This is a genomic window from Lelliottia sp. F153, assembly GCF_002870005.1.
GTDB classification, from domain to species: Bacteria; Pseudomonadota; Gammaproteobacteria; order Enterobacterales; family Enterobacteriaceae; genus Enterobacter; species Enterobacter nimipressuralis.
Genome location: NZ_PKFT01000002.1, coordinates 1 through 57671, shown reverse-complemented (window position 1 = coordinate 57671; position 57671 = coordinate 1). Strand labels below are relative to the sequence as shown.

Sequence of the window (57671 nt, the reverse complement as noted above, 5' to 3'; positions counted from 1 at the left end):
CAATCAGGTTGATCCCCTGGCTGACGGCGTAATCGAGTTGCGCATGGGCATCGGCTTCGCTGTTTTGTTCACCGAATGTCATCGTGCCCAACCCCAGTTGGCTGATCTCCAGAGTGCTGTGGGGGATACGGTGATAATGCATAGCCGGCTTCCTATACTGTGTAAATTGACGGCGTCAGGACTCTCCCCGACGAAGGACTATAAACATGGCAGAGGGGGAGCAAAAGGGGAAGAAAAAAATCAAAAAGGCCAGTAAGCAACTGACCTTTAACTGTTTATCTTTCGATGATTTGTGAAACTTCGTCGCGATTGATCTGCATCTTATTGCCCTGCTGATCGTTGTAGCTTACAAGACCGGTATCGTCGTCGACTTCAGGTTTGCCGTCAGTCAGTATCATTCGACCGTCTTTTGTCGCCATAACGTAATCACTACTACAACCTGAAACCGCAAACGCTAAACCCACCGCTGAGATTATCACTGCCCATTTTTTCATCGTTATCATCCTCACCTGGCTCGTATCACATCATAGTGTAGTAATAACCTGAGAAAGCGTCAGGAGGAAGCAGTAAAATCTTAAACATCAGGTGAATGTGTTTGATTCAGTTCAAACTTCGGCTAAAAACCGCGTTTAAGCGAAAAAGTGACGAGCCAGCAGAGCACCGGTGAAGTTCTTCTTTAAATAGAAGCCGCGCGGCAGCGTCAGGATCGGTTCTCCCTGAGCGCCAATCGCTTCGGTCAGCGCCTTGCTGTTAGCGGCTTTCGGGCGTAACTGCATCACCTCGCCATGACGCGCGGTAATCCGCTCGACCTGACCCAGCACGATCATATCCATTAGCTCCTCCCAGTCCTGCGAAAGCTGCCGCTCTTCCTCTTCGTTTGGGCTCCAAAGCAGTGGCGCACCCACGCGGCGATCTGCAAGGGGAATTGCCCTGTCACCTTCGATGGGCACCCACAGCACGCGCTTGAGCTTATGGCGTACGTGGCTCATTTCCCAGGTCACACCCGTATTTCCGGTGAGCGGTGCAACGCAGACAAAGGTGGTTTCCAGTGGTTTTCCCTGGCGATCAATGGGGATGGTTTTAAGCTCCACCCCGAGAGCGGCAAAATCCTGCTCGGGTTTACTGCCCGCGCTTGCGCCAAGCCAGCGCTCCAGCAACACACCGATCCAGCCTTTATCCCGTTTCAGATCCGCAGGAATCGGCAAGCCCGCCATGGCCGCCAGTTCGCCGAGCGAGTAGCCCGCGACGCGCTGCGCCTGCTGCAATAACTGCGCTTCAGTGGCCGGAGGGGAGGTGAGTGGAAGGAGCGGAAGCATAACGTTAAACCTTTGATTAAAAAATGAACCGTAAAAGCAGACCTTGTGGATAGAGTTTAACTATTTCTTTGGCGATATGGCAGGCTTATGATTTATCAGCATTTTTAAGACAAATCCACTGCCGGATAAAAAGGGTAAAATCGGGTTGTTCAAAACTGGTCACTGACAATGAACAGGATCTTACACCATGTTATCCACAGAAAAGTGGGATAAGTGGGAATAACCCTCACTACTGTTTCAATTTACAGCCTTGACGTGCGACGAAAATCGAATTTTCACACAAATAGTGTCTAAGTTATTGGCACAATCTGTGGATAAAACCGACGCTGTTCGATCTTTCATCAGCACGCGGATCTCTCATGTGATGATCGTCACGTTATGGCGTATTATTCACAGGCATTACCCGTTAACTTTATGAAATATAGTGATTTATTCAGCAGTGAGATTGCGAGGTGATTTCCTTCCCGCAATGTTGTCCAGCGGTAATTCCATACTTCTTCACAACTATATCCACAGAAAAAGTGAATAAAATGGCCCTTTGCGTCCGTCATCTGTTTATAACTTGAGTGAAAATTGTGAGTTATTCAAATGTTATTCGTTCGCAGCCCTGCAAGAGAGTGGTTTACCGCCTCACAGGAGTATGAAACAATCGATCATATATAAGGTTTAGTTTGAGGTAGTCCGGTGATTGATGACGATGGCTACCGCCCGAATGTAGGTATCGTAATTTGTAATCGTCAGGGCCAGGTTATGTGGGCAAGACGGTATGGTCAGCACTCCTGGCAATTCCCGCAAGGCGGGATCAATCCAGGAGAGTCCCCAGAACAAGCGATGTATCGGGAGCTGTTCGAAGAAGTCGGCTTAAGCCGAAAAGATGTTCGCATCCTGGCTTCGACCCGCAACTGGTTGCGTTACAAGTTACCGAAACGTTTGGTGCGTTGGGACACAAAGCCGGTTTGTATCGGCCAGAAACAAAAGTGGTTTCTTCTGCAATTGGTGAGCAACGACTCGGAAATCAATATGCAAACCAGCAGTACGCCAGAGTTCGATGGCTGGCGTTGGGTGAGCTACTGGTATCCCGTTCGTCAGGTCGTGTCCTTTAAGCGCGACGTTTACCGCAGGGTGATGAAAGAGTTTGCAAGTGTGGTGATTGCGTTTCAGGAGGCCCCTCCTAAACCGCAAAGCCCACCTGCCTGGCGACGTAAAAGAGGTTAAGCAACGCACATCATGCTCACCCGCTTGCGAGAAATAGTCGAAAAGGTTGCCAGTGCTCCGCGCCTCAATGAGGCGCTGGACATTCTGGTGACCGACATCTGTCTTGCGATGGAAACCGAAGTCTGTTCGGTGTATCTGGCCGACCACGATCGACGCTGTTATTACCTGATGGCGACACGTGGGTTGAAAAAACCGCGTGGTCGCACCGTTGCGCTCGCCTTTGATGAAGGGATCGTTGGCCTTGTTGGACGGCTGGCGGAACCCATCAACCTCGCCGATGCGCAAAAACACCCCAGCTTTAAATACATCCCTTCCGTCAAGGAAGAGCGTTTTCGCGCGTTTTTAGGTGTCCCTATCATTCAGCGCCGCCAGCTTCTTGGGATACTGGTGGTGCAGCAGCGTGAGCTTCGCCAGTTTGACGAAAGCGAGGAGTCATTCCTCGTGACGCTGGCCACGCAAATGGCCGCAATCCTCTCCCAGTCTCAGTTAGCCGCACTGTTTGGCCAGTATCGCCAGACGCGTATCCGTGCACTGCCCGCATCGCCGGGCGTGGCCATCGCCGAAGGGTGGATGGACGCCACGCTGCCGCTCATGGAGCAGGTGTACGAAGCCTCAACGCTGGACGCTGCCCTTGAACGCGAACGTCTGACCGGTGCGCTGGAAGAGGCCTCCAACGAATTCCGTCGCTACAGTAAGCGTTTTGCCGCAGGGGCGCAGAAAGAGACGGCAGCGATTTTTGATCTTTATTCCCACCTGCTTTCCGATGCGCGCTTGCGCCGCGAACTCTTCGCCGAAGTAGACAAAGGATCGGTGGCGGAATGGGCGGTGAAAAAGGTCATCGAACGGTTCGCCGAGCAGTTTGCCTCCCTGACAGACGGTTATCTGAAAGAGCGTGCGGGCGATCTACGAAGTCTGGGCCAGCGTCTGCTGTTCCATCTCGACGACACTATTCAGGGCGAAAATGCCTGGCCGAAACGCTTTGTGCTGGTCGCCGATGAACTATCGGCTACCACTCTCGCCGAACTGCCGCATGACCGACTGGCAGGCGTCGTGGTGCGCGATGGCGCAGCCAACTCCCACGCGGCCATTATGGTGCGCGCGCTGGGTATTCCCACCGTCATGGGCGCGGATATTCAGCCTTCGGTGCTGCAACGCCGCACCCTGGTGGTCGACGGTTATCGCGGTGAGCTGCTGGTCGATCCTGAGCCGGTTCTGCTGCAGGAATATCAGCGATTAATCAGTGAAGAAAATGAATTAAGCCGCCTGGCGGAAGATGACGTCGATCTGCCCGCGCAGTTGAAAAGCGGCGAGCGGGTTAAGGTGATGCTCAACGCGGGCCTTAGCCCGGCGCACGAAGAGAAGCTCGGCAGCCGCATCGACGGCATTGGCCTGTACCGCACTGAAATTCCGTTCATGTTGCAAAGCGGCTTCCCTTCCGAAGAGGAGCAGGTGGCGCAGTATCAGGGAATGTTGCAGATGTTTAACGACAAGCCCGTCACCCTGCGAACGCTGGATGTTGGCGCGGATAAACAGCTGCCGTACATGCCCATCAGTGAAGAAAACCCGTGCCTTGGCTGGCGTGGGATCCGCATTACGCTCGATCAGCCGGAGATTTTCCTGGTGCAGGTACGCGCCATGCTGCGTGCTAACGCGGCCACGGGAAATCTCAGCATTCTTCTGCCGATGGTGACCAGTCTGGACGAAGTCGACGAAGCGCGTCGCTTGATCGAACGTGCTGGCCGCGAAGTGGAAGAGATGATCGGTTATGCGATTCCCAAACCGCGCCTCGGCGTGATGCTTGAAGTCCCATCGATGGTCTTTATGCTGCCACAGCTGGCCAACCGTGTGGATTTCATCTCGGTCGGTACGAACGATCTGACTCAGTACATTTTGGCGGTGGATCGTAACAATACGCGCGTCGCGAGCATTTACGACAGCCTGCACCCGGCGATGCTGCGTGCGCTGGCGATGATTGCGCGTGACGCCGAATTGTACGGAATCGACCTGCGCCTGTGCGGTGAAATGGCAGGGGATTCCATGTGTGTGGCGATCCTGATCGGTCTTGGCTTCCGTCATCTGTCGATGAACGGTCGCTCGGTGGCGCGTGTGAAATATCTGCTGCGCCACATCGAAATCGAAGATGCTCAGGAACTGGCAAAACGCAGCCTTGAGGCACAGCTGGCGACGGAAGTCCGTCACCAGGTCGCGGCCTTTATGGAGCGTCGCGGCATGGGCGGTTTGATCCGCGGTGGTCGCTAAACTTTCCCATTCCCTACACGAATGGAGCGACACTCTGCTCCATTCTCTATACACATCTTTTACATCTCAGGCGCATCCTCCGCGCCTGCCTTGTGCTATGATTCGCAACTTTGGAGCGTGGGTTAACCCTGCGCGCGCTTATTTTTCGCTGTCCACTTTCAGCGGAATAACAACATCTTGTGGTGACAGATGAACAGTGGTTATCTGCATTTTCCGGAATTTGATCCGGTCATTTTCTCAATCGGTCCCGTTGCGCTTCACTGGTACGGTCTTATGTACCTGGTCGGCTTCATCTTTGCCATGTGGCTTGCGGGTCGTCGCGCCAGTCGTCCGGGCAGCGGATGGACGAAAAACGAAGTTGAAAACCTGCTCTATGCCGGGTTCCTCGGGGTATTCCTCGGTGGGCGTATCGGCTATGTGCTGTTCTACAACTTCCCGATTTTCCTGAACGATCCGCTTTACCTGTTCCGCGTCTGGGACGGAGGCATGTCCTTCCACGGCGGTCTGATAGGTGTGATTCTGGTGATGGTCATCTTCGCCAAACGCACCAAACGCAACTTCTTCCAGGTGGCTGATTTTATTGCCCCACTGATCCCGTTTGGCCTCGGCGCGGGTCGTCTCGGCAACTTCATTAACGGAGAACTGTGGGGTCGTGTCGATCCGAGTGTCTCCTTTACGATGCTGTTCCCGAACTCACGTGCGGAAGACCTTGCGCTGCTGCCTTCCCACCCAGAGTGGCAGTCTATCTTCGACACCTACGGCTCACTGCCGCGCCACATGTCTCAGCTGTATGAGCTGGCGCTTGAGGGTGTGGTGCTGTTTATCATTCTGAATCTCTTTATCCGCAAGCCGCGTCCAATGGGTTCCGTCTCCGGGCTGTTCCTGATTGGTTATGGTGCGTTCCGAATCATCGTTGAATTCTTCCGCCAGCCGGATCAGCAATTCACCGGTGAATGGGTACAGTACATCAGCATGGGGCAGATTCTCTCCATCCCGATGATTGTCGCGGGTATCATAATGATGATTTGGGCGTATCGTCGTCGTCCACAGCAACAGCTTTCCTGAGGAACCATGAAACAGTATCTTGAATTGATGAAAAAAGTGCTCGACGAGGGCACGCCAAAAAACGATCGCACCGGCACCGGAACGCTCTCTATTTTTGGCCACCAGATGCGCTTTAACCTGCAGGAAGGTTTTCCGCTGGTGACGACCAAGCGCTGCCATTTGCGCTCGATCATTCATGAACTGCTTTGGTTCCTGCAAGGCGATACCAACGTGGCCTATCTGCACGAAAACAACGTCTCGATTTGGGATGAATGGGCAGATGAGAACGGCGACCTCGGCCCGGTCTACGGCAAACAGTGGCGCGCGTGGCCAACGCCAGATGGCCGCCACATTGACCAGATTGCGACCGTGCTAAACCAGCTGAAAAACGATCCCGATTCACGTCGCATTATCGTCTCAGCCTGGAACGTCGGAGAACTGGACAAAATGGCGCTGGCGCCTTGCCACGCCTTCTTCCAGTTCTATGTCGCTGACGGCAAACTGTCCTGCCAGCTCTATCAGCGCTCTTGCGACGTGTTCCTCGGTCTGCCGTTCAACATCGCCAGCTATGCATTACTGGTTCATATGATGGCGCAGCAGTGCGACCTTGAAGTCGGTGATTTTGTCTGGACCGGTGGCGATACGCACCTGTACAGCAATCACATGGAACAAACGCACCTGCAGCTGACTCGCGAACCGCGCGCACTGCCGAAGCTGGTTATCAAGCGTAAGCCGGAATCCATCTTTGACTATCGCTTCGACGATTTCGAGATTGAAGGCTACGATCCCCACCCTGGTATCAAAGCCCCTGTCGCTATCTGATAGATCAAATCCTGACACAACCGGTGCTCTTTAGCGCCGGTTTTTTTTGCCCAGATTTCACCTTTACGAGCGGCTTTCCAGCGTTTTTGCAACGCAATGCAACGGATGATTTTCACAGGAAAGCGCCTCGTAATCTTCACTTTCTGCTGTCGTTTTTCTGTGCGCTTCCCTCCACACTCCGGGCATGAAAAAACAACGCGGCTTTACGCTTATCGAAACCATGGTGGCAATTTCCCTTGTTGTCATTCTCAGCGCCACAGGGCTGTCGGGCTGGCAGAGTTGGCAGCAACAGCAACGCCTGTGGCAAACCGCCCATCAGGTACGTGACTACCTGGTACAGCTTCGCAACGATGCGAACGGTTATAACCGGGATCATCTCATCGTGGTGAATAAGGACGGCGAAAAGGCATGTCTTGCGACGACGAAAAGTGCGGACTGCCAGACTCAGAGCGGGCTGGTCCTCAATTTGCCATGGCCGGAAGTCACGATTGCAGAACTGACGAAATCCCTGGCGTTTTATGGATTACGCGATACCGCCTGGCCCGGGAGGATACGCATCAAAAGCCCAGCGGGAGAATGGCTGGTTATCGTGTCGAACACCGGGCGTATCAGGATGTGCAACAGCACAGGGAAGGGAACATGTTGAAAAACCAGCGCGGCTTCTCGCTGACCGAGGTACTCATCGCAATGGCAATTAGCAGTATTTTGCTGCTGAGTACCGCGCGTTTTATGCCGGCGTTACAGCGAGCCATTCTCAAGCAAGAGCAACAGCAGGAGCTAGAAGAAGAGGTCTGGCTCAGAGCCACGGCTATCGGCAAGCAGCTGCAAAGGGCCGGATACTGCAACGGCTCTTGTCAGGGGCCCGCGTTGACAATGGGTAGGGCAGGGCGCTGTGTCATTGTGCAATGGGATGCCAACAGCAATGGGGGCTGGGAGAATGCCCCCTCGACAGAGGCGGAGCAAACAGGGTTTCGCCTGGAAGCTGGCGCACTTGAAACCCAGCGGGGAGCCACAAGCTGCGAAGGAAAAGGCTGGGAGAAGTTGACCGAACCTGAACGTGTGTTGGTGACTCACTTCCTGGTGAGCAAAATTGAACACACTGGCTTTGCGCCTGAGCTAAGTATCGAGCTGGCTGTTTCCACAACACATCCACACGCCGAGCCAATACAGGTCACACATCGTGTCACAGGATTTAATCTGTGAAACGTCAGCGGGGGATGTCATCGCTTGCGCTGGTCCTGTTGCTCCTTGTGATCGGCAGCCTGACCCTGACCGGCCTTAATCTGCAGCTCGATGCTTTTACGCGGATGGTGAGCCGTGAGCGGCAGCTGATTTTACAGCAGGCCAACGTCCAGTCGGCGCTGGAGTGGGGCAAAAGCCAGCTCTGGCCGGTGGGGCCAGGTATTCAGTGCAAAAAAGGGCTACAAGGGCGAGTCTGTCTGCGCGTCACTGAAGACAATCGCGTCCTGCTTATTGCGGGGAGTGGTGAGCTGCTGCTGTGGCGCGGCGGGATAATCCAGGACGGGCGAGTGGTGTTCTCCCGCCATGGCTGGAGCGATTTTTGTCCATTGAAGGAGAGCGCACTGTGTCAGCTACCTTAGCCCGGCAAAAGGGATTTAGTATGGTGGAAGTGCTGTTAGCGATGATGCTGCTGGTTATCGTCATTACTGCGCTGTCTGGCTATCATCGGGCGCTGGCAGCGCGATTTACAGCTTTCAATCAGTATCGCCAGCTCTGGCACTCTGCCTGGAGCCAGACCCAGCTGTCACAGGGGACATTACCGGATGGCTGGCGGATAAACAGGGGGCAGACAATGCAGGCTGGATGTGTCAGCATCTCGGTCACTATAATTTCGCCTTTGGGGCGGCAGGGTCAGATGACACGCCTGCATTGCCCGCTTAGTCAGTAGTCGGGAGCGTCTATGTTACGGGTCTACCACTCAAATCGTCTGGATGTGCTGGAAGCATTGATGGAGTTTATCGTCGAGCGCGAGCATCCTGCCGATCCCTTTGAGCCAGAAATGGTGCTGGTGCAAAGCACCGGTATGGCTCAGTGGTTGCAAATGTCCCTGGCGCAAAAATTCGGTATTGCGGCAAATATCGAGTTCCCGCTTCCGGCGAGTTTTATCTGGGAGATGTTTGTTCGCGTCCTGCCGGACATCCCCAAAAAAAGCGAATTCAATAAGCAAAGCATGAGCTGGAAGCTAATGTCGCTGCTGCCGGATATGCTGGCGAGCGATGCGTTCGCCATGCTGCGCCACTACCTGAGCGATGATACCGACAAACGTAAACTGTTCCAGCTGGCCTCGCGGACGGCGGATCTGTATGACCAGTATCTGGTCTATCGCCCGGAATGGCTGACGTCCTGGGAAAAAGGTGCGCTGATTGACGGCCTGCCTGAGGCGCAAATCTGGCAGGCCCCGCTGTGGAAAGCGCTGGTGGAACACACCGAAAAACTGGGTCAGCCGCAGTGGCACCGTGCCAACCTTTACGAGCGGTTTATCTCAACCCTCGAAAAGGCCTCTGAACCGCCTGCCGGGTTGCCGTCGCGCGTCTTTATATGCGGGATTTCCGCTCTGCCACCTGTTTACCTGAGCGCGCTAAAAGCCCTGGGCAAGCATGTCGATATCCACATTCTGTTCACCAACCCGTGTCGCCATTACTGGGGGGATATTCAGGACCCTAAATGGCTCGCCCGTCTCGTTGCTCGCCAACGGCGGCGGATCTTTGAAGAGCGTGCGATCCCGCTCTTCAAAGACAGCGACAATGCCGCGCAGCTCTTTGATGAAGAAGGCATTCAAAACTTACCGAATCCGCTGCTGGCCTCCTGGGGAAAATTGGGGCGTGACTACATTCACATGCTGTCCGATATCACCTCGTCCGGCGAAGGCGATGTGGATGCCTTTGCGGAGATCACTCCTGACAGCCTGCTGCATAACGTGCAACTGGATATTCTCGAGCTGGAGAACCGCGCCATCGCGGGGATCACAGCCGAAGAGTTTGCCCGCAGCGATAAGAAGCGAAAACTGGATCCAGAGGATCGCAGCGTTACCGTACATGTGTGTCATAGCCCGCAGCGCGAAGTTGAAGTGCTTCATGACAAGCTGCTGGCGATGTTGCAGGACGATCCTGAACTGACGCCGCGCGATATTGTGGTCATGGTGGCGGATATCGACAGCTATAGCCCGTTTATTCAGGCGGTATTCGGTAGCGCCACCGGCGAGCGATATCTGCCTTATGCCGTTTCCGACCGCCGGGCGCGCCAGTCGCATCCCGCTTTGCAGGCGTTTATCAGTCTGCTTGCTCTGCCCGATAGCCGCTTTATTTCGGAAGATGTGCTGGCGCTGCTGGATGTTCCGGTGCTGGCTGCTCGCTTCGACATCGACGAAGAGGGGCTGCGCTATCTGCGCCAGTGGGTCAATGAATCGGGTGTTCGCTGGGGGATCGACGATGATAACGTCCAGGAGTTCGAACTCCCGCCGACGGGGCAGCACACCTGGCAGTTCGGCCTGACGCGTATGCTACTGGGCTATGCAATGGAGAGCCATCAGGGGGAGTGGAATGAGGTTCTGCCTTACGATGAATCCTCAGGGCTGATTGCCGAACTGGTCGGCCATCTGGCTTCACTGTTAATGCAGCTAAATCGCTGGCGGCGCGAGCTGATGCAGTCTCGCACACTGGAGGAATGGCAGCCACTGTGCCGGGAAATGTTGAATGATTTCTTCCTGCCCGACACGGACACCGAAGCGGCGATGGCGCTTATCGAACAGCAGTGGCAGGCCATTATCGACGAAGGTATTTCATCTCATTATGGCGAGGCTATTCCGCTCTCCTTGCTACGCGATGAACTGACGCAGCGCCTGGATCAGGAACGTATTAGCCAGCGCTTCCTTGCTGGTCCCGTCAATATTTGTACGCTGATGCCAATGCGTTCGATTCCGTTTAAGGTGGTTTGCCTGCTCGGAATGAACGATGGTATCTATCCGCGTGCTTTGGCGCCGCTGGGCTTTGATCTGATGAGCCAGCAGCCGAAGCGTGGTGACCGTAGCCGACGTGACGATGACCGTTACCTCTTCCTCGAGGCGTTGATTTCGGCCCAACAAAAGCTCTATATCAGCTATATCGGGCATTCCATTCAGGATAACAGCGAGCGCTTCCCGTCAGTACTGGTGCAGGAACTGGTCGATTACATTGGGCAAAGCCACTATCTACCGGGTGATGAGGCGCGTAATTGCGACGAAAGCGAACAGCGGGTAAAAGCTCACATCACCTGTCTCCACACCCGCATGCCGTTCGATCCGGCTAACTACGTCGATAACGAACAGCAAAGCTATGCCCGCGAATGGCTGCCCGCTGCGAGGAAAGAGGGGCAAGCCCATACGGATTTCATTAAGGAGCTTGAGCCTCGTTTGCTTGAGACGCTCACTTTTGAGCAGTTGCAACGGTTTTGGGCGCACCCGGTACGCGCGTTTTTCCAGCAGCGGTTGCAGGTGAATTTCCGCTCCGAAGAGAGCGAGATCCCTGATGCAGAACCTTTCACCCTCAATGGATTAAGCCGCTATCAGCTGAATCAACAGCTGCTTAATGCGCTGGTTGAAGAGGAAAATGCACAAACGCTGTTTCGTCGCTATCGGGCCGCAGGCCAGCTCCCGTATGGCGCCTTCGGGGAGATCGCCTGGGATATGCAGCGTCAGGAGATGCAGGCTCTGGCCGACCGCGTTATTGAATTCCGTCAGCCGGGAAAAAGCCTTGAAATCGATCTGACCTGCAACGGTATTCAGCTCACGGGCTGGCTACAGCAGGTGCAGCCGGACGGGCTACTGCGCTGGCGTCCTGCCATGCTCAGTGTGTCACAAGGTTTGCAACTCTGGCTCGAACATCTTGTCTACTGTGCGGGCGGTAACGAAGGTGAAAGCCGTTTATTCGTCCGTAAGGACGGCGAATGGCGCTTCCCACCAATGGCGTCCGATCAGGCTCTGGCCTGTCTCGAACCCTATATCGAGGGCTATCGCCAGGGAATGAACAAGCCGCTGCTGTTGCTGCCAGAAAGTGGGGGGGCGTGGATAAAAGCCTGTTACGACGCGCAGAATGATGCCATGTTAACGGATGACGCCTCGCTGCAAAAAGCGCGCAGCAAGTTTTTACAGGCGTATGAAGGAAATATGATGGTGCGCGGAGAGGGTGATGATGTCTGGTATCAGCGGTTATGGAGAACCCTTGAGCCGGAGTACTTCGACGCCATTACGCAAGAGGCTCAACGCTATCTGTTACCTTTGTTTAAATATAATCAGTCCTGATGATTGTATAAAAATTGCGCAGAGGAAAGCGTTCATTTATTATGCCCATCTTGTCACGGACTGATGTACCAACATAAAGAGATGCTGGCGTGCCCAGCACGCAAATTGTTAATGATGTAGCCGTGATGAAGAGGTAGTGAATGCCAGGCAGCACCTTGTTAAAAGCGTTTGTTTTGTTTGTCGCCCTCTGGGCACCCCTCACTCAGGCAGATACCGGTTGGCAGCCCGTTCAGGAAAAAATCCATAAGAGCGAAAAAGACACCCGCCAGTATCAGGCTATTCGTCTTGATAACGGGATGACTGTGCTGCTGGTCTCCGATCCGCAGGCGATTAAATCGCTCTCTGCGCTGGTCGTACCCGTCGGTTCGCTGGAAGACCCCGATTCGCATCCTGGTCTTGCCCATTACCTTGAACACATGACGCTGATGGGGTCCAAAAAATATCCGCAGCCGGATAGCCTCTCTGAATTCCTCAAAATGCACGGTGGCAGCCACAATGCCAGTACGGCACCTTATCGCACTGCGTTCTATCTTGAAGTCGAAAATGATGCGCTGGAAGGGGCGGTTGACCGTCTCGCTGATGCCATCGCGTCGCCTTTACTGGATAAAAAGTATGCCGATCGCGAGCGTAACGCCGTCAATGCCGAACTGACCATGGCGCGCACGCGAGACGGTATGCGCATGGCGCAGGTCAGTGCCGAAACAATTAACCCGGCGCACCCAGGCTCGCGTTTTTCAGGGGGTAACCTGGAAACCCTGAGCGATAAACCCGGCAGCCCGGTTCTCGATGCCTTACACGCTTTTCGTGATAAATACTATTCCGCCAATCTGATGAAAGCGGTAGTTTACAGCAACAAACCGTTGCCGGAGCTGGCGCGTCTTGCGGCACAAACCTATGGTCGCGTGCCGAATAAAAATATCGAAAAGCCGGAGATCACCACGCCAGTGGTCACGGATGAGCAAAAAGGGATCATCATTCACTACGTGCCTGCGATGCCGCGTAAAGTGCTGCGTGTCGAGTTCCGTATTGATAACAATACCGCGCAGTTTCGCAGTAAGACGGATGAGCTCCTCACCTATCTGATCGGTAATCGCAGCCCGGGCACGCTCTCTGACTGGCTGCAAAAGCAGGGGCTGGTAGAGGGGATCCGCGCTGATTCCGATCCTGTCGTCAACGGCAACAGCGGTGTTCTCGCGATCTCGGCAACCCTGACCGACAAAGGCCTTGCGCACCGCGATCAAGTGGTTGCGGCGATCTTCAGCTATCTGTCGTTGCTGCGCGATAACGGTGTGGATAAAAGTTACTTTGACGAACTGGCCCACGTGCTGGATCTCGATTTCCGCTACCCGTCGATCACCCGCGATATGGACTATGTTGAATGGCTGGCTGACACCATGATTCGCGTTCCGGTGGAAAATACGCTGGATGCGGTGAACATTGCCGATCGCTATGACGCCGATGCCATCAAAGCGCGCCTGGCGATGATGACCCCGCAGAACGCCCGCATCTGGTATATCAGCCCGAAAGAGCCGCATAACAAAACCGCGTACTTTGTCGATGCGCCGTATCAGGTGAATAAAATCAGCGCGCAAACCTTCGCTGACTGGCAGAAAGAGTCCGGCCAGATTGCGTTAAAATTGCCTGAACTTAATCCGTACATTCCTGACGATTTCACGCTCATCAAGCCTGCAAAGGAATACCCGCATCCGGAACTGATCGTTAACGAACCGACATTACGTGTGGTTTACACCCCAAGCCGCTATTTTGCCAGTGAGCCGAAAGCCGATGTCAGCGTGGTACTGCGCAATCCGCAGGCCATGGACAGCGCCAAAAACCAGGTGATGTTTGCGCTCAATGACTATCTGGCGGGGATCGCCCTGGATCAGCTCAGCAATCAGGCGGCTGTCGGTGGGATCAGTTTCTCCACCAACGCCAACAACGGGCTGATGGTCAATGCTAACGGTTACACCCAGCGTTTACCGCAGCTTTTCCAGGCGCTGCTGGAGGGGTATTTCAGCTATACGGCGACCGAAGAACAGCTGGAGCAGGCCAAATCCTGGTATGCGCAGATGATGGATTCGGCGGAAAAAGGCAAAGCTTTTGAGCAGGCGATTATGCCTGTGCAGATGCTGTCGCAAATTCCGTACTTCCAGCGTGAAACGCGCCGCGCGTTGCTGCCGTCAATCACCCTGAAAGAGGTGATGGATTACCGGACGGCCCTGAAAACCCATTCGCGCCCCGAGTTTCTGGTTGTCGGCAACATGAGCGAAGATCAGGCTAAAACTCTCGCGCAGAATGTTCGCAAACAGCTGGGTGCCAACGGCAATGAGTGGTGCCGTAACCAGAATGTGCTGGTGGAAAAACAGCAGAATGTGATCTTTGAAAAGGCGGGGAGCAGCACGGATTCTGCGCTGGCCGCAGTATTTGTGCCGACCGGCTACGATGAGTATGCCAGCTCCGCCTACAGCGCGGTGCTGGGGCAGATCATCCAGCCGTGGTTCTACAATCAGTTGCGTACCGAAGAGCAGCTTGGCTACGCGGTGTTTGCGTTCTCGATGAACGTGGGTCGCCAGTGGGGACTGGGCTTCTTGTTGCAGAGCAGCGACAAACAGCCCGCGTATCTGTGGCAGCGTTATCAGGCCTTCTTCCCGCAGGCTGAAGAGAAACTGCGCAAAATGACGCCGGAAGAGTTTGCTCAAATTCAGCAGGCCGTAATCGCGCAGGTGCAGCAGGCTCCGCAAACCTTGGGCGAAGAGGCGTCGCAGCTGAGCAAAGATTTCGATCAGGGTAATATGACCTTTGATTCACGTGATAAAGTAGTGGCCGAGATAAAACTGCTGACGCCTCAAAAGGTTGCCGACTTCTTCCACCAGGCGGTGGTGAAGCCGCAAGGCATGGCATGCTTGTCTCAGGTTTCCGGCAGCCAGAACGGGAAAGTGGATTATGTGAATCCGCAGGGCTGGAAAGTCTGGGAGAGCGTCAGCGCACTGCAGAAATCGATGCCCTGGAGTAAGAAAGAATGACCGATACCGCTGAGTCCCTTGATCCCTTACGTTTGCCGCTACAGGGCGAACGATTGATTGAAGCCTCAGCGGGAACGGGAAAAACCTTCACCATTGCCGCCCTCTACCTGCGCCTTCTGTTAGGACTGGGCGGCAATGCTGCGTTTGGGCGCCCGCTCAGCGTGGAACAACTGCTGGTGGTGACCTTCACCGAAGCGGCGACAGCCGAACTGCGCGGACGTATTCGTGCGAACATACACGAACTGCGCATCGCCTGCCTGCGCCAGACTACCGACAACCCACTTTATGCTCGTCTTCTTGAAGAGATTGCTGATAAGCAGCAGGCCGCTCAATGGCTGCTTCTGGCCGAGCGTCAAATGGACGAAGCCGCCGTCTTTACCATTCACGGTTTTTGCCAGCGCATGCTGAGCCTGAATGCGTTTGAATCGGGCATGCTTTTTGAACAGCAACTCATTGAGGATGAATCCGAACTGCGTCATCGGGCGTGCGCGGACTTCTGGCGTCGTCATTGCTATCCGCTCCCGCGTGATATCGCCGAAGCGGTGCATGCCTTATGGAAAGGGCCGGAAGAACTTTTACGCGCTATCGAACGCTACCTGCAAGGCGAAGCACCGGCGATAAAATCCCCGCCGCCTGCGGATGAAACGCTGGCTGCACGGCACGAGAAAATTATTTCGCTGATAGCCGCCCTGAAGCAAAAATGGTGCGAGTCGGTTGCCGATATCGACGCCATTCTTGAAAATTCCGGCATTGACCGCCGCAAATTTAACCGTGGTAATCAGGCGAAATGGATCGAAAAAATCAGCGCCTGGGCGCAGGAAGAGACGCGCAGCTATCAGCTGCCCGATGCGCTGGAGAAGTTTTCTCAGAGCTTCCTGGTGGAGCGCACCAAAGCTGACGGTATCGTCCCTGAACATCCGTTGTTTGTCGCGATAGAAACACTGCTGGCGCAGCCGCTGACCCTTAACGATCTGATGATCACCCGTGCCATGGCCGAGATCCGCGAAACCGTTGCGCGTGAAAAACGTCGTCGTGGCGAGCTGGGTTTCGACGATATGCTAAGCCGTCTGGATGCGGCACTCGGCAGTGAAAATGGCGACGCGCTGGCAGCGGCGATCCGCGCCCGCTTCCCGGTAGCAATGATCGATGAATTCCAGGATACCGACCCGCAGCAATACCGTATTTTCCGCCGTATCTGGCGCAGACAGCCCGAAACGGCGCTGTTGCTGATTGGCGATCCTAAACAGGCTATCTACGCCTTTCGCGGCGCGGATATCTTCACCTACATGAAAGCCCGCGGAGAGGTCGAAGCGCACTATACGCTGGACACCAACTGGCGTTCCGCGCCTGGAATGGTGGCGAGCGTAAATACGCTTTTTGAGCGTATGGATGCGGCTTTCATGTTCAAGGAAATTCCGTTTTCGCCCGTTAAGTCGGCTGAGAAAAACAGCGCACTGCGCTTTGAGCTCCGTGGCGACGTTCAGCCTGCGATGAACTTTTGGCTGATGGACGGCGAAGGCTGTGGCGTCAGTGATTATCAGAACGTGATGGCGCAGCAGTGCGCGGCGCAGATCCGCGACTGGCTCAGCGCCGGTGCGCAGGGCGAAGCGCTACTATGGAAAGGTAACACCGCTAAAGCGGTCAGCGCCTCGGACATTACCGTGCTGGTGCGCAGTCGTCAGGAGGCGTCGCTGGTGCGCGATGCCCTCACGCTGCTCGCGATCCCTTCTGTTTACCTCTCTAATCGCGACAGCGTGTTTGAAACGCTCGAAGCGCAGGAGATGCTATGGCTGTTGCAGGCCGTGCTGACGCCTGAGCGGGAGAGTACGTTGCGCAGTGCGCTGGCAAGCTCAATGCTCGGTCTTAACGCGCGTGATATTGATGCGCTGAATAACGACGAAAGCGCATGGGATGCGGTAGTTGAAGAGTTTGCGCATTATCGTGAGCGCTGGCAAAAACGCGGCGTCATGGCGATGCTGCGCGAACTGATGGCTCAGCGTCATGTCGCTGAAAATATGCTGGCGACCGCAGGCGGTGAGCGCCGCCTGACCGACATTTTGCACATCAGCGAGCTTTTACAGGAAGCGGGATCGCAGCTTGAGAGCGAACATGCGCTGGTGCGTTGGCTGTCGCAGCATATCGCCGATCCTAACAGCAATGCGGCCAGTCAGCAGATGCGTCTCGAAAGCGACAAACATCTGGTGAAAATCGTGACGATCCACAAATCAAAAGGGCTGGAATATCCGCTGGTTTGTCTGCCGTTTATCGCCAACTATCGTGCGCAGGATCAGGCGTTCTATCACGATCGCGTGTCGTTTGAGCCGGTGCTCGATCTCAGCAAAGCCGATTCTAGTATTGAGCTTGCCGAGGCGGAGCGTCTGGCGGAAGATTTACGCCTGCTGTATGTCGCCCTGACGCGCTCCGTCTGGCATTGCAGCCTGGGCGTTGCGCCGCTGTTCCGCCGTCGCGGCGAGAAGGCGGGGGAGAGCGATTTCCATCAAAGTGCGCTCGGGAGGCTGATTCAAAGGGGTGAGCCAAAAGATGCCGCCGGGCTGCGCCAGTGTCTCGACGCGTTATGTGATGAAAATATTGCCCTGCAGATCCCCGGCCAGCCCGATCTTTCCCGCTGGCAGATGCCAGAGCCATCGGTGCCCGATTTAGGCGCGCGGCAGATTACGCGTGCGCTGGTGGACGACTGGCGAGTCACCAGCTATTCCGGCCTACAGCAGCACGGACAAAACATTGCGCAGGATCTGATGCCCAAACTCGACGTAGATGCGTCGGGCGTAGGTGAGGTGGCGGCAGAACCCGAGTTGACACCGCATCAGTTCCCGCGCGGTGCGTCGCCAGGCACATTTTTGCATAGCCTGTTTGAAACGCTCGATTTTACGCAGCCGGTATCACCGGAGTGGGTGCTGGAGATGTTGCAAAAAGGCGGGTACGACGCCCAGTGGCAGCCGGTACTTACCGCGTGGATCACGGCGATTTTACAGGCCCCGCTTAATGATTCGGGGATCTCCTTAAGCCAACTCACGGCAAAAGAAAAACAGGTTGAGATGGAGTTCTATCTCCCGATTGCCGGGCCGCTCACGGCGACCGCACTGGATGCGATTATTCGCGAGCATGATCCGTTGTCGAAGAACAGCCCGGCGCTCAATTTCCGCCAGGTGAGCGGGATGCTGAAAGGCTTTATCGATTTGGTGTTCCGCCATGAGGGGCGCTACTACCTGCTTGATTACAAATCCAACTGGCTGGGCGAAAACAGCGAGGCCTATACCCGCCAGGCAATGGCCGCCGCAATGCAGTCGCACCGCTATGATTTGCAGTATCAACTTTATACCCTGGCGCTGCACCGCTACCTGCGCCACCGCATCGCAGATTACAACTATGAAGACCATTTCGGCGGTGTGATTTATCTGTTTTTACGTGGCGTTGACGCCCGGGATCCGCAGTCGGGGATCTTTACCACGCGCCCGGATCCGTTGTTGATTGATAAAATGGACAGACTGTTTGCCGCAAGCACGGAAGAGGTGGCCCAATGACAATGAAAGAGCGGTTACTAGAGGCGGTAGAGCAGCGTGCGCTGCGCCCTCTGGACGCGCAGTTTGCCATGATGGTGGCGGATAACAATGCTGCGGTCATGCTGGCCGCCGCGATCCTCAGTAAAGATGCCGGTGAAGGCCATGTGTGCTTGCCCCTGTCACGCCTGGTACCGGATGAGAAAATGCCCGCTCCGCTGCAGGCCTGTTTCGCCCTCCTCGGCGAAACGACGGACTGGCAAGACGTGCTACTGCGCTCTGACGCCGTCAGTCACGGTGATATTCCGACGCCCTTGATTCTGTGTCATGACCGACTCTATCTCAATCGCATGTGGCGTAACGAGCTGGCGATTGCGCATTTCTTTAATGATTCCAATCAGCCGCTGCCCTATGACGATACTGCACTGATTCAAACCCTGAATGACCTGTTCGGTGATTCAGAAACGGTGAACTGGCAAAAAGTGGCGGCGGCGGTAGCCCTGACGCGGCGCATTTCGGTGATTTCTGGCGGGCCAGGGACGGGGAAAACCACCACCGTCGCAAAACTGCTGGCGGCGCTGATTCAGATGGCGGGCGAGCAGAAATGCCGTATCCGGCTGGCTGCTCCCACGGGCAAAGCGGCGGCAAGATTGACGGAATCACTGGGCGGCACGCTGCAAAAACTGCCGTTGAACGATGCCCAGCGCAAGCTGTTCCCGAATGAGGCCAGCACGCTGCACCGCCTGCTTGGCGCCCAGCCGGGCAGCCAGCGTCTGCGCTATCATGCAGGGAATCCGCTGCACCTGGATGTGCTGGTGGTCGACGAAGCCTCGATGATCGATCTGACGATGATGTCGCGCCTGATCGACGCGCTACCGCCGCACGCCCGCGTGATTTTCCTGGGCGATCGCGATCAGCTGGCCTCGGTTGAGGCGGGGGCCGTGCTGGGGGATATCTGCAATTATGCCAGCGCAGGCTATACCCTCGCGCGCGCGCAGGAATTATCGCACCTGACCGGCTGCCCGATTGAAGGGCACACAGAAGAACGGGCGGGGGCCTTGCGCGACAGCCTGTGCCTGTTGCAAAAAAGCTACCGTTTTGGCAGCGATTCCGGTATCGGCCAGCTCGCCGCCGCCGTTAACCGCGGCGATCGTGCGGCCATCAGAACGGTATTTAACGGCACATTTGACGACATTGAGAAAAAGCCACTCCAGACGGGCGAAGAGTATCTCGCCATGCTCGAGGATGCATTGCAGGGTTATCAGCGTTTCCTTCTGAGCGTGCAGCAACAGGATGCACCGGAAGCTGTGATTGCGGCCTTCGGTGAGTATCAGCTTTTGTGCGCGCTGCGTGAAGGGCCGTTTGGCGTCACCGGGCTGAATGAACGGCTGGAGCTGGCGTTAGCGCAGAAGCGGAAAATCTTCCGCCAGCCGCATTCCCGCTGGTATGAGGGGCGTCCGGTGATGATCTCCCGTAATGACAGCGCCCTTGGACTGTTTAACGGTGATATCGGCATTGCACTCGATCGCGGCCAGGGGCTGCGCGTCTGGTTCCAGATGCCCGATGGCAGCGTGAAATCAGTGCAGCCAAGCCGTCTGCCGGAACACGAAACGGCGTGGGCGATGACGGTGCACAAATCGCAGGGTTCGGAATTTGATCACGCGGTGCTGATTCTGCCCGCGCAAATGTCGCCGGTAGTGACGCGCGAGCTGGTGTATACCGCCATCACCCGCGCGCGGAAAAGGCTGTCGCTGTATGCCGACGAGCGTGTGCTGACGCAGGCCGTGACGACGCGTACCGAGCGGCGCAGCGGGTTAAGCGCGGTGTTTGAATCTGCCTGATTGTTTGGCTCCCTCTCTGTTCGGGAGAGGGAAGCGCATGGCCTGTGGGGTTAACTCAAGTCCGCCATCAGCACCTTCGAACGTCGCTGATAGTTGTACATCTCTTTTTTACTCTCCGGCAGCAAATCAATATCGACCGGTGTAAAGCCGCGTTCCTGGAACCAGTGAATGCTGCGGGTGGTCAGGACAAATAATTTATTCAGGCCGATCTGACGTGCCTGGGCGGCGACCCGCTCAAGCAGCACTTCGCCGCGCGAGGAACTGCGGTAGTCTGGATGCACTGCCACGCAGGCCATCTCACCGATTTTCTCTTCCGGGAAGGGATAGAGTGCCGCGCAGGCGATAGTCAGGTTGTCGCGCTGGATGATGGTGAACTTGTCGATCTCCATCTCCAGTTGCTCGCGGGAGCGACGGACCAGAATCCCTTGCTGCTCCAGCGGCCGAATAAGCTCCAGAATCCCGCCAATATCGTTGATCGTGGCGCGACGAATCTGTTCCGCACTCTCCATCACAATCTGCGTACCAATACCGTCGCGCGAGAACAGCTCCTGCAACAGCGCGCCGTCTTCCTGATAACTGATCAGGTGGCTGCGACGCACGCCGCTGCGACAGGCTTTGACCGCGCCGCGCAGGAAACGCACGGTGCCGGAGTGGTAATCGCCTTCCGCTTCCAGCGCTTCGACGCGCGCCTGGGCTTCGTTCGGGAAAAGCTCCGAAACGATATCCCCTTGTTCGTTAAACACGCCCTGCGAGGAGCAGAAACCGATCATCTTCTCAGCTTTGAGTTTGATCGCCAGCTGCGTTGCCACCTCTTCGGAGGTGAGGTTAAAACTTTCGCCCGTCACGGAGACGGCAACCGGCCCCATCAGCACAATCGCGCCGTTATCGAGCTGGCGATGAATCGCCTCTTCGTCGATACGACGGATACGCCCGCTGTGGCAATAATCCACGCCATCATCCACGCCCAACGGCTGGGAAATAATAAAATTGCCGCTGACCACGTTGATATGCGCGCCCTGAAGCGGTGTATTGTTGAGGCTCATCGACAGACGCGCAGTGATATCGAGCTGCAAAAGCCCGGCTGCTTGCTTAACCAGCTCCAGGGTTTTGGCATCAGTCACGCGGGTGTGCTTGTGATAAATCGGCTCGTGGTGGTGGGCGGCCAGATTGGCGTCGATCTGGGGACGCGCGCCGTAGACGACCACCAGGCGAATACCGAGGCTGTGCAGCAAACCGATGTCATTGACAATACTAGAAAAGTTCTCGTGTTCGATGGCTTCGCCACCCAACATGATGACAAACGTTTTTCCCCGATGGGTATTGATGTAGGGAACAGAATGGCGGAATCCCTGGACCAGTTCGGTTCTACGTTCCTTTACCACGGCACAACCCCTCAGTGAATGTTTATTCGTATTTTCTGTATTTTTATTCGATTATTGCCGCGCGCGCAACCCTAAATTCAGTGTAAACCAGAGAAAAAATTAAGTGATGCGTGCCTTACTGCATGATTGTTTACCCTTTTATAGATGACAGGTTATGCATCATTCGCTAAAGTTTTCGGTCAATTTGGACGTTTTGTAGATAAATTCGTTTTCTTGCTCGGGAGAAGCATGTCGGGATCCAAATCAACAATAAGCCGCCGCCGCTTGTTACAAGGGGCCGGGGCGATGTGGTTGCTGAGCGTCAGCCAGGTTGCATTCGCCGCCGTCAGTCAGGTGGTGGCAGTGCGTGTCTGGCCGTCTTCGACCTATACGCGCGTGACGGTAGAGTCTAATCAGGTACTGAAATACAAACAGTTTGCGTTGAGCAATCCTGAGCGTGTGGTGGTGGATATCGAGGGCGTAAATCTGAACTCGGTGCTGAAAGGCATGGGGGCGCAGATCCGTGGCGATGATCCTTACATTAAATCTGCCCGCGTCGGCCAGTTTGATCCGCAAACCGTGCGCATGGTGTTCGAGCTGAAGCAGAACGTTAAACCGCAGCTGTTTGCGCTGGCTCCGGTGGCCGGTTTTAAAGAGCGTCTGGTGATGGATCTCTATCCGGCTAATGCGACGGACATTCAGGATCCACTCCTCGCCTTACTGGAAGATTACAACAAAGGCGATCTTGAGAGGCAGGTTCCTCCTGCTCAGAGTGGCCCGCAGCCGGGTAAAGCGGGGCGCGATCGCCCGATTGTGATCATGCTCGATCCTGGCCACGGCGGAGAAGACTCCGGAGCGGTCGGGAAATATCGAACGCGTGAAAAAGACGTGGTGTTGCAGATTGGTCGCCGTCTGAAGGCGTTGATCGATAAAGAGGGCAACATGCGGGCGTATATGACGCGTAATGAAGATGTGTTCATTCCGCTGAAAGTGCGCGTGGCGAAAGCGCAGAAACAGCGCGCTGACCTGTTTGTCTCCATTCACGCCGATGCCTTTACCAGCAGACAGCCGAGCGGTTCGTCGGTCTTTGCCCTGTCGACCAAAGGGGCGACCAGTACCGCGGCGCGACTGCTGGCGGATTCCCAGAACGCCTCTGACCTGATTGGTGGGGTGAGCAAGAGTGGCGATCGCTATGTCGATCACACGATGTTCGACATGGTGCAGTCGCTCACCATTACCGACAGTCTGAAATTTGGTAAAGCGGTGCTGAGTAAACTCGGGAATGTGAACAAGCTGCATAAAAACAGCGTTGAGCAGGCGGGCTTTGCGGTGCTGAAGGCGCCGGATATCCCGTCGATTCTGGTCGAAACGGCGTTTATCAGTAACGTCGAAGAGGAGCGTAAGCTCAAGACCGCGAAATTCCAGCAGGAAGTGGCAGAGTCGATTCTGGCGGGGATTAAGGCGTATTTCTCGGATGGCGCGACGCTGGCCAGAAGAGGGTAGATGGCATGAGCCGGGTTCACGCCCGGCAAATCCACAAACTGCAGATACAAAAAAACACCCTTGAGGGTGTCTATTGTTTTTCGAAGAATTGGTTGCGGGGGCCAGATTTGAACTGACGACCTTCGGGTTATGAGCCCGACGAGCTACCGGGCTGCTCCACCCCGCGTCCGTCTTTCTTCTATTTTACATACTACTGCTTAAAACTTGATTGGTTGCGGGGGCCGGATTTGAACCGACGACCTTCGGGTTATGAGCCCGACGAGCTACCAGGCTGCTCCACCCCGCGTCCGTCTTTCTACTGAGCAAAAACATCGTAGAAATTTACTGCATCAAATTTTAATTGGTTGCGGGGGCCAGATTTGAACTGACGACCTTCGGGTTATGAGCCCGACGAGCTACCAGGCTGCTCCACCCCGCGTCCGTGGATGCGCACTATACTCGGATAGGTTTTTGATGCAACCCTTTTTCTCATAAATACCAAAATTAGTATGTAAAATGAACGACATCGCCCTGTTCGGACGATTAATGCGCAAATCCTGCCTCAGGATGCGCTATCAGATTTCAATAGCCTGAGGGGTTTGTTATCTTCTTTATAGAGACTCAGGGCAACTTTAAGACGAGATATAATGAAAGGACGATGGGCGAAGTATCTGATGACGGGCGCAATGGTAGCGATTCTTGCGGCCTGCTCCTCTAAACCGACCGATCGCGGTCAGCAATATAAAGACGGGAAATTTACCCAGCCTTTCTCTTTAGTTAACCAGCCGGATGCCGTGGGTGCGCCGATCAACGCGGGTGACTTCGCTGAGCAGGTCAGCCAGATCCGCACCGCGTCACCGCGTCTGTATGGCTCGCAGAACAGCGTCTACAACGCCGTTCAGGACTGGCTGCGTGCAGGCGGCGATACGCGCACTATGCGCCAGTACGGCATTGATGCCTGGCAGATGGAAGGGGCCGATAACTACGGTAACGTCCAGTTCACCGGTTACTACACGCCGGTGGTTCAGGCGCGACACACCCGTCAGGGAGAGTTCCAGTATCCTATTTACCGCATGCCGCCAAAGCGTGGCCGCCTGCCGTCTCGCGCAGAGATCTATTCCGGTGCGCTGAACGAAACGTATGTGCTGGCCTACAGTAACTCGCTGATGGATAACTTCATCATGGATGTGCAGGGCAGCGGGTATATAGATTTCGGTGATGGTTCACCTCTTAACTTCTTTAGCTATTCCGGTAAAAATGGCCACGCCTACCGCAGTATCGGCAAAGTGCTGATCGATCGCGGGGAAGTTAAGAAAGAAGATATGTCGATGCAGGCTATTCGCGAGTGGGGCGAAAAGCACAGCGAAGCGGAAGTGCGTGAGCTGCTGGAGCAGAACCCGTCCTTCGTCTTCTTTAAACCGCAAAATTACGCACCGGTGAAAGGGGCCAGCGCGGTTCCGTTGATTGGACGTGCATCCGTGGCTTCCGATCGTTCTATTATTCCGCCGGGCACCACGCTGTTGGCAGAAGTGCCGACCCTGGACAACAACGGCAAATTCAGCGGTCAGTATGAATTACGCCTGATGGTGGCGCTGGATGTCGGTGGGGCCATTAAAGGCCAGCACTTCGATATTTATCAGGGCATTGGTGCGGATGCGGGCCATCGTGCGGGCTGGTATAACCATTATGGACGCGTATGGGTTCTCAAACCCGCAGCAAGTGCTGGCAACGTTTTCAGCGGCTGAATGTGGTAATCTAGCGCGTAATATTTACCGCCTTCTCCTGTGATGGAGAAGGACAGGGTGAGGATAAAACCTCACCCTTTTTACATCCTGAGGTCTTATGTCTGCGTTAATCAGCGATGCCTGGCGTCAACGTTTTGGCGGTACGGCGCGTTTATATGGTGAAAAAGCCCTGCAACTGTTTGCGGATGCGCACGTCTGCGTGGTCGGTATTGGCGGAGTCGGCTCCTGGGCGGCCGAGGCGCTGGCGCGTACCGGCATTGGCGCGATTACTCTTATTGATATGGATGATGTTTGCGTCACCAACACCAACCGTCAGATCCACGCCCTGCGCGATAACGTTGGCCTGGCGAAAGCGGAAGTGATGGCAGAGCGCATCCGCCTGATTAACCCGGAATGTCGCGTCACGGTGATTGATGATTTCGTCACCGCCGATAATGTGGCGCAATACCTGGGCACCGGCTTTAGCTACGTGATTGATGCGATCGACAGCGTGCGTCCGAAAGCGGCCCTGATTGCCTACTGCCGACGCTACAAGATCCCATTAGTGACCACAGGCGGGGCGGGCGGTCAAATCGATCCGACGCAGATCCAGGTGACGGATCTGGCGAAAACCATTCAGGATCCGCTGGCGGCTAAACTGCGTGAAAGGCTGAAAAACGATTTTAACGTGGTGAAAAACAGTAAAGGTAAGCTGGGGGTAGACTGCGTGTTCTCAACTGAAGCGCTGGTCTATCCGCAGGCAGATGGCTCCGTCTGTGCCATGAAAAGCACCGCGGAAGGGCCGAAACGAATGGACTGCGCCTCAGGCTTTGGCGCGGCGACAATGGTCACCGCAACCTTTGGTTTTGTCGCTGTCTCTCACGCCCTGAAGAAAATGATGGCCAAAGCCAACCGTCAGGCCTGAACCTGACGGGCGGCGTTCAGCACCGCTTCGCTCAATGCGGACAGGCCCTGGCTGCGTGAGGCGCTCAGTTGTCCGCGCAGCCCCAGCTCGTCAAACAGCGCCAACGGATCGCCATCCAGCAATTGCCGGGCGCTTTTGCCTTCCACGGCGGTGAGCAGAACTGCCAGTAAACCGCGCACGATCCGCCCTTCGCTGTCGCCAAAGAAATGCAGCTTCTCCCCGGATGTCGTCACACCCAGCCAGACGCGATTTTCGCAGCCTGGAATTTCTTTCGCCTGCGCTTTTAACGCATCAGAAAGTGTGGGGAGTTGCTTGCCCAGTAAAATCAGCTGTCGATATTTATCTTCCCACTGGGTGAGCGGGAGGAACGTCTGTCTCAGCGTCTCTTCAGTGATTACGCTGCCGAAAGGGTGTCCGGCTAAGGATGAGCTCGTCATTAATCCACCAGGAGTTCAAGGGCGCGATCGACGGCCGCCACCAGGGCATGAACGTCGCTTTGCGTGTTGTAGGGGGCAAACGAGGCGCGCAGCGTGCCACTGACGCCGAGTGCTGCAAGCAACGGCTGTGCACAGTGCTGCCCAGCGCGCAGGGCGATACCGTATCCGGCCAGCAGGGTCACCATATCGCTGTGGTGAACACCGGCAAAATCAAACGCCAGCAGGCTGGAATCCTGGACGCGGAACGAGCGGAATCCGGGACGTTTTTTTAACTCTTCTTCTGCAAGTGTGGCCAGCCCACGGCTCCAGCTTTCGGCTTGTTCGACGTCCGTCTCAGCAAGCCACCCCAGCGCGGCGCTCAGCCCTATCACGCCCGCCACGTTTGGCGTACCGGCTTCGAGGCGGTAAGGGAGCTCCTGGGTTTTGAAACCGTCAAAGGTCACTTCGGTGATCATCTTTCCGCCGCCCAGCCACGGAGTCATTTGTGCCAGCAGTTCCGGTTTGCCATACAGCGCGCCGATCCCGGTTGGGGCGTAAAGCTTATGGCCGGAGAAAGCGTAAAAGTCGATATCCAGTTTGCGGACATCCGCCGGGAAATGTACAACGCCCTGCGCGCCGTCGACCATCACAACCATGCCGTGGCGGTGTGCCATTTCAACGGCACGGGCCAGATCCGGGCAACCGCCGGTGACATTCGACATTTGCCCGAGGGCCAGAATTCGGCTGCGCGGGGTGATGAGCTCGGGTAAACGCCCGACATCGGGCAGTAAATCCGCGCCCAACGGCAGTTTTACGATCCGGGTGCCCGTTTGTTCCGCGACCATCAGCCACGGCACTAAATTGGCATGGTGCTCGGCCTCGCTCACGATAATCTCGTCGCCCGGTTGCAGGAGCGGGCGAGCGTAGCACTGGGCGACCATATTGATTGCCTCGGTGGTGCCACGCGTCCAGACGATATTTTTACCGCTTTCGGCGTTCAGCAGACGCGCGACCTGATCGCGGGCAGCTTCATAGCGCGCGGTCAAACGCTGCGCCTCGGCAAACTGGCTGCGATGCACATTCCCGGCGCTCAGGCTGTAGAACTGATTTGTCGCGTCAATCACGGCCTGCGGCTTGAGCGCTGTGGCGGCACTGTCGAGATAAACACCGGCATCGGCCAGCGCCGGAAACTGTGCGCGAAAATGCGCAGGACTGAAAGCGTTCATGGAATTCCTCATATCAATATGGAGATCGTCGCGCAATTTCGGCGGCAGGGCAAGGTTGTTGATCGCTATCGGAATTGTCTGTTTGTCCTGGCAGGTCTTGAGAAGCAGGTTATGCTGAATAGTGTTAGGTGAATGTTTTAGCCTGTTTTAAAACTAGGATTGAATAGCATTAATTGCTAAAGGAGAAAATTATGAACAAGACTGCCGCAATCATTTCTGCCTGTGTATTTACTTTTGCCCTGAGCGCCTGTTCTGGTAACAACTACGTGATGCATACCAATGATGGCCGAACTATCGTCTCTGACGGGAAGCCAAAAACCGATAATGAGACCGGGATGATCTCGTATAAAGATGCGAACGGGAACAAGCAGCAGATCAACCGTACTGACGTGAAAGAGATGGTTGAACTGGATAAGTAACAGATTTTAGACCAAAAAAAAGCACCGCAAATAGGCGGTGCTACATTAATCACTATGGACAGACAGGGTAAATGTACAGGAAGTGAAAAAAGGGTAGCTTCGCTACCGTGATCTGAATTGCAGACCAATTGCAAACACAACAACACAACATCACAACCGTAAGCCAAAAGCCCTTCAGAACACGCATTCCAAAAAAAGCTTTTCGTTCCGGCTCAGGAAGTGCCGCCACTATAGGTATTTGCTGGTAGTTCCTCAACGGACAAATTATAATGGCTCAGATAAAAAAAACTAATAGGTTAAACGTTGTTTCCTATGTGTTAAATACCTTTAACATCTAAGCCTAATACCCATGTCGAAGCGATTACCACCCCTAAATGCATTACGCGTTTTTGATGCTGCAGCACGCCATCTGAGCTTCACGCGCGCGGCCGATGAGCTTTTTGTGACGCAGGCCGCAGTAAGTCATCAAATCAAGTCTCTGGAGGATTTCCTGGGGCTTAAGCTGTTTCGCCGCCGTAACCGCTCCCTGCTTCTGACGGAAGAAGGGCAGAGCTATTTTCAGGATATCAAAGACATTTTTTCCCAGCTCACTGAGGCGACGCGCAAACTGCAGGCGCGAAGCGCTAAAGGTGCGCTGACGGTCAGTTTATTGCCCAGTTTTGCCATTCATTGGCTGGTGCCACGACTCTCTAGCTTTAACTCAGCTTATCCGGGAATCGACGTCAGGATCCAGGCGGTGGACCGTCAGGAAGACAAACTGGCGGACGATGTCGACGTCGCTATTTTTTACGGTCGCGGCAACTGGCCGGGCTTGCGTGTTGAAAAATTATACGCAGAATATCTCCTGCCGGTGTGCTCCCCGCTGCTGCTGACCGGCGACAAAGCGTTGAAAACGCCTGCCGATCTGGCGCAACATACACTTTTACATGATGCTTCTCGCCGCGACTGGCAAACTTATACCCGCCAGTTGGGTCTTAATCATATTAATGTGCAGCATGGCCCCATCTTTAGCCACAGCGCGATGGTGTTACAGGCTGCCATTCACGGACAGGGCGTGGCGTTGGCAAACAACGTGATGGCGCAGTCCGAAATTGAGGCAGGCCGCCTGGTCTGTCCGTTTAATGATGTTCTGGTCAGCAAGAATGCGTTTTATCTGGTTTGTCATGACAGTCAGGCAGAACTGGGTAAAATAGCCGCCTTCCGGCAGTGGATACTGGCGAAGGCGGCACATGAACAAGAAAAATTCCGCTTTCGTTATGAGTAATCATCTCTTTTGTGTGCCGGGCACGCATAACTTTAGGACAGAAACATGACCAGCCGTTTCATGCTGATTTTTGCCGCGGTGAGTGGCTTTATTTTTGTCGCACTGGGCGCGTTCGGCGCGCATGTGTTGAGTAAGACCTTAGGGGTCGTCGAAATGGGCTGGATTCAAACCGGCCTTGAGTATCAGGCATTTCACACGCTGGCTATTTTTGGGCTGGCGGTGGCAATGCAGCGTCGCATTAGCATTTGGTTCTACTGGAGCAGCGTATTCCTCGCACTGGGGACCGTTCTGTTCAGCGGCAGTTTGTACTGCCTCGCACTTTCACATTTGCGCCTTTGGGCGTTTGTTACACCCGTCGGCGGCGTCAGTTTCCTCGCCGGGTGGGTATTGATGTTTATCGGAGCTATCCGTCTGAAACGCAGGGGCGTTGTTCATGAGTAAGGTTGTTTTATATTGTCGCCCGGGGTTTGAGAAAGAGTGCGCCGCGGAAATTACTGACAAAGCGTCACGTCTGGAAGTCTTCGGCTTTGCCCGCGTCAAAGAGCACTCGGGCTACGTGGTGTTCGAATGCTATCAGCCTGACGATGCGGATAAGATCGTTAGCAAGTTACCGTTCAGCTCGTTGATTTTTGCCCGTCAGATGTTTGCCGCGGGCGAACTGCTGACCGATTTGCCGCCAGAAGATCGTATTTCCCCTATCTCTGGCATGCTGCAGGGCGTGGTGGAGAAGGGCGGCGATCTGCGTGTTGAAGTGGCTGACACCAACGAAAGCAAAGAGCTAATGAAGTTTTGCCGCAAGTTCACCGTTCCGCTGCGCGCTGCGCTGCGTGAGGTGGGCGTGCTGACAAACTACGAGACGCCAAAACGTCCGGTGGTGCATGTCTTCTTTATTGCGCCGGGCTGTTGTTACACCGGTTACTCCTACACGACGAACAACTCGCCGTTTTATATGGGTATCCCGCGTCTTAAATTCCCGTCCGATGCGCCAAGCCGTTCTACGCTCAAACTGGAAGAGGCGTTCCACGTCTTTATTCCTGCCGATGAGTGGGATGAGCGCCTGGCGAACGGGATGTATGCCGTGGATCTGGGCGCTTGCCCTGGCGGCTGGACCTATCAGCTGGTCAAACGCAACATGTGGGTTTCGTCTGTCGATAACGGCCCTATGGCGCAAAGCCTGATGGATACCGGGCAGGTGACCTGGCTGCGTGAAGATGGTTTCCGCTATCGCCCGACCCGTAACAACATCACCTGGATGGTGTGCGATATGGTGGAGAAACCGGCGAAAGTGGCCGCGCTGATGGCAACCTGGCTGGTGAACGGCTGGTGTCGCGAGACGATCTTCAACCTTAAGCTGCCGATGAAAAAGCGCTATGAAGAGGTCTCTCAGAATCTGGCGTATATCCAGGAACAGCTGAATGCCCAGGGGATCAATGCTGAAATCCAAGCGCGTCAGCTTTATCACGACCGTGAAGAAGTGACCGTGCACGTCCGCCGCTGGTGGGCTGCCGTGGGTGGACGTCGCGACGAGCGATAACGCCTGTCTGTGTGCCCGGTAGCGCTATGCTTATCGGGCACACTCCAGGTCCTCCGGCAACTTTCTGACCTGAACCTACCGCTCCAGCCGCAACTGCTGCAAATTCCCGTCTAACTGCAAATCCGTCTGTAACCGCGCCACATCCCGGCAGATAAACGCCATCTCTTTATGCGCTTCCAGCTTCTTGCGCCACTTCTCGGGAACATTCTCCAGGTGGGCGTAAATCCCTTCCAGATCCTGAAAATCCGTTAACAGCTGCGCAGCACTTTTGGGGCCAATCCCGGCCACGCCCGGCACTTTCGAGCTGCTGATCCCGGCAAGCCCCCAGTAGTCAGGCAGCTGTTGCGGCGAGACGCCAAATTCACTGGCGATAAAAGGGGCATCGAGCCAGCGCTTTTGAAAGTAATCGCGAATACGAATGGTCGGTGAGAGTAGCTGGCAGTAGCCTTTGTCGGTGGAGACGATGGTGGCCTGATGCCCGGCGCCCGCAACTTTTATCGCCAGCGTCGCAGCCAGGTCGTCGGCTTCGTTGCCATGCGCGCCCCAGCACGGTACACCGCGTGTTTCAAAGGCGGCGCGAATGGCGGGCATTTCGGCGTGGAGATCGTCGGGCATCGGTGCGCGTCCGGCTTTGTAATCCGGTAAACGCTGGTGCCGCCAGCCTGTGTTACGTGCTTCGTCGTCGAAAACGGCCACTGCGTGAGTGGGCTGGCTGTGGCGAATAAGCTGCTCCAGCGCATGCAGGCAAGTGTCCTTGCAGGGTGTGCCTTGCACCGCATGAATACGGCGAATCAGGTTGAGCGCGTCGACAATAAGCAAATGAACAGCCACAGATAATCTCCCTTCTGTTAATGAATAAAGGGTAACACTGTCAGCAGGATGAAACTACGAGAGGCGTGGGAATTGGGAAGGCGCCTCGCAAAAGCGAGGCGCACAGGTTTAATCGCAGGTCACGATTTTCATGGCCAGCCCGCCGCGAGAGGTTTCGCGGTATTTGGCATTCATATCTTTGCCGGTCTCGTACATGGTTTCGATAACCTTATCGAGGCAAACGCGCGGCTCACTGGTACGGCGCAGGGCCATACGCGCGGCGTTCACCGCTTTAACGGAGGCAATCGCGTTACGCTCAATGCACGGTACCTGCACCTGACCAGCAACCGGGTCACAGGTCAGTCCGAGGTTGTGCTCCATGCCGATTTCCGCCGCGATACAGACCTGCGTTGGGCTACCGCCCAGCAGTTCCGTCAGACCCGCTGCCGCCATGGAACAAGCCACGCCGACTTCACCCTGGCAGCCCACTTCAGCGCCAGAGATCGAGGCATTCATCTTATACAGTGAGCCAATCGCGCTGGTGACGAGCAGATAGCGCGCCAGCGAGTTAGCGTTCACTTCACGGATAAACTTATCGTAGTACGCCAGCACCGCCGGAACGATACCGCACGCGCCGTTAGTCGGTGCGGTAACCACACGCCCGCCTGCGGCGTTTTCTTCGTTAACCGCCAGCGCGAACATGTTGATCCAGTCAACGACCGCCATCGGGTCGGTGGTGGTTTTGTCGGTGCTCACCAACATACGGCGCAGCGCCGCAGCACGACGCGGTACGCGCAGTTTGCCCGGCAGCACGCCTTCGGTGGTGATGCCGCGCTCGATACCGCCGCGCATCACATCCCAGACGTTTTTGAAGTGCTGTTCCAGCTCTTCTTTGCTGTGCAACGCCAGCTCATTTTTCATCATCAGACCAGAAAGTGACAAGCCGCTTTCCTGACAATGACGCTGTAAATCCGCCGCATTTTTGTACGGGTAAGGTACCTCAACGGAAGAGTTGCTGGCCTGACCAAAGTGGTCTTCGTCGACGATAAAACCGCCGCCGATGGAGTAATAGGTTTGGCTGTAAATCGCCTTTTCGCCTGCCAGCGCGGTAATACGCATACCGTTCTCGTGCAGGGAGAGGTTGTCGGCATGGAAGTTCATGCACTTATCAACCGGGAACTCGACTTCATGGTCACCGTTTGCCAGCAGCAGGCGGCCATGAGTATTCACGTCCTGAATGAATCCAGGAATTGCGTCAATATCAACGGTGTCCGGCAGATTCCCCGCCAGGCCCATAATAATGGCGATGTCAGTATGGTGGCCTTTACCCGTCAGAGACAGGGAGCCGTAAACATCGACAACCACGCGTGTGACGTCGTGCAGAATGCCGCGTGAAATCAAGTCATCCGTGAATTGTTTACCGGCTTTCATTGGCCCGACAGTATGAGAGCTGGAAGGTCCAATACCGATTTTGAAGATATCGAATACGCTAATCATGATGCGTCCCTTGCTATCAGTCAGAGGAGGAGTGCGCCGTCCGAAGACGGCGCAGGAGGTGTTAGCTGAACAGAGAGAAGAAAATCGCGGAGATGGCAATCAGACCCATAATCACAACGAAGACGTTGCTGATGTGGCCGCTGTATTTACGCATTGCCGGGACTTTCTGAATCGCGTACATCGGCATCAGGAACAGAATCATCGCGATGATTGGACCGCCCAGGGTTTCGATCATGCCGAGGATGCTCGGGTTCATGGTCGCCACAGCCCAGGTCGTCAACAGCATGAACAGTGCAGTGATTTTGTTCAGTTTGTTAACTTCAATGCTTTTGCCTTTACCGCGCAGGGATTTGATCACCATACCGTTAAAGCCTTCACGTGCGCCAAGGTAGTGGCCGAGGAAGGATTTGGTGATAGCGATAATCGCGATGATTGGCGCCATCCAGGCAATCAGCGGTGCGTTAAAGTGGTTAGCCAGGTAAGACAGAATCGAGATGTTCTGTGCTTTCGCAGCTGCCAGATCCGCCGGGGAGAGGCTCAGTACGCAGCTGAACACGAAGAACATCACGGTAATAACCATCATGATGTGAGCGCGAGCCAGGATGCTGGAGCACTTCTTCTCTGCGCCCTGACCGTACTCTTCACGTTTCGCCACAGCGAAAGAGGAGATGATCGGGGAGTGGTTGAAGGAGAAGACCATCACCGGAATCGCCAGCCACAGAGTCATCAACAGGCCGTTACCGGTTGCCGATGCGCTGCTCAGGGAGAGGGTTTCCAGCGCTGCACCGTTCCACTGTGGAACCAGGTAGAAAGCCAGCACCATCAGGGCAATCACGAACGGGAACACCAGAACGCTCATCGCTTTAACGATCATCTGCTCGCCGAAACGAACGATGGTCATCATACCCACGATAAGGATCAGAGACAGAATAGCGCGCGGTGGCGGCGTCATGTGCAGCTGGTGCGTCATGAAGCTTTCAACGGTGTTGGTAATCGCCACGCTGTAAACCAGCAGAATCGGGTAAATCGCGAAGAAGTAGAGCAGGGTAATCAGTTTACCTGCGCCAACGCCGAAGTGCTCTTCAACAACTTCAGTGATGTCTTCGCCTGGGTTTTTACCGGACAGCACGAAACGGGTCAGGCCGCGGTGTGCAAAGTAAGTCATCGGGAAGGCAATGATAGCCATGATGATCAGCGGAATCAGACCGCCAACGCCTGCGTTGATCGGCAGGAACAGGACACCTGCGCCGATTGCTGTACCGTACAGGCCCAGCATCCACATGGTGTCCGTTTTGCGCCATCCACTTCGGGATTCTGTCGAAGCAATGGTGCTGGTTTGAGTGGTTTCCATCTATTTCTCCTGGAGGAAGCAATTAGTCAGGCTTTTTAGTCAATTCCGATGAAAAAGGGCCCGACGGTAATATGAAATTCGTTCAATGACGGTTTTTTTATAATTTTTGCCCGTAACTATTGGCGGGCGGAAAGATACATTTAAGTAATGAATGTATCAGTGATCCTGATCCCAAATGCAATAATCCACTTTTGAAGTGGGCATATTTAGACCAAAAAACTGTTAATAAAACGTCAAAGCGGATTTACGGGCGCGAAGGCTACCATTAACGACATACGGCGTGAAAGATCGGACAGCGAGATACGTGGCTTCCGCTGTAAAGATGGCGATTTTTAGTTTTTTCTTGCAGGTAATTTGGATTAAGGCTGATAAATCACGGTTTGAAAATCAAGGTAATCGTTTGCGTTCGCGTCGGAAATGTAAATAAGATAAGTAATGCCTATGTTTTATCAGAAGAAATGAAAAAGCCGGGCAGTGCCCGGCTTAAATTGAGTGAAAGCAACTGACGGTCAGGCGCAAATCTCATAACAGGGGATATAGGCCGAGCCGGGCAGCTTCATACGGTGCTGGGCGACAAAGCCCTGCAGCAGATCGTCCATGCGGCGCATCATCTGGCTGTCGCCGTGGATTTTGTACGGACCGAACTCTTCAATGGCGCGAATGCCTACCTCTTTCACGTTACCGGCCACGATGCCGGAGAACGCACGACGCAGATCCGCGGCCAGCACTTCAACGGGCTGATCCGGATACAGTTTCAGGTTTGCCATATTCTCGTGGGACGGTTCGAACGGCTTCTGAAGGTCTGGCGCGATGCGGATCGACCAGTTAAAGCTGTACGCATCGCCCGTATCACGGCGGTTCTCTTTGACCAGCGGCATCGCCTTTTTCATCTGACGCGCCACTTCTGCCGCATCGTCAATGATAATGCGGTAGTGGCTACGCGCCGCTTCGCCCAGGGTGTGCACGATAAACTCATCCAGCACGCGGAAGTAATCGGCGCTCTCTTTTGGCCCGGTCAGGATCAGCGGCAAGACCTGATTTTTATTCGCCGGATTCATCAGAATACCCAGCAGATAAAGCAGCTCTTCCGCCGTTCCGACGCCGCCCGGGAAGATAATGATCCCGTGTGCGATACGCACGAAGGCTTCGAGACGTTTCTCGATATCCGGCATGATGATCAGCTCATTCACCAGCGGGTTCGGTGGCTCGGCCGCGATAATGGAAGGCTCCGTCATACCAATGAAACGGCCTTCTTTATAGCGCTGCTGCGCGTGGCCGACCGCTGCGCCTTTCATTGGCGCTTCCATCGCGCCAGGACCACAACCGGTGCAGATATTCAGTTCGCGCAGGCCGAGCTGGGTGCCTACGCGGCGTGCGTAGAGGTATTCAGTTTCGTTAATAGAGTGGCCGCCCCAGCAGACAACCATGTTAGGTGCCTCGCCAACGTGCAGGGCGCGAGCATTACGCAGAATGGAAAAGACCAGGTTGGTCATGTGTGCCGAGCTTTCCAGATTAAGGTGCTGGAAGCGCCCGGCATTGTGAATTTGTCCGTTAACAAACAGGATGTCGCGCAACACGGCGAACAGGTTGGCCTGCAGAGAGCGAATGATCCGCCCATCAACAAAGGCCTCTTCCGGCGGATTTATCACTTCAAGCTTCACGCCACGCTCGCGGCGCAACACGTTGATATCAAAGCTTTCAAAGCGAGACAGCAACTCTTTACTGTTATCTGTCAGACTTCCGGAGTTCAGAACGGCAAGTGAACAGTTGCGAAACAGTTGATACAGGTCACTGCTGGCCGTGCGTTTAAGCATGTCCACTTCCAGCTGCGACAACATATCCATTGAGCCAAGCGGGCTAATATGTGTAATCAAGTGAGCTCCTTACGGGATAAAGATCTTCTTTCCCTGTTGATTACAATAGCCCTGGCTTATGACGTTTCACAACCTTAGACGCGGAATACAGCCCGCATATTTCACAAATTTACTGACGAACCAGGCGTCCGGTGGCCGGAACAAAGTCAGTATTGGTGCGCCACGGGTTAATGTCCAGCCCGCCGCGACGGGTGTAACGGGCGTATACGCTCAGTTTCTCCGGCTGGCAGAAGCGCTGGATATCATTGAAGATGCGCTCGACGCACTGCTCGTGAAACTCGTTGTGATGGCGGAACGACACCAGATAACGCAGCAGTTTTTCACGGTCAATTTTCGGGCCGCGATACTGAATTTGCACTGAGCCCCAGTCAGGCTGGTGGGTGATTAGACAGTTGGATTTCAGCAGATGGCTGACCAGCGTCTCTTCAACGACTTTTTCGCCCGCCGCGTTTTGCAGATAATCGGTACTGAATTCGTAGCTCTCAATCTCGATCTCCTGATCGTCAATGCAGGTGCCGTGGAAATGCGCCACCGGCTGACCTTCCAGCTCATTCAGACGATACAGCGCCACGGTCACGTCACCCTGCGCGCAGGCACTCAGATCGCGCGCCAGTGTGCGCTGCACCTCCTCCCAGGAGTCAAAACGTGTCTGGTTAAAGCTGTTGAGATAGAGCTTAAAGCTTTTGGACTCCACCAGATTCACGCTGGCGTAATCCAGCTCAACGTGGCCCACGGCGACCTGCGGCAAACCGCGCGCGTTGAGCCAGGAGAGTTCGTAAAGCGTCCAGATATCACCGCCGACAAACGGCAGTGCATTCGCGGACAGCCCAAGTGGATCGCGGTTTAGACTGCGTGGAACGCCCTGTAGCAGGGTGGCGTCATAGGTATCGCGGTAATCAGTGGTTTTGCCCAGCGTTAAGCCTGATAACGCCTGATGATTTTCGTAAGACATGTTTCATTGTCACTTTGCAGGTAAACTATAGGCACAAGTTTATCCTGTCTTACGTGAAGAGAGAAATCGGTGGATATTGAGACTGCAAGTGCCCTGACGGCGTTCACGACGCGCTACTGCGATGCATGGCATCAACAGCATGACACATGGCCGCAAAGTGAAGAGTTATACGGCGTGCCGTCACCGTGCATTATTACGACGCTCGACGATAAAATCATCTGGCAGCCACAGCCCTTCACGGAACAGCAGAATGTAAATGCGGTTGAGCGCGCCATGGACATTGTGGTACAACCAGCCGTTCATGCGTTTTACACCACACAGTTTGCCGGGGATATGCGCGCCCGTTTCGGCAATCAAACGATGACGCTGCTACAGACCTGGAGCGAAGAGGATTTCCAGCGAGTTCAGGAGAACTTGATTGGACATCTGGTGACGCAAAAACGCCTGAAGCTTGCACCGACGCTGTTTATCGCGACGCTCCACAGCGAACTGGATGTGATCGCTGTTGCTAACCTGAACGGCGAAGTGATCAAAGAGACGCTCGGCACCCGCAAACGCGATGTTCTCGCCCCCTCACTTGCGGAATTCCTTAATCAGCTCGACCCCGTTTTGTAATCCGTTATGCTACAGACTTTGTGAGAGATCTCTTACAAGGCTTGTGAGAGATCGCCGTCATATAACCGCATGACGTAATCAGTTATTCATTTAATAACGATTTATTTCATATGGTTAGGTTGTAAATGCCGCGTTGTCATCGCAACAATGATAACGGTAAGCCTGATTAGGTGGGTTGTAAGACGAAGCGTAATAGGGGATTCTATATCCCGTCGACAGGATGACGACACGAGAAACGAACATCAGGATGATGACGTTACTCACACAGGACACGTCAGGATGGCGCGGCAGGAAGGCTTCAGGATTGAAGCAAAAGGATCACGCAGGATGCGTAAGGGACACCTCCAGGACGGAGAATGAGAACCGGACATGATGCCCGGTGGGTCAGGAAGGCCAGGACGTTTCAGGATGAAACATTCACATCAGGATGATGTGAGCAGGATGCGCGGTTACGGACGATCAGGCCTCACGGCCACTGGAAAAGTTGTCACGGACGAGCAGGGAGCACAAATTGTAGCTGGAATGCTGCGAAACGAACCGGGAGCACTGTTTATACAGTGCTCCCTTTTTTTATTTCTGCGCCCCGGAATGCTATGCTGCGCGCCGTTCAGTTTTTCAGTTGAGGTTTTTATGACGCATAACGACAGCGTTCGTGCGCAGTTGCACGCTATCGAAGCTCTGATGCGCCTCCATCAGCTGTGGCAGGAAACGGCGCCGCAGCAAGAGGCCTTCGCCAGTACCCAGCCATTCTGTCTGGACACCCTTGAGCCGTTTGAATGGCTGCAGTGGGTGCTCATCCCGCGCCTGCACGCGCTGCTGGATGGCGGCCATCCGCTGCCCCACGATTTTGCCATCTGCCCCTATTATGAAATGGCGCTTGATGCGCAGCACCCGGCGCGCGATGTCGTGCTGATTGAACTGCAACGCCTGGACACGCTGTTTTCCGGCGGCCAGGCATGACCATTGAGATCCTCTACCAGGACGAGTGGCTGGTCGCGGTCAATAAACCGTCTGGCTGGCTGGTCCACCGTAGCTGGCTGGATCGCGATGAGAAAGTCGTGGTGATGCAAACCGTGCGTGATCAGATTGGTCAGCACGTGTTTACCGTCCACCGTCTTGATAGGCCTACCTCAGGCGTCCTGTTGATGGGGCTTTCCAGCGAAGCCGGACGCCTTTTGTCTCAGCAGTTCGAACAGCATCAGATTCAAAAACGTTATCACGCCATCGTGCGCGGCTGGCTGATGGACGAAGCGACGCTTGATTATCCGCTGGTCGAAGAGCTGGATAAAATCGCAGATAAATTTGCCCGTGATGATAAAGAGCCGCAGCCAGCAGTGACAGATTATCGCGGTCTGTCGACGGTCGAAATGCCCGTTGCCACGGGTAAATTCCCGACCACGCGCTACGGGCTGGTGGAGCTTGAGCCTCATACCGGGCGCAAGCACCAGCTCCGTCGCCATCTCTCCCATCTGCGTCATCCGATCATTGGCGACAGCAAGCACGGCGATTTGCGCCAGAACCGCAGCGCCGCCGAGCATTTTGGCTGCAACCGCCTGATGCTGCACGCCAGCCAGCTCAGCCTGACGCACCCCTTTACCGGCGAACCGCTGGTGATCCGTGCGGGGCTGGATGACGTCTGGATGCAGGCGCTGTCACAGTTTGGCTGGATGGGACAACTCCCCGAAAATGAAAGGGTTGAGTTTGTGGCGAGCAACGTTCAGGATGAACAGCAATAGCGATAATGAAGGGAGTGAAGCATGGCTGAAGTAGGCATTTTTGTCGGCACAATGTACGGTAACTCGCTGCTGGTGGCCGAGGAGGCCGAGGCGATTCTGTTAAGTCAGGGTCATAAAGCGACGGTCTATGAAGATCCGACTCTTTCCGACTGGGAAAAATATAAAGATCAGTACGTGCTGGTGGTGACATCAACAACCGGGCAGGGCGATCTACCAGACAGCATTGTGCCGCTCTTCCAGGCAATCAAAGACACGCTGGGCTATCAGCCCGATACGCGCTACGGCATTATCGCCCTCGGTGACAGCAGCTACACCCATTTCTGCGGGGGCGGTAAGCAGTTTGACGCCCTGCTGCAGGAGCAAAGCGCGCAGCGCGTGGGTGAGATGCTGCTGATCGACGCCGGTGAACACCCGGAGCCAGAAAGCGAATCCAATCCATGGGTTGAGCAGTGGGGCGCGTTGCTCAAATAACCCTTCGCCGGGGGGCTGTTATGCCTTACCCGGCCTCAAACCTCGGCCTACAATGTAGGCTCGTGCAAGCGCAGCACCGCCAGGTAATCTGGCTCACATTCTTCCCCATTTTCGTGAACCATCTTCCACTCCCCTGGGCTTTTGCCACAAACAACCTCTAACTCGTGCGCCAATGTTGTGTTGATGCACGGTGAGGCTGCTGCCTCCTCTTACATATACTTTTCCCGTCAGTTACCAAAAAAAGCAGTTAGAAACCATAAAACGGCTCTGATCCGTACCAGAAATGCCGTACAAAAACTGCAAAACACTAACCTCTCATTCTGATTACCCTACAGGTTATGTCGTACAGAATGAACCTGGCGCAAGCCAAGATTCAGGAGTGCAACAATGAGTACATTAAGCCAAGCGGCGAGCAGCGCTGAGAAGCGCACCAATGCTCGCTACTGGATAGTGGTGATGCTGTTTATCGTCACGTCCTTCAACTATGGCGACCGCGCCACGCTGTCGATTGCCGGCTCTGAAATGGCAAAAGACATCGGGCTTGACCCGGTCGGCATGGGATATGTCTTCTCCGCATTTTCTTGGGCCTATGTGATTGGCCAAATCCCCGGCGGCTGGCTGCTTGACCGCTTCGGTTCCAAACGCGTTTACTTCTGGTCCATCTTTATCTGGTCGATGTTTACGCTGCTGCAGGGCTTCGTCGATATTTTCAGCGGCTTCGGCATTATCGTCGCCCTCTTTACCTTACGTTTCCTGGTCGGGCTGGCAGAAGCGCCCTCCTTCCCTGGCAACAGCCGTATCGTCGCGGCCTGGTTCCCGGCGCAGGAGAGGGGCACGGCGGTGGCGATTTTTAACTCCGCCCAGTATTTCGCAACGGTCATCTTCGCACCGATTATGGGCTGGCTGACCCACGAAGTGGGCTGGTCACACGTCTTCTTCTTTATGGGCGGACTGGGGATCATCATCAGCTTTGTCTGGCTAAAAGTGATCCACGAACCGAATCAACATCCGGGCGTGAACAAGAAAGAGCTGGAGTACATCGCTGAAGGCGGTGCGCTGATCAACATGGATCAGAAAAACGACAAGGCCAAAGTGCCGTTCAGCCAGAAGTGGGGCCAGATCAAACAGCTGATAGGCTCACGGATGATGATTGGCATCTACCTTGGGCAATACTGCATTAACGCCTTAACCTACTTTTTCATCACCTGGTTCCCGGTCTATCTGGTGCAGGCGCGCGGAATGTCGATTCTGAAAGCGGGCTTTGTGGCCTCGGTTCCGGCGGTGTGCGGCTTTATCGGTGGCGTGCTGGGCGGGGTGATTTCCGACTGGCTGATGCGTCGCACCGGTTCGCTGAATATCGCGCGTAAAACTCCGATTGTGCTGGGCATGCTGCTCTCCATGACGATGGTGTTCTGCAACTATGTGAGTGCCGAATGGATGATTATCGGCTTTATGGCGATGGCCTTCTTTGGCAAAGGGATTGGTGCGCTGGGCTGGGCGGTGATGGCAGATACTGCGCCGAAAGAGATCAGCGGCCTGAGTGGCGGTCTGTTCAACATGTTCGGTAACATTTCCGGCATCGTTACCCCAATCGCCATCGGCTACATCGTTGGGACCACCGGCTCCTTCAATGGCGCACTGATTTACGTAGGCGTTCATGCGCTGGTGGCGGTTCTCAGCTATCTGGTGCTGGTGGGCGATATCAAACGCGTTGAGCTGAAACCGGTCGCGGGGCGTGCATGATGAATACACAGTCAAGTCCAGTCATTACCGACATGCAGGTCATTCCGGTGGCCGGTTACGACAGCATGCTGCTCAACATCGGGGGGGCCCATAACGCGTATTTTACGCGCAATATTGTGGTGCTCACGGACAACGCCGGGAATACCGGCGTTGGTGAAGCGCCTGGCGGTGAGGTGATTCTCCAGACGTTGCTGGACGCCGTTCCGATGGTTGTCGGCCAGCAGGTCGCGCGACTGAACAAGGTGGTGCAGCAAGTACACAAAGGCAATCAGGCCGCCGATTTTGATACCTTCGGCAAAGGGGCCTGGACGTTCGAGCTACGGGTGAATGCGGTGGCTGCGCTCGAAGCGGCGCTACTCGATCTGCTCGGTAAAGCGCTGAACGTGCCGGTGTGCGAACTGCTGGGGCCGGGCAAACAGCGCGATGCCGTCACCGTGCTCGGGTATCTGTTCTACGTGGGCGATCGCAAGAAAACCGATCTGCCCTATCTCTCCAGCACGCCGGGCAATCATGACTGGTATCACCTGCGTCATCAGGAAGCGCTAACCAGCGAGGCGGTGGTTCGCTTAGCCGAGGCGGCACAGGATCGCTACGGCTTTAAGGATTTCAAACTCAAGGGCGGCGTCCTGCCTGGCGAGCAGGAGATCGACAGCGCCCGAGCCCTGAAAAAACGTTTCCCGGATGCGCGAATCACCGTTGACCCTAACGGTGCCTGGCGACTGGACGAGGCGATTTCGCTCTGCAAAGGGCTTAACGACGTGCTCACTTACGCGGAAGATCCGTGCGGGGCCGAGCAGGGTTTCTCCGGTCGCGAAGTGATGGCGGAATTTCGCCGCGCGACAGGGCTGCCGGTGGCAACCAATATGATCGCCACGAACTGGCGCGAAATGGGCCACGCGGTGATGCTCAATTCCGTGGACATTCCGCTGGCAGACCCGCACTTCTGGACGCTCTCCGGGGCGGTGCGCGTCGCGCAGTTGTGCGACGACTGGGGCCTGACCTGGGGCTGTCACTCGAATAACCATTTCGATATCTCACTGGCGATGTTTACGCATGTGGGGGCCGCGGCTCCCGGCACACCCACGGCTATCGATACGCACTGGATCTGGCAGGAGGGCGACGCGCGCCTGACCAAAAATCCGCTGGAGATAAAAGACGGCAAGATTGCCGTCCCGGATGCGCCGGGGCTGGGCGTGGAGCTGGACTGGGATCAGATCCACAAGGCCCACGAACTGTATAAGACACTGCCAGGTGGCGCGCGCAACGACGCAGGCCCAATGCAGTATCTCGTTCCCGGCTGGACGTTTGACCGCAAACGCCCGGCGTTTGGTCGTCACTAATTAAAAGGATTGCACCATGACCACTTTCTCTACTCCTGTCGTCACTGCCATGCAGATTGTTCCCGTCGCGGGCCACGACAGCATGCTGATGAACCTGAGCGGCGCCCATGCTCCGTTCTTTACCCGCAACATTGTGATTATCAAAGACAACTCCGGCCACACGGGCGTGGGCGAAATTCCTGGCGGCGAGAAGATCCGCAAAACCCTGGAAGAGGCGATCCCGCTGGTGGTGGGCAAAACCCTGGGCGAGTACAAAAATGTCTTAAACGCCGTGCGCGCCACCTTTGCGGACCGCGATGCGGGAGGCCGTGGGCTGCAAACCTTCGATCTGCGTACTACCATTCACGTGGTGACGGGGATCGAAGCAGCGATGCTGGATCTGCTGGGGCAGCATTTAGGGGTTAACGTGGCGTCGCTGCTGGGTGAAGGTCAGCAGCGCAGTGAAGTCGAAATGCTTGGCTATCTGTTCTTCGTCGGCGATCGCAAACTCACGCCTTTGGCGTACCAGAGCCAGCCGGACGAAAAATGCGACTGGTATCGCCTTCGTCACGATGAAGCCATGACGCCGGATGCGGTGGTACGCCTGGCGGAAGCCGCTTACGAAAAATACGGCTTTAACGATTTCAAACTGAAAGGCGGCGTGCTGGCGGGCGAAGAAGAGGCCGAGTCGATTGTCGCGCTGGCGAAACGCTTCCCGCAGGCGCGCGTAACGCTGGATCCAAACGGGGCCTGGTCGCTTAATGAAGCGATCGGCATCGGCAAACAGCTGAAAGGCGTACTGGCGTATGCAGAAGATCCATGCGGTGCGGAGCAGGGCTTCTCCGGACGTGAGGTGATGGCCGAGTTCCGTCGCGCGACTGGGCTGCCGACGGCGACCAATATGATCGCCACCGACTGGCGTCAGATGGGCCATACGCTGTCGTTGCAGTCGGTTGATATTCCACTGGCGGACCCGCACTTCTGGACAATGCAAGGCTCCGTGCGCGTGGCGCAGATGTGCCATGAATTTGGGCTGACCTGGGGCTCGCACTCCAACAACCACTTTGATATTTCACTGGCAATGTTCACCCATGTGGCCGCCGCCGCGCCGGGCAACATTACGGCGATTGATACTCACTGGATCTGGCAGGAGGGCAATCAGCGCCTGACCAAACAGCCGTTCGAAATCAAAGGCGGAATGGTGCAAGTGCCGACCACGCCGGGTCTGGGCGTAGAGCTGGATATGGATCAACTGATGAAAGCGCACGAACTGTATCAAAAGCATGGCCTGGGCGCGCGCGACGACGCGATGGCGATGCAGTATCTCATCCCGGACTGGACGTTTAACAACAAGCAACCGTGCATGGTGCGCTAAGTGTGAATGCCGGTTCCTGCGGGAGTCGGCATTTTTGTTTTCAGCGCGGGTGTATGCTCAATCCAGTCAACAGGCGTAAGGATGGCTTATGAAAATAGTAATCGCACCGGACTCGTACAAGGAGAGTTTGAGTGCTCTTGAGGTGGCGACGGCAATCGAGCAGGGATTTCGCGAGATTTTCCCCGACGCGCACTACGTCAAACTGCCCGTTGCCGACGGCGGCGAAGGGACGGTGGAGGCGATGGTTGCAGCCACACAGGGCGGTATTATCAAGGTGCGGGTCACTGGCCCCTTAGGCGAAAACGTGGAAGGGTTCTACGGCTTATCCGGCGACGAGCAGAGCGCATTCATTGAAATGGCGGCGGCGAGCGGCCTGGAGATGGTGGCGCCTTCCTTACGCAATCCGTTGAAAACCACCTCCTGGGGGACAGGCGAACTGATTCGCCACGCCCTTGATGCAGGCGTTAAACACATCATCATCGGTATCGGCGGCAGCGCCACCAACGACGGCGGAGCCGGAATGGTGCAGGCACTCGGCGCGAAGCTACTGGATGCCGAAGATAATCCTATTGGCATGGGCGGCGGCGAGCTTGAGAAGCTGGCGCGGATTGATATCAGCGAGCTGGATACCCGCTTGGCTAACTGTCGCATTGAAGTGGCCTGCGACGTAACCAATCCGCTGACGGGCAAAGAAGGGGCATCGGCGGTGTTTGGCCCGCAAAAAGGGGCGACGCCGGAGATGATCGCCCGGCTCGATGATTCTCTGGCCCATTACGCGAAAATAATCGCCCGCGACCTGGATATCGACGTCCTCAATCTGGAAGGTGGCGGGGCGGCTGGCGGGATGGGCGCAGCGCTGTATGCGTTTTGCGGCGCAGAGTTGCGTCAGGGCATTGAGATTGTCACCGATGCGCTGCATCTGGATAACCACGTCGCCGATTCTGACCTGGTGATCACCGGCGAAGGACGCATCGACAGCCAGACGATCCATGGCAAAGTTCCCGTTGGCGTGGCGAAAGTCGCCAAACGTTACAACAAGCCGGTTATCGGAATTGCGGGCAGCCTGACGGCGGATGTCGGCGTGGTGCATGAGCACGGTATCGACGCGGTATTCAGCGTGATTTACACCGTCTGTACGCTGGAAGAGGCGCTGAAAAATGCAGAAGAGAATGTGCGGATGGCAGCGCGGAATATTGCTGCAGTGTTGAAAATTGGCATGAGCGCGTAGTTTTTCCTGGCCCTCTCTCACACGGAGAGGGCCAGGCAGAAGGGGCTAAATAAGAAAACTACCCCCCTAATACTTTCCTCGCTTCCCGCGTCACATTATCCATCTCATCCAGCAACTCGAGAAACTCCGGCTCCAGCTCAGATTCCGCTGTGCCCGAGCGCAGCTGCTGTTCCAGCAAATGACAAAGGCTTTTCAGACGCGGAACCCCGCTGTAGCTGCAGCTACCGTGCAGTTTATGGATCGCTTCGAGGAGATCGTCCGGGTGTTCCCCGACCAGCTGTTCTTCCACTTTGTTACGAATTTCCGGCAGGAACGCGACCAGCATTTGCAGCATTTCGCGTGCCAGATCGGGTTTCCCGGCCGCCTGACGCAGCGCCAGCTGCCAGTCGAGCGTGGCGTTCGGGTTTACGCTGAACTCTGCCGGTTCTGGCATCGCTAAAGACACTCCGGTCGCGAAGCCCGGTTTATAGCGCAGCAGCAGGCTGTGCAGCTTCTCTTCATCGATCGGTTTAGCCAGATAATCATTCATTCCGGCGCTGAGCAGTTTCTCTTTTTGCCCGGCCATAGCGTGAGCGGTTACCGCAATCACCGGCGTCTGCTGCTGATGCGGCAGCTGGCGAATCAGCTCGCAGGCGCGGATGCCGTCCATGCCCGGCATCTGAATATCCATCAGGATCAGATCAAACTGCATCTGTTTGGCCTGTTCAACCGCCTGAGGGCCGCTGGTGCACAGCTCAACGTGATGCACCTGATCCTCCAGCAATACGCCGATGAGTTTCAGGTTAGCCGGATTGTCATCCACCGCCATCACGCTCATGGGCAGCTTGTGATCTTCACTCGAGACAGGGATCGCCTGATGATTAATGCGGCAGTATTCCGTCAGCGCAGGCAGCAGGCGCGTGGCGGTAAGGGGCTTTAACAGACAGGCGGCGGCACCGTCATTTTTCAGCTCTTCCGCGTTAAGCTGCGCGTGGCACGGCAAAGCCAGGAGCAGGTAATCGGTCATCGATGCGGCCTTCGCCAGCCGCTCCTGCTGCATGGTCAGCTCACCGGTAAACGTCACGGGAATGCCCATCAGCAGAATATCGTAATGGTCGACTGCCAGCGCCGAGAACGTCGGGCTGTAAATCACCTCCAGCGGCGTGGTGCTGAGCACATCCAACGTGCTCTGCGCGGCTGCGGCGTTGGGTTCGATATAGGCCAGACGCTTACCGCGCAGGCAATCCGTCATCGGTCCGTCCGTCACCACGTTCGGGTTCAGATCGAGATTAATATGGAACCAGAAGGTCGAGCCGCGATTCGGCTGGCTGTGGAAGGAGATATCGCCGCCCATCTCTTTGACCAGTTTCTGGGTGATCACAAGCCCCAGACCTGTCCCGCCGTGGCGACGCGAGATGCTGGCATCAGCCTGCCGGAACGCCTGGAACAGCCGCGACTGATCGCGCTCGGGAATACCGATGCCCGTATCGCGTATCTGCACCTCGATCTGCACTTTGTTATTGCTTATCGCCCGGCGCTCGACCAGCACATCGATGTTGCCGCTCTCGGTAAATTTGATCGCGTTACCCACCAGGTTAGTGATCACCTGCTGCAGGCGCAGGGGATCGCCGATGACGTTATCCGGCACGTCGTTTTTGATGTTCAGCGTTAGCTCAAGGCCTTTGTCATGGGAGGAGTGGGCCAACAGAGTGACCACCTCATCCAGCGTGCTACGCAGCGGGAAGGGAATACTTTCGAGGATGAGCTTGCCCGCCTCCAGCTTGGAGAAGTCGAGAACATCGTTGATGATCGCCAGCAGGTTATTGGCGGAACGCTCGATGGTGTGCAGGTGATCGCGCTGGGTCGGATTAAGCTCCGATTTGAGCGTCAGGCGGGTAAAGCCAATCACCCCGTTCAGCGGCGTACGCAGCTCGTGGGACATATTCGCCAGGAACTCCGATTTGATACGCGCCGCTTCCTGAGCGCGTTTCTTCGCCAGATCCAGCTCGACGTTCTGGATCTCCATCTGCTCTAAGGTTTCGCGCAGATCGGAGGTCGCCTGGTCGACGTTGTGCTGCATCTCTTCGTGATAGGCCGCCAGCGACATTGCCATCGAGTTGATGCCGTTTTTGAGCATATCCAGCTCGCCGAGCATAAACCCTTCGACGCGGCTATCGAGCTGCCCGCGACGGATACGGTCGACAGTATTCACCATATTGCGAATCGGGCTGGTGACGTCACGCATCAATCGCCAGCCGAAAATCAGCGCAATGCCGATACAGAACAGCATCATGACGCTGGAGATGAAAATTTCTTTGTACTGTTGCAGGCGCACCGACTTGAGATCCAACTCCAGCGCCACATATCCCAGAATATTATTACTGGCCTTGGCATCTGATATGGCCGATTCATCAGGTGAATAGCTTTCCGAGATAATGGGTGTGCGCAGGATCATGATGTCGCCACGTCGCACCACGCTCAGATGGCGCGGGAAAGGCGTACCGTCGGGGATTTTAAGCTCGCCGGGATCGAGATGAAAATTCGACGTGACAAACAGCCGGTTATTCTCGTCATAGACCGAAATGGCGCGCACGATTTCTGAATGCCGCCGATGCAAAACGCTGATTAACTGGCCGAGGGAATCACGGTTTTGCAGGTTCATGCCGTATTCGCTGGAGACGGCCAACGGTTCGATGATGCTGGCTCCCGCATCTTCCAGTTGACGCTGCAAGTCATTGTAACGGTGCACAACGAAGAAGATGCTCAGCAGCAAACCGATTAAAACGGTCGGGGCGAGGATCAAAATCATCATGCGCGCGCGCAGGCTGTAGTTGGTCATGGAGTTCCGTTATGGGACAATTAGAGTCATTATGTTTATTTGAGAAAATTCTCGGCAATGGCGCAATTCTACTCTGCAAAGCGACGCGTTACGACGCGTCAGATCATAACTGTTGATGTCACCGACCTTGACCCCTTCGGCCAGGGCGTTGCGCGTCATAATGGTAAGGCGGTGTTTATCCCCGGATTATTACCCACTGAGCGTGCCGAAGTCACCCTGACGGAAGACAAGAACAAGTTTGCTCGCGGTAAAGTGAAGCGTCGCCTTAATGATAGCGCGGAACGCACAGCGCCCCGCTGCCCGCATTTTGGCGTGTGCGGCGGCTGTCAGCAGCAGCATGCCAGCGTTGCCCTGCAACAGCGCAGCAAAAGCATCGCGCTGGCACGCCTTATCAAGCATGACGTGAACGACATCATCGCCGGCGAGCCGTGGGGCTACCGCCGTCGCGCTCGTCTGAGCCTGAACTATCAACCGAAAACGCGAAAGCTGGAGATGGGTTTTCGCAAGAGTAGCGCCAGTGAAATTGTCGACGTGAATCAGTGCCCCGTTTTGGTGCCCCGTCTTGAAGCATTGCTTCCGGACCTGCGCAACTGCCTGTCTGATCTACAGGGCGTGCGTTTGCTGGGGCATGTGGAACTGGTACTGGCCGATAACGGCCCGCTGATGGTGCTGCGTCACACTGCGCCACTTTCTGCCAAAGACCTCGAAAAACTGGAACGCTTTTCGCATTCTCACGAGCTGGCGCTTTTTCTTGCGCCACAAAGCGAGATACTTGAGCAGGTTACAGGTGAAACTCCCTGGTATCTGTCGGACGGGCTACGCTTAACGTTCAGTCCGCGCGACTTCATTCAGGTAAACGACGGCGTAAACCAGCAGATGGTCGCCACTGCAATCGCGTGGCTGGATGTTCAGCCCGGTGACCGGGTACTGGATCTGTTTTGCGGGATGGGGAATTTCACCCTGCCGCTGGCAAAACGGGCGGCCAGCGTTGTCGGCGTAGAAGGCGTCGAGGCGCTGGTGGCGAAAGGGCAGGAAAATGCGCAGCGCAACGCGTTGCACAATGTGACATTTTTTCATGAAAATCTGGAAGAAGATGTCACCCGGCAGCCGTGGGCAAAGCACGGTTTCGATAAAATCCTGCTCGATCCGGCTCGCGCCGGTGCGCCTGGCGTAATGCAGCATATAATTAAACTCGCGCCAAAACGCGTGGTCTATGTTTCCTGTAACCCGGCCACGCTCGCCCGCGACAGCGAGGCTATATTGGGCGCGGGTTACCAGATTCAGCGTCTGGCAATGCTGGACATGTTCCCGCACACTGGGCATCTGGAATCAATGGTGTTGTTCGAGCAGAACTAACGAATTTCGGCTTGTCGAATTCGACAGGCCCTTGTCCCTAAAGGAGAGGACGATGGTTGCGGTAAGAAGTGCACATCTCAATAAAGCTGGTGAGTTTGACCCACAAAAATGGATCGCAAGTCTGGGGATTTCCAGCCAGCAGTCGTGTGAACGCTTAACCGAAACCTGGGCCTATTGTCTGCGCACAACGCAGGGACATGCCGATGCCGAACTGCTGTTGTGGCGCGGCATTGAGATGGTTGAAATCCTCTCCATGCTGAACATGGATCTCGAAACGCTGCAGGCCGCGCTGCTATTCCCGCTGGCAGATGCCGAAGTGGTGAGCGAAGACGTGCTGCGTGACAGCGTCGGAAAGCCGGTTGTGGCGCTTATTCACGGCGTGCGCGATATGGCCGCCATCCGCCAGCTAAAAGCCGCCCAGACAGATTCCGTCTCCTCGGAACAGGTAGATAACGTCCGTCGCATGCTGCTCGCGATGGTGGATGATTTCCGCTGCGTGGTGATTAAGCTTGCCGAGCGCATCGCACACCTGCGTGAAGTGAAAGACGCGCCGGAAGATGAACGCGTGCTGGCAGCGAAAGAGTGTACCAATATCTACGCGCCCCTCGCGAACCGCTTAGGTATCGGCCAGCTGAAATGGGAGCTTGAGGATTACTGCTTCCGTTACCTGCACCCGGCAGAATACAAACGCATTGCCAAACTGCTACACGAACGCCGTATCGATCGTGAACACTATATCGACGAGTTCGTGGGCGGATTGCGCCAGTCGATGAAAGAAGAGAACGTGCGGGCGGAGGTCTATGGTCGTCCGAAGCACATCTACAGCATCTGGCGCAAAATGCAGAAAAAACATCTCGCTTTTGACGAGTTGTTCGACGTGCGCGCAGTGCGCATCGTTGCCGATCGCCTGCAGGACTGCTACGCCGCGCTGGGGATAGTGCATACTCACTTCCGCCATCTGCCAGATGAGTTCGACGACTACGTGGCGAACCCGAAACCGAACGGTTACCAGTCGATTCATACGGTAGTGCTCGGGCCGGGCGGTAAAACGGTCGAGATTCAGATTCGTACCAAACAGATGCATGAAGACGCCGAGCTGGGCGTCGCGGCGCACTGGAAATACAAAGAAGGCCCATCCAGCGGAACGCGCACTGGCCATGAAGACCGCATTGCGTGGCTGCGTAAGTTGATTGCGTGGCAGGAAGAGATGGCCGACTCTGGCGAAATGCTCGACGAAGTGCGCAGCCAGGTCTTCGACGATCGGGTCTACGTCTTTACGCCAAAAGGCGACGTTGTCGATCTGCCTGCCGGGTCTACTCCCCTCGATTTTGCCTACCACATCCACAGCGACGTGGGGCATCGCTGCATCGGCGCGAAGATCGGCGGGCGCATCGTGCCCTTTACCTATCAGCTGCAGATGGGCGATCAGATTGAAATCATCACCCAGAAACAGCCAAACCCGAGCCGCGACTGGCTGAACCCGAACCTGGGGTATGTCACCACCAGCCGTGGGCGCTCCAAAATTCACGCGTGGTTCCGTAAACAGGATCGCGACAAGAATATCCTGGCGGGTCGCCAGATCCTCGATGATGAGCTTGAGCATTTAGGCATTAGCATCAAAGAGGCGGAAAAACACCTGCTGCCGCGCTACAACTTCAATGAGCTCGATGAGCTGCTGGCGGCCATTGGCGGGGGCGATATTCGCCTCAACCAGATGGTGAACTTCCTGCAGTCTCAGTTTAACAAACCGAGCGCGGAGGAGCAGGATGCGGCGGCGCTGAAGCAGCTTCAGCAGAAAACCTATACTCCTCAGCATCGCAGCAAAGACAATGGCCGCGTGGTAGTGGAGGGCGTCGGCAATCTGATGCACCACATCGCTCGCTGCTGCCAGCCAATACCTGGCGATGATATCGTGGGCTTTATCACTCAGGGGCGCGGGATCTCCATTCACCGCTCCGACTGCGAACAGCTGGCAGAACTACAATCTCACGCACCAGAACGTATTGTGGATGCGGTGTGGGGCGAAAGCTATTCCGCGGGTTACTCGCTGGTGGTGCGTGTCACCGCCAACGATCGCAGCGGTTTGCTGCGCGATATCACTACCATCCTCGCCAACGAAAAGGTCAATGTCCTTGGCGTTGCCAGCCGCAGCGATACCCGCGAGCAGCTTGCGACTATCGATATGACTATCGAAATCTACAACCTGCAGGTGCTGGGCCGCGTGCTTGGCAAGCTGAATCAGGTGCCAGATGTGATTGACGCTCGACGTCTGCACGGCGGGTAATAAACCAGAGGCCACTCAATTTTTTCGGTGGCCTCTCCGCTGAGGCGGGCACATTTCCGAATTTTTTCCTCAACACTCATATTTACGCGTATGCGCAGTAAACTCTCTCCGGTATTTACATTTAAATGTGTAATTGTTGTTTAACCGCAGTGGAGGCACTTATGCTTTATGGATCAAAGGAAGAGTTTGAGACTCAGAAAGATAAATTTTTTTCGATAGCACAGCATTTGTGGATGACAGAACCTTTTTACTTTAAAGATACAGACTATTTTAGCCGAATTGACGATGTGGTCCGACAGATAGAAATTGAAATTAAGATGGATTGCCTTTCATGGTCGGGTGGTGAGGAAATATTAAAATATAAATCGGATGTTCTTAATTATCAGCGTTCGGTGATTATGAATAATAAAATTTATTCACGGTGGATGGCTGAACAAGAGTATAAAGATAAAAGAGCAGCGGAGTTATATAAGTTATACACCAAAATAATAGGTTTTCTGGCAGGTATAGGTCAGGTTATTAGCGGTGTGGGGCTATGTGTATCAACGGTTGGTGGTGCAACAGTACCTGGAGCTGCCATGATTCTGCAAGGACTGAACAATACCTATGAGAACGGCTATTATCTTGTTGCTTATGAAGAGGCGTCCGGCCCACTCAGAGACGCATATCATTATGCAGCGAAAAAGACTGGCTTTAATGAGACTCTAGGGGACATTGCATACGGCACAATCGATCTAGTCCTGTCCGGATATGGCATGGCCAGAAAAATTCCTACGCCGAGAGAAAAGTCATGGAGTCTGTTTGGCATTCGATTACACCAGACAGACTATGTCAGAGGAGTGATTGACATGACGAAACCTGTTTTTATGCTTGAGATCATTAGCGATGAAGTGACTGTTTTATCATTGATGCCTGCTTACAATGAAAATGACGTGAGGCATTAAGCATGGAACAGGACTTTATTCTTTTATCAAAACCCTGGTATCCAGTCATGGTGTATTATTTAATGGGGGCGGTTGTTTTTATTGGTTGTTATTTTTTGTATCGTCTGGTGAAAGGTAATTCGAGTACACTCTGTCGGTTTTTGTTGATTATTGTCACAACGCTTTGCTGTGCTATTCACATTGTCACAGGATACTACGACGTGGTGGGTTATCACGGCTATGGCTATAGTATTTTGCGTGCGCACTACATAGCTGATTACGAAACGATCCGTTACGGTGTTATTTTGTTCGTCACCCTGAATGGATTATTAATCTGCCGAGTATAGTGCAAGGGGATGGCAGTCATCTGGCAACACGTTATCATGAGCGAAAGTGAAGATGATAAAGAGGCCGTATGACTGTCACCACCAATAAAAACCAACTCGACCGCCTGCTCGGCATTATGAAACGTCTGCGTGACCCGGAAAACGGCTGTCCGTGGGACAAAGAGCAGACCTTCGCCACCATCGCCCCTTACACCCTCGAAGAAACCTACGAAGTGCTGGACGCTATTTCGCGCGAAGATTTTGACGATCTGCGCGGTGAACTGGGTGATCTCCTTTTCCAGGTGGTGTTTTATGCGCAGATGGCGCAGGAAGAGGGGCGCTTTGATTTTAATGATATCTGTGCCGCCATCAGCGACAAACTCGAACGTCGCCACCCGCATATTTTTGGCGACGCGACCGCTGGCAACAGCGAAGAAGTGCTGGTCCGCTGGGAGCAGATCAAAAGCGCTGAACGCGCTGAAAAAGCACAACACTCCGCGCTGGACGATATCCCATTAAGTCTGCCGTCCCTGATGCGTGCGCATAAAATTCAGAAGCGTTGCTCCGCCGTGGGCTTTGACTGGACCTCTCTTGGCCCGGTGCTCGACAAAGTGTACGAAGAGATCGACGAAGTGATGGATGAAGCTAAGCAGGCGGTGGTGGATGAAGCTCGCCTGGAAGAGGAGATGGGCGATCTGCTGTTTGCCACGGTCAACCTCTCGCGCCATTTGGGCGTCAAAGCCGAAACGGCGCTGCAAAAAGCCAACCTCAAATTCGAACGTCGCTTCCGCGAAGTCGAGCGGATTGTTGCGGCACGAGGCCTGGAAATGACCGGCGTGGACCTCGATTTGATGGAAGAGGTGTGGCAGGAAGTAAAACGCCAGGAACATGATCTCTAACGGATTTTTGCGATCAAGCGCAATTTGTGTGATTTTATAAATGACAAGCGCTTGATTTGCGTCAAAAACATTTACCCAAAAGGGGCTATTTTCTCACTCCCTATGTTTGTCAAAGCCTGAGACAGGAGACGGAGAATGAAAGTTTGTGGCGCTCGCCGTGTTCGGGTATACTACTTTCCCGTCTTGGTTATTCCATCGTTCCAACCTAACTTCTCAGGTTCAGCATGACAACGAACTATATTTTTGTGACCGGCGGGGTTGTATCCTCTCTGGGTAAAGGCATTGCCGCAGCCTCTCTCGCGGCCATTCTTGAAGCCCGTGGCCTCAATGTGACTATGATGAAACTGGATCCGTACATCAACGTCGATCCAGGCACCATGAGCCCAATCCAGCACGGCGAAGTGTTCGTTACCGAAGACGGCGCTGAAACCGATTTGGACTTAGGTCACTACGAGCGCTTCATCCGTACTAAAATGAGTCGCCGCAACAACTTCACCACGGGTCGTATCTACTCTGACGTTCTGCGTAAAGAACGCCGTGGCGATTACTTAGGCGCAACCGTTCAGGTTATCCCGCACATCACCAACGCTATCAAAGAGCGCATCATCGCAGGTGGCGAAGGCCACGACGTTGTGCTGGTTGAAATTGGCGGTACCGTGGGTGATATCGAATCCCTGCCATTCCTGGAAGCGATTCGTCAGCTGGCGGTTGATATTGGTCGTGAACACGCGCTGTTCATGCACCTGACGCTGGTGCCATACATGGCGGCAGCCGGTGAAGTGAAAACCAAACCGACGCAGCACTCCGTGAAAGAACTGCTCTCTATCGGTATCCAGCCGGATATCCTGATCTGCCGCTCCGATCGTGCCGTTCCGGCCAACGAGCGCGCGAAAATTGCATTGTTCTGTAATGTTGCTGAAAAGGCTGTGATTTCTCTGAAAGACGTCGATTCCATTTATAAAATCCCGGGCCTGTTGAAATCACAGGGTCTGGACGATTATATTTGTAAACGATTCAGCTTGAACTGTCCGGAAGCTAATCTGTCAGAATGGGAACAGGTTATCTACGAAGAAGCTAATCCGGCAGGCGAAGTGACTATCGGTATGGTCGGTAAGTACATTGAACTGCCGGATGCCTATAAGTCTGTGATTGAAGCGCTGAAACACGGTGGTCTGAAGAATCGCGTGACCGTTAACATCAAGCTGATTGATTCGCAGGATGTTGAAACGCGCGGTGTCGAAATTCTGAAAGATCTGGATGCTATTCTGATCCCTGGCGGCTTCGGCTACCGCGGTGTTGAAGGCAAGATCGCTACCGCACGCTTTGCGCGTGAAAACAATATTCCTTACCTCGGCATTTGCCTGGGTATGCAGGTTGCGTTGATCGAGTTCGCTCGTAACGTAGTCGGGATGGAAAACGCGAACTCTACGGAATTTGTGCCAGACTGTAAGTACCCTGTTGTGGCGCTTATTACAGAATGGCGTGATGAAGACGGCAACGTCGAAGTCCGTACTGAGAAGAGCGATCTGGGTGGCACGATGCGTCTTGGCGCTCAGGCTTGCCAGGTGTCTGACGATAGTCTGGTTCGCAAAATGTATGGTGCGCCAACCATCACTGAACGCCATCGTCACCGCTACGAAGTCAACAATATGCTGTTGAAACAAATCGAAGCTGCGGGTCTGCGTATCGCGGGCCGCTCCGGGGATGATCAGTTAGTCGAGATCATTGAGGTGCCAAACCATCCGTGGTTCGTCGCCTGTCAATTCCACCCGGAATTTACTTCAACGCCGCGTGACGGACATCCGCTGTTTGCAGGCTTTGTGAAAGCCGCGAGCGAATACCAGAAGCGTCAGGCGAAGTAAAAAAGTTAGAACGGCAACGCGTACCATCGGTACGCGTTGTTTGTCTGGAGTTTTAGTTTAACTTGTACTGAGGAAAATCTAATGTCCAAAATCGTTAAAGTCATCGGTCGTGAAATCATCGACTCCCGTGGTAACCCGACCGTTGAAGCCGAAGTTCACCTGGAAGGTGGTTTCGTCGGTATGGCAGCTGCTCCGTCAGGTGCTTCTACTGGTTCCCGCGAAGCGCTGGAACTGCGCGATGGCGACAAATCCCGTTTCCTGGGTAAAGGCGTAACCAAAGCTGTTGGCGCGGTTAACGGTCCTATCGCTCAGGCAATCCTTGGCAAAGACGCCAAAGACCAGGCTGGCATCGATAAAATCATGATCGACCTGGACGGTACTGAAAACAAATCTAACTTCGGTGCGAACGCAATCCTGGCTGTGTCTCTGGCTAACGCCAAAGCGGCTGCAGCGTCTAAAGGTCAGCCGCTGTATGAGCACATCGCTGAACTGAACGGCACCCCAGGCAAATACTCCATGCCGGTTCCGATGATGAACATCATCAACGGTGGTGAGCACGCGGACAACAACGTTGATATTCAGGAATTCATGATTCAGCCAGTTGGCGCGAAATCCCTGAAAGAAGCGGTTCGTATGGGTTCTGAAGTGTTCCACAACCTGGCTAAAGTTCTGAAAGCTAAAGGTATGAACACTGCTGTTGGTGACGAAGGTGGCTACGCGCCTAACCTGGGTTCTAACGCAGAAGCTCTGGCTGTTATCGCTGAAGCAGTAAAAGCAGCGGGCTACGAGCTGGGCACCGACATCACCCTGGCGATGGACTGTGCAGCATCTGAATTCTACAAAGACGGTAAATACGTTCTGGCTGGCGAAGGCAACAAAGCATTCTCCTCCGAAGAGTTCACTCACTTCCTGGAAGACCTGACCAAACAGTACCCAATCGTCTCTATCGAAGACGGTCTGGACGAATCTGACTGGGATGGTTTCGCATACCAGACTAAAGTTCTGGGCGACAAAATCCAGCTGGTTGGTGACGATCTGTTCGTAACCAACACCAAGATCCTGAAAGAAGGTATCGACAAAGGCATCGTTAACTCCATCCTGATCAAATTCAACCAGATCGGTTCTCTGACCGAAACTCTGGCTGCGATCAAAATGGCGAAAGACGCTGGCTACACTGCCGTTATCTCTCACCGTTCAGGCGAAACTGAAGACGCTACCATCGCTGACCTGGCTGTTGGTACCGCTGCAGGCCAGATCAAAACAGGTTCTATGAGCCGTTCTGATCGCGTAGCGAAATACAACCAGCTGATTCGTATCGAAGAAGCACTGGGCGAAAAAGCTCCGTACAACGGTCGTAAAGAGATCAAAGGTCAGTAATCTACTGAGCTTTCACTCTTAAGAAAAACCCGCTTCGGCGGGTTTTTTTATCCCTGCATGAACACCACCTCCTATGGAGGTGGTCAGCAATAAGTTGGCTCTGCCAATAATGCTACTCATGGGAAAATCCGAATCTGTTATCCCCATAACTGATAAGGATTTAACCATGA

General features: G+C 54.9%; 46 protein-coding genes, 3 tRNA genes and 1 pseudogene (1 of these 50 running past the window's edge). 34 read left to right on the top strand and 16 right to left on the bottom strand.

Annotated elements, in window-relative coordinates; genetic code table 11:
• The 4 genes and pseudogenes from F153LOC_RS07400 to F153LOC_RS21755 form a co-directional block, all read right to left on the bottom strand.
• On the bottom strand, positions 1–142 hold the 5' portion of the coding sequence (locus tag F153LOC_RS07400) for an NADP(H)-dependent aldo-keto reductase (RefSeq protein ID WP_102104674.1). It extends 899 nt beyond the left edge of the window; only the first 142 of its 1041 coding nucleotides appear in the window; it begins with the start codon at positions 140–142; its stop codon lies beyond the left edge, outside the window.
• 133 nt (positions 143–275) lie between these two features.
• Positions 276–494, bottom strand: coding sequence for a YgdI/YgdR family lipoprotein (locus tag F153LOC_RS07395; protein ID WP_100779081.1), 219 nt, complete (start codon positions 492–494; stop codon positions 276–278).
• A gap of 135 nt (positions 495–629) precedes the next feature.
• Positions 630–1316 (bottom strand): DNA mismatch repair endonuclease MutH, encoded by a 687-nt coding sequence (gene mutH, locus F153LOC_RS07390; protein WP_100779082.1) that lies wholly within the window; start codon positions 1314–1316, stop codon positions 630–632.
• Positions 1317–1468: 152 nt separating this feature from the next.
• Positions 1469–1546: pseudogene (locus F153LOC_RS21755) on the bottom strand (hypothetical protein); the annotation flags it as partial.
• 454 nt (positions 1547–2000) lie between these two features.
• Here F153LOC_RS21755 and rppH point away from each other — a divergent pair.
• From rppH to recD, 12 genes are all read left to right on the top strand, one after another.
• A complete protein-coding gene (gene rppH, locus F153LOC_RS07385) occupies positions 2001–2531 on the top strand; it encodes an RNA pyrophosphohydrolase (protein ID WP_100779083.1) in 531 nt (176 codons plus the stop codon).
• 12 nt (positions 2532–2543) lie between these two features.
• Complete coding sequence (gene ptsP, locus F153LOC_RS07380) at positions 2544–4790, top strand: phosphoenolpyruvate--protein phosphotransferase (RefSeq protein WP_100779084.1); 2247 nt, start codon at positions 2544–2546, stop codon at positions 4788–4790.
• Between the two features lie 189 nt (positions 4791–4979).
• The gene (gene lgt / locus F153LOC_RS07375) at positions 4980–5855 is read left to right on the top strand and encodes a prolipoprotein diacylglyceryl transferase (protein WP_100779085.1); all 876 of its coding nucleotides are present in this window, start codon (positions 4980–4982) and stop codon (positions 5853–5855) included.
• Positions 5856–5861: 6 nt separating this feature from the next.
• The gene (thyA, locus tag F153LOC_RS07370) at positions 5862–6656 is read left to right on the top strand and encodes a thymidylate synthase (protein ID WP_102104673.1); all 795 of its coding nucleotides are present in this window, start codon (positions 5862–5864) and stop codon (positions 6654–6656) included.
• A gap of 184 nt (positions 6657–6840) precedes the next feature.
• Positions 6841–7302, top strand: coding sequence for a prepilin peptidase-dependent protein (locus F153LOC_RS07365; RefSeq protein WP_102104672.1), 462 nt, complete (start codon positions 6841–6843; stop codon positions 7300–7302).
• Positions 7296–7859, top strand: coding sequence for a prepilin peptidase-dependent protein (locus tag F153LOC_RS07360; RefSeq protein ID WP_102104671.1), 564 nt, complete (start codon positions 7296–7298; stop codon positions 7857–7859). The genes F153LOC_RS07365 and F153LOC_RS07360 overlap by 7 nt, the downstream gene beginning before the upstream one ends.
• Complete coding sequence (locus tag F153LOC_RS07355; protein ID WP_102104670.1) at positions 7856–8257, top strand: DUF2509 family protein; 402 nt, start codon at positions 7856–7858, stop codon at positions 8255–8257. The genes F153LOC_RS07360 and F153LOC_RS07355 overlap by 4 nt, the downstream gene beginning before the upstream one ends.
• Positions 8242–8565 (top strand): prepilin-type N-terminal cleavage/methylation domain-containing protein, encoded by a 324-nt coding sequence (locus tag F153LOC_RS07350; protein ID WP_102104669.1) that lies wholly within the window; start codon positions 8242–8244, stop codon positions 8563–8565. Before F153LOC_RS07355 ends, F153LOC_RS07350 begins: the two co-directional genes overlap by 16 nt.
• A 12-nt stretch (positions 8566–8577) precedes the next feature.
• A complete protein-coding gene (gene recC / locus F153LOC_RS07345; protein ID WP_102104668.1) occupies positions 8578–11952 on the top strand; it encodes an exodeoxyribonuclease V subunit gamma in 3375 nt (1124 codons plus the stop codon).
• A gap of 140 nt (positions 11953–12092) precedes the next feature.
• Positions 12093–14975: a pitrilysin gene (ptrA, locus tag F153LOC_RS07340; RefSeq protein WP_102104667.1), complete on the top strand. Its 2883-nt coding sequence runs from the start codon at positions 12093–12095 to the stop codon at positions 14973–14975.
• Positions 14972–18517 (top strand): exodeoxyribonuclease V subunit beta, encoded by a 3546-nt coding sequence (gene recB / locus F153LOC_RS07335; protein WP_102104666.1) that lies wholly within the window; start codon positions 14972–14974, stop codon positions 18515–18517. Before ptrA ends, recB begins: the two co-directional genes overlap by 4 nt.
• Positions 18514–20334: an exodeoxyribonuclease V subunit alpha gene (gene recD / locus F153LOC_RS07330; protein ID WP_102104665.1), complete on the top strand. Its 1821-nt coding sequence runs from the start codon at positions 18514–18516 to the stop codon at positions 20332–20334. The genes recB and recD overlap by 4 nt, the downstream gene beginning before the upstream one ends.
• Positions 20335–20384: 50 nt before the next feature.
• On the opposite strand, the gene argA is transcribed toward recD, so the two are convergent.
• Complete coding sequence (argA, locus tag F153LOC_RS07325; protein WP_100779095.1) at positions 20385–21716, bottom strand: amino-acid N-acetyltransferase; 1332 nt, start codon at positions 21714–21716, stop codon at positions 20385–20387.
• A gap of 228 nt (positions 21717–21944) precedes the next feature.
• Between argA and amiC the strand changes: the two genes are divergently transcribed.
• Positions 21945–23198, top strand: coding sequence for an N-acetylmuramoyl-L-alanine amidase AmiC (gene amiC, locus F153LOC_RS07320; RefSeq protein ID WP_100779096.1), 1254 nt, complete (start codon positions 21945–21947; stop codon positions 23196–23198).
• 89 nt (positions 23199–23287) lie between these two features.
• Here amiC and F153LOC_RS07315 read toward each other — a convergent pair.
• From F153LOC_RS07315 to F153LOC_RS07305, 3 genes are all read right to left on the bottom strand, one after another.
• A tRNA-Met gene (locus tag F153LOC_RS07315) sits at positions 23288–23364 on the bottom strand.
• A gap of 43 nt (positions 23365–23407) precedes the next feature.
• Positions 23408–23484 (bottom strand) — tRNA-Met (locus F153LOC_RS07310).
• Between the two features lie 55 nt (positions 23485–23539).
• Positions 23540–23616: transfer RNA gene (locus tag F153LOC_RS07305), tRNA-Met, on the bottom strand.
• A 208-nt stretch (positions 23617–23824) separates the two neighbouring features.
• Here F153LOC_RS07305 and mltA point away from each other — a divergent pair.
• Positions 23825–24922: a murein transglycosylase A gene (gene mltA, locus F153LOC_RS07300; protein ID WP_100779097.1), complete on the top strand. Its 1098-nt coding sequence runs from the start codon at positions 23825–23827 to the stop codon at positions 24920–24922.
• A 97-nt stretch (positions 24923–25019) separates the two neighbouring features.
• The gene (gene tcdA / locus F153LOC_RS07295; RefSeq protein ID WP_102104664.1) at positions 25020–25826 is read left to right on the top strand and encodes a tRNA cyclic N6-threonylcarbamoyladenosine(37) synthase TcdA; all 807 of its coding nucleotides are present in this window, start codon (positions 25020–25022) and stop codon (positions 25824–25826) included.
• On the opposite strand, the gene csdE is transcribed toward tcdA, so the two are convergent.
• Together csdE and csdA are read right to left on the bottom strand one after the other, a co-directional pair.
• Complete coding sequence (csdE, locus tag F153LOC_RS07290; protein ID WP_100779099.1) at positions 25817–26263, bottom strand: cysteine desulfurase sulfur acceptor subunit CsdE; 447 nt, start codon at positions 26261–26263, stop codon at positions 25817–25819. The two genes, tcdA and csdE, sit on opposite strands and share 10 nt — an antisense overlap.
• The gene (gene csdA, locus F153LOC_RS07285; RefSeq protein WP_102104663.1) at positions 26263–27468 is read right to left on the bottom strand and encodes a cysteine desulfurase CsdA; all 1206 of its coding nucleotides are present in this window, start codon (positions 27466–27468) and stop codon (positions 26263–26265) included. The genes csdE and csdA overlap by 1 nt, the downstream gene beginning before the upstream one ends.
• Before the next feature lie 191 nt (positions 27469–27659).
• Between csdA and F153LOC_RS07280 the strand changes: the two genes are divergently transcribed.
• From F153LOC_RS07280 to rlmM, 4 genes are all read left to right on the top strand, one after another.
• Positions 27660–27887 (top strand): YgdI/YgdR family lipoprotein, encoded by a 228-nt coding sequence (locus tag F153LOC_RS07280; RefSeq protein WP_100779101.1) that lies wholly within the window; start codon positions 27660–27662, stop codon positions 27885–27887.
• 349 nt (positions 27888–28236) lie between these two features.
• Positions 28237–29151, top strand: a complete 915-nt coding sequence (gene gcvA, locus F153LOC_RS07275) for a glycine cleavage system transcriptional regulator GcvA (RefSeq protein ID WP_095283191.1) — start codon at positions 28237–28239, stop codon at positions 29149–29151.
• Positions 29152–29196: 45 nt separating this feature from the next.
• Positions 29197–29592, top strand: a complete 396-nt coding sequence (locus F153LOC_RS07270; RefSeq protein WP_100779102.1) for a DUF423 domain-containing protein — start codon at positions 29197–29199, stop codon at positions 29590–29592.
• Complete coding sequence (rlmM, locus tag F153LOC_RS07265; protein WP_100779103.1) at positions 29585–30685, top strand: 23S rRNA (cytidine(2498)-2'-O)-methyltransferase RlmM; 1101 nt, start codon at positions 29585–29587, stop codon at positions 30683–30685. Before F153LOC_RS07270 ends, rlmM begins: the two co-directional genes overlap by 8 nt.
• 75 nt (positions 30686–30760) lie before the next feature.
• Here the strand turns inward: rlmM and xni are convergent, their stop codons facing one another.
• The 5 genes from xni to queF form a co-directional block, all read right to left on the bottom strand.
• The gene (gene xni / locus F153LOC_RS07260; RefSeq protein ID WP_102104662.1) at positions 30761–31516 is read right to left on the bottom strand and encodes a flap endonuclease Xni; all 756 of its coding nucleotides are present in this window, start codon (positions 31514–31516) and stop codon (positions 30761–30763) included.
• Positions 31517–31624: 108 nt separating this feature from the next.
• Positions 31625–32992: an L-serine ammonia-lyase gene (locus tag F153LOC_RS07255; RefSeq protein WP_102104661.1), complete on the bottom strand. Its 1368-nt coding sequence runs from the start codon at positions 32990–32992 to the stop codon at positions 31625–31627.
• Positions 32993–33053: 61 nt separating this feature from the next.
• Positions 33054–34343, bottom strand: a complete 1290-nt coding sequence (locus F153LOC_RS07250; protein ID WP_100779106.1) for an HAAAP family serine/threonine permease — start codon at positions 34341–34343, stop codon at positions 33054–33056.
• A gap of 509 nt (positions 34344–34852) precedes the next feature.
• On the bottom strand, positions 34853–36217 hold the full coding sequence (gene ppnN / locus F153LOC_RS07245; protein WP_102104660.1) for a nucleotide 5'-monophosphate nucleosidase PpnN: 1365 nt from the start codon (positions 36215–36217) through the stop codon (positions 34853–34855).
• A 109-nt stretch (positions 36218–36326) separates the two neighbouring features.
• On the bottom strand, positions 36327–37169 hold the full coding sequence (gene queF, locus F153LOC_RS07240; RefSeq protein ID WP_102104659.1) for an NADPH-dependent 7-cyano-7-deazaguanine reductase QueF: 843 nt from the start codon (positions 37167–37169) through the stop codon (positions 36327–36329).
• Positions 37170–37238: 69 nt separating this feature from the next.
• Between queF and syd the strand changes: the two genes are divergently transcribed.
• From syd to F153LOC_RS07195, 8 genes are all read left to right on the top strand, one after another.
• Positions 37239–37784, top strand: a complete 546-nt coding sequence (gene syd, locus F153LOC_RS07235) for a SecY-interacting protein (RefSeq protein ID WP_102104658.1) — start codon at positions 37239–37241, stop codon at positions 37782–37784.
• A 630-nt stretch (positions 37785–38414) separates the two neighbouring features.
• Positions 38415–38744: a YqcC family protein gene (locus F153LOC_RS07230; protein ID WP_102104849.1), complete on the top strand. Its 330-nt coding sequence runs from the start codon at positions 38415–38417 to the stop codon at positions 38742–38744.
• A complete protein-coding gene (gene truC / locus F153LOC_RS07225; protein ID WP_102104657.1) occupies positions 38741–39520 on the top strand; it encodes a tRNA pseudouridine(65) synthase TruC in 780 nt (259 codons plus the stop codon). Before F153LOC_RS07230 ends, truC begins: the two co-directional genes overlap by 4 nt.
• Positions 39521–39541: 21 nt before the next feature.
• Positions 39542–39991 carry a flavodoxin gene (locus tag F153LOC_RS07220; protein WP_100779111.1) on the top strand — a complete coding sequence of 150 codons (450 nt, stop codon included), beginning with the start codon at positions 39542–39544 and terminating at the stop codon, positions 39989–39991.
• A 387-nt stretch (positions 39992–40378) separates the two neighbouring features.
• Complete coding sequence (gene gudP, locus F153LOC_RS07210) at positions 40379–41734, top strand: galactarate/glucarate/glycerate transporter GudP (protein ID WP_102104656.1); 1356 nt, start codon at positions 40379–40381, stop codon at positions 41732–41734.
• Positions 41734–43074, top strand: coding sequence for an enolase C-terminal domain-like protein (locus tag F153LOC_RS07205; RefSeq protein WP_102104848.1), 1341 nt, complete (start codon positions 41734–41736; stop codon positions 43072–43074). Before gudP ends, F153LOC_RS07205 begins: the two co-directional genes overlap by 1 nt.
• A gap of 16 nt (positions 43075–43090) precedes the next feature.
• Complete coding sequence (gene gudD / locus F153LOC_RS07200) at positions 43091–44428, top strand: glucarate dehydratase (RefSeq protein ID WP_102104655.1); 1338 nt, start codon at positions 43091–43093, stop codon at positions 44426–44428.
• 88 nt (positions 44429–44516) lie between these two features.
• The gene (locus tag F153LOC_RS07195) at positions 44517–45656 is read left to right on the top strand and encodes a glycerate kinase (protein WP_102104654.1); all 1140 of its coding nucleotides are present in this window, start codon (positions 44517–44519) and stop codon (positions 45654–45656) included.
• Between the two features lie 58 nt (positions 45657–45714).
• Here the strand turns inward: F153LOC_RS07195 and barA are convergent, their stop codons facing one another.
• Positions 45715–48474 (bottom strand): two-component sensor histidine kinase BarA, encoded by a 2760-nt coding sequence (barA, locus tag F153LOC_RS07190; RefSeq protein ID WP_102104653.1) that lies wholly within the window; start codon positions 48472–48474, stop codon positions 45715–45717.
• Between the two features lie 57 nt (positions 48475–48531).
• Between barA and rlmD the strand changes: the two genes are divergently transcribed.
• From rlmD to eno, 7 genes are all read left to right on the top strand, one after another.
• Positions 48532–49830 carry a 23S rRNA (uracil(1939)-C(5))-methyltransferase RlmD gene (rlmD, locus tag F153LOC_RS07185; RefSeq protein WP_102104652.1) on the top strand — a complete coding sequence of 433 codons (1299 nt, stop codon included), beginning with the start codon at positions 48532–48534 and terminating at the stop codon, positions 49828–49830.
• A 52-nt stretch (positions 49831–49882) separates the two neighbouring features.
• Positions 49883–52114, top strand: a complete 2232-nt coding sequence (relA, locus tag F153LOC_RS07180) for a GTP diphosphokinase (protein ID WP_102104651.1) — start codon at positions 49883–49885, stop codon at positions 52112–52114.
• A gap of 161 nt (positions 52115–52275) precedes the next feature.
• Entirely contained in the window at positions 52276–53058 is a 783-nt protein-coding gene (locus tag F153LOC_RS07175) for a DUF4225 domain-containing protein (RefSeq protein ID WP_158238461.1), read from the top strand.
• Between the two features lie 2 nt (positions 53059–53060).
• On the top strand, positions 53061–53384 hold the full coding sequence (locus F153LOC_RS07170) for a hypothetical protein (RefSeq protein ID WP_102104649.1): 324 nt from the start codon (positions 53061–53063) through the stop codon (positions 53382–53384).
• A 68-nt stretch (positions 53385–53452) separates the two neighbouring features.
• A complete protein-coding gene (mazG, locus tag F153LOC_RS07165; protein ID WP_102104648.1) occupies positions 53453–54262 on the top strand; it encodes a nucleoside triphosphate pyrophosphohydrolase in 810 nt (269 codons plus the stop codon).
• Positions 54263–54486: 224 nt separating this feature from the next.
• The gene (gene pyrG / locus F153LOC_RS07160) at positions 54487–56124 is read left to right on the top strand and encodes a glutamine hydrolyzing CTP synthase (protein WP_095283160.1); all 1638 of its coding nucleotides are present in this window, start codon (positions 54487–54489) and stop codon (positions 56122–56124) included.
• Positions 56125–56205: 81 nt separating this feature from the next.
• Entirely contained in the window at positions 56206–57501 is a 1296-nt protein-coding gene (gene eno, locus F153LOC_RS07155; protein WP_100779120.1) for a phosphopyruvate hydratase, read from the top strand.
• Positions 57502–57671 lie beyond the last annotated feature (170 nt).

Coding starts and splice junctions, on each gene's coding strand:
- pyrG (WP_095283160.1), top strand. CDS start 54,487: ATGACAACGAACTATATTTTTGTGACCGGCGGGGTTGTATCCTCTCTG.
- tcdA (WP_102104664.1), top strand. CDS start 25,020: ATGTCTGCGTTAATCAGCGATGCCTGGCGTCAACGTTTTGGCGGTACG.
- F153LOC_RS07205 (WP_102104848.1), top strand. CDS start 41,734: ATGAATACACAGTCAAGTCCAGTCATTACCGACATGCAGGTCATTCCG.
- gudP (WP_102104656.1), top strand. CDS start 40,379: ATGAGTACATTAAGCCAAGCGGCGAGCAGCGCTGAGAAGCGCACCAAT.
- mltA (WP_100779097.1), top strand. CDS start 23,825: ATGAAAGGACGATGGGCGAAGTATCTGATGACGGGCGCAATGGTAGCG.
- F153LOC_RS07220 (WP_100779111.1), top strand. CDS start 39,542: ATGGCTGAAGTAGGCATTTTTGTCGGCACAATGTACGGTAACTCGCTG.
- ptrA (WP_102104667.1), top strand. CDS start 12,093: ATGCCAGGCAGCACCTTGTTAAAAGCGTTTGTTTTGTTTGTCGCCCTC.
- F153LOC_RS07250 (WP_100779106.1), bottom strand. CDS start 34,343: ATGGAAACCACTCAAACCAGCACCATTGCTTCGACAGAATCCCGAAGT.
- recD (WP_102104665.1), top strand. CDS start 18,514: ATGACAATGAAAGAGCGGTTACTAGAGGCGGTAGAGCAGCGTGCGCTG.
- F153LOC_RS07365 (WP_102104672.1), top strand. CDS start 6,841: ATGAAAAAACAACGCGGCTTTACGCTTATCGAAACCATGGTGGCAATT.
- F153LOC_RS07175 (WP_158238461.1), top strand. CDS start 52,276: ATGCTTTATGGATCAAAGGAAGAGTTTGAGACTCAGAAAGATAAATTT.
- gcvA (WP_095283191.1), top strand. CDS start 28,237: ATGTCGAAGCGATTACCACCCCTAAATGCATTACGCGTTTTTGATGCT.
- truC (WP_102104657.1), top strand. CDS start 38,741: ATGACCATTGAGATCCTCTACCAGGACGAGTGGCTGGTCGCGGTCAAT.
- F153LOC_RS07170 (WP_102104649.1), top strand. CDS start 53,061: ATGGAACAGGACTTTATTCTTTTATCAAAACCCTGGTATCCAGTCATG.
- barA (WP_102104653.1), bottom strand. CDS start 48,474: ATGACCAACTACAGCCTGCGCGCGCGCATGATGATTTTGATCCTCGCC.
- rlmM (WP_100779103.1), top strand. CDS start 29,585: ATGAGTAAGGTTGTTTTATATTGTCGCCCGGGGTTTGAGAAAGAGTGC.
- F153LOC_RS07395 (WP_100779081.1), bottom strand. CDS start 494: ATGAAAAAATGGGCAGTGATAATCTCAGCGGTGGGTTTAGCGTTTGCG.
- ptsP (WP_100779084.1), top strand. CDS start 2,544: ATGCTCACCCGCTTGCGAGAAATAGTCGAAAAGGTTGCCAGTGCTCCG.
- F153LOC_RS07270 (WP_100779102.1), top strand. CDS start 29,197: ATGACCAGCCGTTTCATGCTGATTTTTGCCGCGGTGAGTGGCTTTATT.
- gudD (WP_102104655.1), top strand. CDS start 43,091: ATGACCACTTTCTCTACTCCTGTCGTCACTGCCATGCAGATTGTTCCC.
- mutH (WP_100779082.1), bottom strand. CDS start 1,316: ATGCTTCCGCTCCTTCCACTCACCTCCCCTCCGGCCACTGAAGCGCAG.
- queF (WP_102104659.1), bottom strand. CDS start 37,169: ATGTCTTACGAAAATCATCAGGCGTTATCAGGCTTAACGCTGGGCAAA.
- thyA (WP_102104673.1), top strand. CDS start 5,862: ATGAAACAGTATCTTGAATTGATGAAAAAAGTGCTCGACGAGGGCACG.
- recB (WP_102104666.1), top strand. CDS start 14,972: ATGACCGATACCGCTGAGTCCCTTGATCCCTTACGTTTGCCGCTACAG.
- recC (WP_102104668.1), top strand. CDS start 8,578: ATGTTACGGGTCTACCACTCAAATCGTCTGGATGTGCTGGAAGCATTG.
- F153LOC_RS07255 (WP_102104661.1), bottom strand. CDS start 32,992: ATGATTAGCGTATTCGATATCTTCAAAATCGGTATTGGACCTTCCAGC.
- csdA (WP_102104663.1), bottom strand. CDS start 27,468: ATGAACGCTTTCAGTCCTGCGCATTTTCGCGCACAGTTTCCGGCGCTG.
- F153LOC_RS07230 (WP_102104849.1), top strand. CDS start 38,415: ATGACGCATAACGACAGCGTTCGTGCGCAGTTGCACGCTATCGAAGCT.
- F153LOC_RS07360 (WP_102104671.1), top strand. CDS start 7,296: ATGTTGAAAAACCAGCGCGGCTTCTCGCTGACCGAGGTACTCATCGCA.
- relA (WP_102104651.1), top strand. CDS start 49,883: ATGGTTGCGGTAAGAAGTGCACATCTCAATAAAGCTGGTGAGTTTGAC.
- rlmD (WP_102104652.1), top strand. CDS start 48,532: ATGGCGCAATTCTACTCTGCAAAGCGACGCGTTACGACGCGTCAGATC.
- amiC (WP_100779096.1), top strand. CDS start 21,945: ATGTCGGGATCCAAATCAACAATAAGCCGCCGCCGCTTGTTACAAGGG.
- F153LOC_RS07195 (WP_102104654.1), top strand. CDS start 44,517: ATGAAAATAGTAATCGCACCGGACTCGTACAAGGAGAGTTTGAGTGCT.
- lgt (WP_100779085.1), top strand. CDS start 4,980: ATGAACAGTGGTTATCTGCATTTTCCGGAATTTGATCCGGTCATTTTC.
- csdE (WP_100779099.1), bottom strand. CDS start 26,263: ATGACGAGCTCATCCTTAGCCGGACACCCTTTCGGCAGCGTAATCACT.
- eno (WP_100779120.1), top strand. CDS start 56,206: ATGTCCAAAATCGTTAAAGTCATCGGTCGTGAAATCATCGACTCCCGT.
- F153LOC_RS07280 (WP_100779101.1), top strand. CDS start 27,660: ATGAACAAGACTGCCGCAATCATTTCTGCCTGTGTATTTACTTTTGCC.
- mazG (WP_102104648.1), top strand. CDS start 53,453: ATGACTGTCACCACCAATAAAAACCAACTCGACCGCCTGCTCGGCATT.